This is a genomic window from Paenibacillus sp. PL2-23 (assembly GCF_040834005.1).
Taxonomy (GTDB): Bacteria; Bacillota; Bacilli; order Paenibacillales; family Paenibacillaceae; genus Pristimantibacillus.
On sequence record NZ_CP162129.1, the window covers coordinates 4,867,763 to 4,925,433 of the forward strand.

General features: G+C 53.1%; 51 protein-coding genes and 1 riboswitch (2 of these 52 running past the window's edge). Of the genes, 14 read left to right on the plus strand and 37 right to left on the minus strand.

Features of this window, described 5'->3' with window-relative positions; translation table 11 throughout:
• Positions 1-701, minus strand: partial view of a zinc-dependent alcohol dehydrogenase family protein gene (locus AB1S56_RS21570; protein WP_340873460.1) — the 5' portion only. The gene continues 307 nt to the left of window position 1, outside the view; only the first 701 of its 1,008 coding nucleotides appear in the window; its start codon is at positions 699-701; its stop codon lies beyond the left edge, outside the window.
• A gap of 16 nt (positions 702-717) precedes the next feature.
• Positions 718-3,477: a polysaccharide lyase family 8 super-sandwich domain-containing protein gene (locus AB1S56_RS21575; protein ID WP_340873461.1), complete on the minus strand. Its 2,760-nt coding sequence runs from the start codon at positions 3,475-3,477 to the stop codon at positions 718-720.
• 346 nt (positions 3,478-3,823) lie between these two features.
• On the opposite strand from AB1S56_RS21575, the gene AB1S56_RS21580 reads away from it, so the two are divergent.
• Both AB1S56_RS21580 and AB1S56_RS21585 read left to right on the plus strand, forming a co-directional pair.
• Entirely contained in the window at positions 3,824-4,108 is a 285-nt protein-coding gene (locus AB1S56_RS21580; protein WP_340873464.1) for a type II toxin-antitoxin system Phd/YefM family antitoxin, read from the plus strand.
• A complete protein-coding gene (locus AB1S56_RS21585) occupies positions 4,086-4,391 on the plus strand; it encodes a type II toxin-antitoxin system RelE/ParE family toxin (protein WP_340873466.1) in 306 nt (101 codons plus the stop codon). Before AB1S56_RS21580 ends, AB1S56_RS21585 begins: the two co-directional genes overlap by 23 nt.
• Before the next feature lie 479 nt (positions 4,392-4,870).
• Here AB1S56_RS21585 and AB1S56_RS21590 read toward each other — a convergent pair whose 3' ends face one another.
• The gene (locus tag AB1S56_RS21590; protein WP_367903392.1) at positions 4,871-6,208 is read right to left on the minus strand and encodes an IS1380 family transposase; all 1,338 of its coding nucleotides are present in this window, start codon (positions 6,206-6,208) and stop codon (positions 4,871-4,873) included.
• A 745-nt stretch (positions 6,209-6,953) separates the two neighbouring features.
• A complete protein-coding gene (locus tag AB1S56_RS21595; RefSeq protein WP_340872034.1) occupies positions 6,954-7,139 on the minus strand; it encodes a hypothetical protein in 186 nt (61 codons plus the stop codon).
• A gap of 352 nt (positions 7,140-7,491) precedes the next feature.
• Between AB1S56_RS21595 and AB1S56_RS21600 the strand changes: the two genes are divergently transcribed.
• Both AB1S56_RS21600 and AB1S56_RS21605 read left to right on the plus strand, forming a co-directional pair.
• On the plus strand, positions 7,492-7,896 hold the full coding sequence (locus AB1S56_RS21600) for a hypothetical protein (RefSeq protein WP_340872032.1): 405 nt from the start codon (positions 7,492-7,494) through the stop codon (positions 7,894-7,896).
• Positions 7,847-8,908 (plus strand): transposase, encoded by a 1,062-nt coding sequence (locus AB1S56_RS21605; RefSeq protein WP_340872030.1) that lies wholly within the window; start codon positions 7,847-7,849, stop codon positions 8,906-8,908. The genes AB1S56_RS21600 and AB1S56_RS21605 overlap by 50 nt, the downstream gene beginning before the upstream one ends.
• Positions 8,909-9,254: 346 nt before the next feature.
• Here the strand turns inward: AB1S56_RS21605 and AB1S56_RS21610 are convergent, their stop codons facing one another.
• From AB1S56_RS21610 to AB1S56_RS21625, 4 genes are all read right to left on the minus strand, one after another.
• On the minus strand, positions 9,255-9,743 hold the full coding sequence (locus AB1S56_RS21610) for a hypothetical protein (protein ID WP_340872028.1): 489 nt from the start codon (positions 9,741-9,743) through the stop codon (positions 9,255-9,257).
• A gap of 75 nt (positions 9,744-9,818) precedes the next feature.
• On the minus strand, positions 9,819-10,634 hold the full coding sequence (locus AB1S56_RS21615) for an aminoglycoside phosphotransferase family protein (RefSeq protein WP_340872027.1): 816 nt from the start codon (positions 10,632-10,634) through the stop codon (positions 9,819-9,821).
• Positions 10,621-11,127: a GNAT family N-acetyltransferase gene (locus AB1S56_RS21620; RefSeq protein WP_340872026.1), complete on the minus strand. Its 507-nt coding sequence runs from the start codon at positions 11,125-11,127 to the stop codon at positions 10,621-10,623. Before AB1S56_RS21620 ends, AB1S56_RS21615 begins: the two co-directional genes overlap by 14 nt.
• A 231-nt stretch (positions 11,128-11,358) precedes the next feature.
• Complete coding sequence (locus AB1S56_RS21625; RefSeq protein ID WP_340872024.1) at positions 11,359-12,189, minus strand: lipid II flippase Amj family protein; 831 nt, start codon at positions 12,187-12,189, stop codon at positions 11,359-11,361.
• A 151-nt stretch (positions 12,190-12,340) separates the two neighbouring features.
• On the opposite strand from AB1S56_RS21625, the gene AB1S56_RS21630 reads away from it, so the two are divergent.
• On the plus strand, positions 12,341-12,883 hold the full coding sequence (locus tag AB1S56_RS21630) for a GNAT family protein (RefSeq protein WP_340872022.1): 543 nt from the start codon (positions 12,341-12,343) through the stop codon (positions 12,881-12,883).
• 161 nt (positions 12,884-13,044) lie between these two features.
• Here the strand turns inward: AB1S56_RS21630 and AB1S56_RS21635 are convergent, their stop codons facing one another.
• The 6 genes from AB1S56_RS21635 to AB1S56_RS21660 all read right to left on the minus strand — a co-directional run bounded on the left by AB1S56_RS21635 (position 13,045) and on the right by AB1S56_RS21660 (position 22,091).
• Positions 13,045-13,725, minus strand: a complete 681-nt coding sequence (locus AB1S56_RS21635) for an SGNH/GDSL hydrolase family protein (protein ID WP_340872021.1) — start codon at positions 13,723-13,725, stop codon at positions 13,045-13,047.
• A gap of 17 nt (positions 13,726-13,742) precedes the next feature.
• Positions 13,743-16,922, minus strand: a complete 3,180-nt coding sequence (locus AB1S56_RS21640) for an alpha-mannosidase (RefSeq protein WP_340872019.1) — start codon at positions 16,920-16,922, stop codon at positions 13,743-13,745.
• Between the two features lie 43 nt (positions 16,923-16,965).
• Positions 16,966-18,354: a hypothetical protein gene (locus AB1S56_RS21645; protein WP_340872017.1), complete on the minus strand. Its 1,389-nt coding sequence runs from the start codon at positions 18,352-18,354 to the stop codon at positions 16,966-16,968.
• 71 nt (positions 18,355-18,425) lie between these two features.
• Positions 18,426-20,027, minus strand: coding sequence for an ABC transporter substrate-binding protein (locus AB1S56_RS21650; protein WP_340872016.1), 1,602 nt, complete (start codon positions 20,025-20,027; stop codon positions 18,426-18,428).
• A gap of 94 nt (positions 20,028-20,121) precedes the next feature.
• A complete protein-coding gene (locus AB1S56_RS21655) occupies positions 20,122-21,051 on the minus strand; it encodes a carbohydrate ABC transporter permease (RefSeq protein WP_340872015.1) in 930 nt (309 codons plus the stop codon).
• A gap of 53 nt (positions 21,052-21,104) precedes the next feature.
• Complete coding sequence (locus AB1S56_RS21660) at positions 21,105-22,091, minus strand: ABC transporter permease subunit (RefSeq protein ID WP_340872014.1); 987 nt, start codon at positions 22,089-22,091, stop codon at positions 21,105-21,107.
• Between the two features lie 253 nt (positions 22,092-22,344).
• On the opposite strand from AB1S56_RS21660, the gene AB1S56_RS21665 reads away from it, so the two are divergent.
• Positions 22,345-22,938, plus strand: coding sequence for a TetR/AcrR family transcriptional regulator (locus tag AB1S56_RS21665; RefSeq protein ID WP_340872011.1), 594 nt, complete (start codon positions 22,345-22,347; stop codon positions 22,936-22,938).
• A gap of 39 nt (positions 22,939-22,977) precedes the next feature.
• Positions 22,978-23,439: a DUF2269 family protein gene (locus AB1S56_RS21670; protein WP_340872010.1), complete on the plus strand. Its 462-nt coding sequence runs from the start codon at positions 22,978-22,980 to the stop codon at positions 23,437-23,439.
• A gap of 1,994 nt (positions 23,440-25,433) precedes the next feature.
• On the opposite strand, the gene AB1S56_RS21675 is transcribed toward AB1S56_RS21670, so the two are convergent.
• The 12 genes from AB1S56_RS21675 to AB1S56_RS21730 all read right to left on the minus strand — a co-directional run bounded on the left by AB1S56_RS21675 (position 25,434) and on the right by AB1S56_RS21730 (position 38,279).
• Positions 25,434-25,583 (minus strand): hypothetical protein, encoded by a 150-nt coding sequence (locus AB1S56_RS21675; RefSeq protein WP_340872006.1) that lies wholly within the window; start codon positions 25,581-25,583, stop codon positions 25,434-25,436.
• Positions 25,584-25,669: 86 nt separating this feature from the next.
• Positions 25,670-26,161 (minus strand): DMT family transporter, encoded by a 492-nt coding sequence (locus tag AB1S56_RS21680; RefSeq protein WP_340872004.1) that lies wholly within the window; start codon positions 26,159-26,161, stop codon positions 25,670-25,672.
• 2 nt (positions 26,162-26,163) lie between these two features.
• Positions 26,164-26,883: a Crp/Fnr family transcriptional regulator gene (locus AB1S56_RS21685; RefSeq protein ID WP_340872002.1), complete on the minus strand. Its 720-nt coding sequence runs from the start codon at positions 26,881-26,883 to the stop codon at positions 26,164-26,166.
• 21 nt (positions 26,884-26,904) lie between these two features.
• A complete protein-coding gene (locus AB1S56_RS21690) occupies positions 26,905-27,330 on the minus strand; it encodes a DMT family transporter (protein WP_340872000.1) in 426 nt (141 codons plus the stop codon).
• Between the two features lie 371 nt (positions 27,331-27,701).
• A complete protein-coding gene (locus tag AB1S56_RS21695; RefSeq protein ID WP_340871999.1) occupies positions 27,702-29,447 on the minus strand; it encodes a sensor histidine kinase in 1,746 nt (581 codons plus the stop codon).
• Positions 29,448-29,464: 17 nt separating this feature from the next.
• The gene (locus AB1S56_RS21700) at positions 29,465-31,093 is read right to left on the minus strand and encodes a response regulator (RefSeq protein WP_340871996.1); all 1,629 of its coding nucleotides are present in this window, start codon (positions 31,091-31,093) and stop codon (positions 29,465-29,467) included.
• Between the two features lie 181 nt (positions 31,094-31,274).
• Positions 31,275-32,312, minus strand: a complete 1,038-nt coding sequence (locus tag AB1S56_RS21705; RefSeq protein ID WP_340871994.1) for a GDSL-type esterase/lipase family protein — start codon at positions 32,310-32,312, stop codon at positions 31,275-31,277.
• A gap of 135 nt (positions 32,313-32,447) precedes the next feature.
• Positions 32,448-33,305, minus strand: coding sequence for a carbohydrate ABC transporter permease (locus AB1S56_RS21710; RefSeq protein ID WP_340871992.1), 858 nt, complete (start codon positions 33,303-33,305; stop codon positions 32,448-32,450).
• Positions 33,295-34,170 carry a sugar ABC transporter permease gene (locus tag AB1S56_RS21715; protein ID WP_340871990.1) on the minus strand — a complete coding sequence of 292 codons (876 nt, stop codon included), beginning with the start codon at positions 34,168-34,170 and terminating at the stop codon, positions 33,295-33,297. Before AB1S56_RS21715 ends, AB1S56_RS21710 begins: the two co-directional genes overlap by 11 nt.
• Before the next feature lie 80 nt (positions 34,171-34,250).
• Positions 34,251-35,597, minus strand: a complete 1,347-nt coding sequence (locus AB1S56_RS21720; protein ID WP_340871989.1) for a sugar ABC transporter substrate-binding protein — start codon at positions 35,595-35,597, stop codon at positions 34,251-34,253.
• A 149-nt stretch (positions 35,598-35,746) separates the two neighbouring features.
• Positions 35,747-36,502 carry a response regulator gene (locus tag AB1S56_RS21725; RefSeq protein WP_340871987.1) on the minus strand — a complete coding sequence of 252 codons (756 nt, stop codon included), beginning with the start codon at positions 36,500-36,502 and terminating at the stop codon, positions 35,747-35,749.
• A gap of 1 nt (position 36,503) precedes the next feature.
• Positions 36,504-38,279: a sensor histidine kinase gene (locus AB1S56_RS21730; protein WP_340871985.1), complete on the minus strand. Its 1,776-nt coding sequence runs from the start codon at positions 38,277-38,279 to the stop codon at positions 36,504-36,506.
• Between the two features lie 171 nt (positions 38,280-38,450).
• Here AB1S56_RS21730 and AB1S56_RS21735 point away from each other — a divergent pair, with 171 nt between their 5' ends.
• On the plus strand, positions 38,451-39,215 hold the full coding sequence (locus AB1S56_RS21735) for a GTP cyclohydrolase II (RefSeq protein WP_340871984.1): 765 nt from the start codon (positions 38,451-38,453) through the stop codon (positions 39,213-39,215).
• A 478-nt stretch (positions 39,216-39,693) separates the two neighbouring features.
• On the opposite strand, the gene AB1S56_RS21740 is transcribed toward AB1S56_RS21735, so the two are convergent.
• Together AB1S56_RS21740 and AB1S56_RS21745 are read right to left on the minus strand one after the other, a co-directional pair.
• The gene (locus AB1S56_RS21740; RefSeq protein ID WP_340871983.1) at positions 39,694-39,918 is read right to left on the minus strand and encodes a hypothetical protein; all 225 of its coding nucleotides are present in this window, start codon (positions 39,916-39,918) and stop codon (positions 39,694-39,696) included.
• Positions 39,919-40,010: 92 nt separating this feature from the next.
• Positions 40,011-40,094, minus strand: a riboswitch (cyclic di-GMP riboswitch).
• 80 nt (positions 40,095-40,174) lie between these two features.
• Entirely contained in the window at positions 40,175-41,053 is an 879-nt protein-coding gene (locus AB1S56_RS21745) for an AraC family transcriptional regulator (RefSeq protein ID WP_340871982.1), read from the minus strand.
• Positions 41,054-41,180: 127 nt separating this feature from the next.
• Here AB1S56_RS21745 and AB1S56_RS21750 point away from each other — a divergent pair, with 127 nt between their 5' ends.
• Positions 41,181-42,317 carry a glycoside hydrolase family 88 protein gene (locus tag AB1S56_RS21750; protein WP_340871980.1) on the plus strand — a complete coding sequence of 379 codons (1,137 nt, stop codon included), beginning with the start codon at positions 41,181-41,183 and terminating at the stop codon, positions 42,315-42,317.
• 91 nt (positions 42,318-42,408) lie between these two features.
• Here AB1S56_RS21750 and AB1S56_RS21755 read toward each other — a convergent pair whose 3' ends face one another.
• A complete protein-coding gene (locus AB1S56_RS21755; protein WP_340871978.1) occupies positions 42,409-43,890 on the minus strand; it encodes a glycosyl hydrolase family 18 protein in 1,482 nt (493 codons plus the stop codon).
• A gap of 232 nt (positions 43,891-44,122) precedes the next feature.
• Between AB1S56_RS21755 and AB1S56_RS21760 the strand changes: the two genes are divergently transcribed.
• The gene (locus tag AB1S56_RS21760) at positions 44,123-44,767 is read left to right on the plus strand and encodes a GGDEF domain-containing protein (protein WP_340871976.1); all 645 of its coding nucleotides are present in this window, start codon (positions 44,123-44,125) and stop codon (positions 44,765-44,767) included.
• Positions 44,768-44,854: 87 nt separating this feature from the next.
• The gene (locus AB1S56_RS21765) at positions 44,855-45,187 is read left to right on the plus strand and encodes an antibiotic biosynthesis monooxygenase (RefSeq protein ID WP_340871973.1); all 333 of its coding nucleotides are present in this window, start codon (positions 44,855-44,857) and stop codon (positions 45,185-45,187) included.
• A 79-nt stretch (positions 45,188-45,266) separates the two neighbouring features.
• On the opposite strand, the gene AB1S56_RS21770 is transcribed toward AB1S56_RS21765, so the two are convergent.
• The 8 genes from AB1S56_RS21770 to AB1S56_RS21805 all read right to left on the minus strand — a co-directional run bounded on the left by AB1S56_RS21770 (position 45,267) and on the right by AB1S56_RS21805 (position 53,199).
• Entirely contained in the window at positions 45,267-46,070 is an 804-nt protein-coding gene (locus AB1S56_RS21770; RefSeq protein WP_340871971.1) for an undecaprenyl-diphosphate phosphatase, read from the minus strand.
• Between the two features lie 125 nt (positions 46,071-46,195).
• Complete coding sequence (locus AB1S56_RS21775; protein ID WP_340871969.1) at positions 46,196-46,966, minus strand: MerR family transcriptional regulator; 771 nt, start codon at positions 46,964-46,966, stop codon at positions 46,196-46,198.
• Between the two features lie 80 nt (positions 46,967-47,046).
• Positions 47,047-48,702, minus strand: a complete 1,656-nt coding sequence (locus tag AB1S56_RS21780) for a hypothetical protein (RefSeq protein ID WP_340871968.1) — start codon at positions 48,700-48,702, stop codon at positions 47,047-47,049.
• 18 nt (positions 48,703-48,720) lie between these two features.
• Positions 48,721-50,220: a cache domain-containing protein gene (locus AB1S56_RS21785; protein ID WP_340871967.1), complete on the minus strand. Its 1,500-nt coding sequence runs from the start codon at positions 50,218-50,220 to the stop codon at positions 48,721-48,723.
• A gap of 854 nt (positions 50,221-51,074) precedes the next feature.
• Positions 51,075-51,563: a hypothetical protein gene (locus AB1S56_RS21790; RefSeq protein WP_340871965.1), complete on the minus strand. Its 489-nt coding sequence runs from the start codon at positions 51,561-51,563 to the stop codon at positions 51,075-51,077.
• 81 nt (positions 51,564-51,644) lie between these two features.
• Complete coding sequence (locus AB1S56_RS21795; protein WP_340871963.1) at positions 51,645-51,860, minus strand: helix-turn-helix transcriptional regulator; 216 nt, start codon at positions 51,858-51,860, stop codon at positions 51,645-51,647.
• Positions 51,861-51,870: 10 nt separating this feature from the next.
• Positions 51,871-52,344: a DUF2975 domain-containing protein gene (locus AB1S56_RS21800; RefSeq protein ID WP_340871962.1), complete on the minus strand. Its 474-nt coding sequence runs from the start codon at positions 52,342-52,344 to the stop codon at positions 51,871-51,873.
• A gap of 78 nt (positions 52,345-52,422) precedes the next feature.
• A complete protein-coding gene (locus tag AB1S56_RS21805; RefSeq protein WP_340871961.1) occupies positions 52,423-53,199 on the minus strand; it encodes a methyltransferase domain-containing protein in 777 nt (258 codons plus the stop codon).
• A gap of 640 nt (positions 53,200-53,839) precedes the next feature.
• On the opposite strand from AB1S56_RS21805, the gene AB1S56_RS21810 reads away from it, so the two are divergent.
• The 3 genes from AB1S56_RS21810 to AB1S56_RS21820 form a co-directional block, all read left to right on the plus strand.
• A complete protein-coding gene (locus tag AB1S56_RS21810) occupies positions 53,840-54,613 on the plus strand; it encodes a hypothetical protein (RefSeq protein WP_340871960.1) in 774 nt (257 codons plus the stop codon).
• A gap of 408 nt (positions 54,614-55,021) precedes the next feature.
• Complete coding sequence (locus AB1S56_RS21815; protein ID WP_340871958.1) at positions 55,022-55,645, plus strand: TetR/AcrR family transcriptional regulator; 624 nt, start codon at positions 55,022-55,024, stop codon at positions 55,643-55,645.
• 44 nt (positions 55,646-55,689) lie between these two features.
• Positions 55,690-57,671 carry the 5' portion of an MMPL family transporter gene (locus AB1S56_RS21820; protein ID WP_340871956.1) on the plus strand. Its footprint extends 418 nt past the window's final position, so only the first 1,982 of its 2,400 coding nucleotides appear in the window; the start codon lies at positions 55,690-55,692; the stop codon falls past the right edge of the window.

The following is a 57,671-nucleotide window of genomic DNA, read 5'->3' on the forward strand; positions in this document are numbered from 1 at the left end:
GTAGCTTCAACTACAACATCGAAACCGTGAGGCGCGATCTTCTTCATCCGGGACGGATCGAGCTCGCTGCTGAGCACAGAGTGAGTTGCACCGAGCTGCATCGCCATGCTCAGCTTGCGCTCCGATATATCCGTCGCGCAAAGAACCGAGGCGCCCGAGGCGGACAGCGCTTGCACAAGCTGTTGTCCCATAGAGCCTGCGCCAAGCAGCAGCACCCGACTTCCGGCCCGAAGCTGCAGCCGGTTCATGGCATGGACGACGCAAGCCATCGGCTCGATGAACGCTGCCTCTGCGAATGTCATGTCCTCGGGAAGCTTCAATGCGTTCCGCGCGGACACCTTCACGAACTCGGCCATGCTGCCGTTCAGCGTGACGCCAATCGCCTCGAACCGGGAGCACTGATTGCCTCGATTGGTCAGGCAGAATTCGCAGCTCCCGCAAAACAGGTTCGGATCGGCGCTGACCCGGTCACCTGGCGCAAACCCGTCGACACCTTCTCCCACTTCATGCACGGTCCCGGAAAATTCATGTCCAGGAATGAGCGGATAAGGCGAGATGTAAGAGCCTTCGAAAATGTGGATATCTGTGCCGCATATCCCTGTTCGCTCCACTCTAATCGTAATCTCGCCGCTTCCTGGGCTTGGATAAGGAACCTCTTGAACGACCGCTCGATGCGGCGCTTCTATTACCAATGCTTTCATGCTGTTACCCCATTCCTCAATCGGCCACGAATTTGATCGCATCCCCGATAACATAATCGTTATTCCCTGCATTTGTAAGTTCGACATACCCCGAGGTGCCGGCCGCGAACGCGTGCGTGCCGAGCAGCACCCAGCTTCCGCCAGGAGATACTTGCTGGTTCACTGCGTACGTCTGGGAACCTCCGCTGTAATAAACGGTGAACGGCGCGTTGGTCGCACGCTTCGAATCGCCATCCGGAATGCGGTAATAGACTTTATAGTCGCCCGCAGCGGGAAGATTTGGTCTAAAGCGCAGCTTGATCGACCCGTTGCCTGTCGCACGGTAGTAATAATCATCGCCGTAATAATTGTTCATATGTGTAGACGTTGTCCAGGAACCGATCTTCTCAGCAGCTGCATTGTCGACAATCACTTCTTCCGGCAGCGCGAATTTTGCCGTGAACGTCTTGCCTTTCGCATTCTGCACATCCACTGTCAGCTTGATTGTAGGGGCCAATTGAGTAACGACTACGCCCGGATCGGTAGAGATTGCGCTGATCGCGCTGCGCTTGATTTCGAGCTCGATCGTTCCCGTATTTGCTTGCGTAGGATCGGACACCGATACTTCCAGCTCGCCAGCAGAAGTCTTCGTCATCACTGCTGCCTTCTTGTTACTGGATAGATAGTCCGCCCCGTCGTCCTGCACCCATGTTAACGAATCCGTCCAGAAAGCAGCGCCGACAATACCGAGATTTCGTTCCTTCACGGACTGCACAGCCGATGTGTTGGCAAGTACTTCAATATCCGGGTTACTTGCGTAGCTGCTCACTTGACTGCTGCTTTTGTTCGGGAGAATGACGTATTCATAGGCCGCGCCCGTCGGATCTGTGCCATGATCGAAGAACAGCGTCATATAGTTACGCGTGACCGTCGTCGTATCCCTGAAGGCAGCATTGTTGTTGATCTGGCTCCAGTTGCCCGACCTTGCTTCTCGCAGCCCCGTCAGTGCGGCCGGCTCGGGAAAATAGTAGCCGATGTCCGCTCCAGCGACATGACCGGCCAGATGCGCCCAATCGACGTTCGTCATCGTCTCCGTCCAGCCAAGCGTTGTCGGCTTCGCTGTGCCATTCACCGTGAACGCGTTGTTGCCTGCGCTGCCGAGCTTGCGATTCTCTACGATCGTCTCGACCGCCTTCAGATCGGAAGACACGATCCCCGCCCCCAGAGCAACGATCTCGTCGTCGAACATGAACCAGGACTTCTTGGCCTCTAGCGTCTTCCCGAAAGGATGAAGCTCCATGCCCGTGACGCCGTACAAGCCTTGCATCGATACTCCGCCTACCCAATTCTTGTCGCTGTTCTTGCCCGCGCTTACCGTCGTATCCCGCTGCACCGTCGTCCCCGGCAGCCGGTAGGAGTTCACCGTCGGCCAGAAGTCGTCGCTGAACTGCGCCAAATCCTGATTATACAGATAGGTCATCCCGTCGGCCGTATGCCAGCCCTTGGTGTTCTCGCTGTTGATGGATTCGAAATTACGCGTTCGCGTGCTGGAATGCATGCTGATGCCGAAGCCAAAGTCAGGTCGCAGATGCACGGTTCTATCCATCCTGGGGAACTGCTTGTTCATGACGAGTTCACCCCGCGGCGTTATCGAGCTGTTTCCCGTAATCGCCTTGCCAAGCGTGACCATGTCAAGCGTTGCATATTCAAAGAAATTCCTGTAGGTATCCTCCTGAATCCAGTATTTGGCCATACTGCGGAGCCGGTCGGCATCCGACAAAGGCGCGATCTGGGACAAGCGGATAACCGCCTCAATAACGCGATGGCCATAGACGTGATCCTGGTAAATTTTACGCGAGATGTCCCTTCCCCGGGTCATGTCCATGATCAAGCCCTTGTAGACGAACGGCTCGTACGAATCGTAGATGAACTTATAGATGTTGGCCCGATCGCTGTCCGTTACCTCCCATGTGGAATTCTCCAGCAGATAGATCACCGCCGCCATGTCTCGAATCAACGATGCGCCGTATCCGCCGGCATACGAGTAGGAGCCGTGCTGAATGAAGGATCCGTCGAGGTAGAATCCGTCCGAGCTGGTCACGTAGTTGAATACGTTGCTCATGCCGTTGCGCGCTGCTGCAATCTTCGTCCCGTCCTTAACGATAATGCCGCGAACGCCTACGACTGTCGCTTTCCACACACGATTGGCGCCGTCCATCTGGACGGTCGGCGAGAAGTGATTCACCGTGTTCATGTAATTGGCGATTTGCGAAGCGCTTAACTGATCGTACAGGAGTACGACGATGTCATTGAGCCGCAACGGGGCGCCTATCTGCCAATCCCACCAGTTGCCCCCCGTTTTGGTCGCATTATACTGATTGGCATACATCCAGTCCAAGGCGTCGACAAGGTCGGCCAGCAAGGCTGAATCGTTCTCAAGCGCCGAGCCCTTCACCGCATAAGCCAGCGCCATTTCCCTCAGACGGTCATAGTTGCTGGTCACATTGCTGGAACTGCTGCCCGTGATATCGCTCCACAAGTATGTCCGCGTCGGAGACGTATCCATGCTGTCCCAACGCGCTTGAGCAACTGCAGTGATCGAGACGACCCGTGCCGCAATGTGCGGGTCGCTCGCGCTGATGCCCGTTCCCCCGGTCAAGGTGGTCTTCCACTTTTCCCTCAGATCATCAAATTCATCCGCTGCATGCACGTTCTGTAGCGGAGGAACCCCTAACATGACAAACAGCATGGCAAAGACGACCCCGTACGTTAGCGGCAAGCGATACATCCATCTCATAAACCCACATCCCCTCATGAATGGTGTGTCTGTTTGTTCCTAGATGTCTTCACCTGCAAGTATAGAGAAAGGATGACCGCCTGATAAGGAACAGAACCTGTGTATGTATAGCACATATTCATTCATTTATCCTGAATTACGAAAGCTCATTGGCAGCAAAGGATTGCGCCGGAATATGATGTCTGGAATTGCGAATTATTTTGAATGAGCTGTAGTTCGGGGAGAACAGATACTGGAGCGCATAGCGAATAATCCGGACTTTCAAATCGTTTATTATTCATGTCTCATGGTTATCATAATTATGATAAAATAAACTCATCACACAATACATTTGGGAGTGATTTCGTTGCCAATCATCAAACCCATTTCTGACCTCAGAAATAACTTCAATTACATTTCTGAAATCTGCCACTCTGAGGGTGAACCAGTATTCATAACTAAAAATGGTCATGAAGATCTAGTTGTGATGAGCCATGCTTTTTATGAAAAACAACAAGCAGTCATTGAACTGTATCAAAAACTGGCTGTTGCTGAGAAAGAAAGTGCAGATCCGTCAGTAGAGAGAATTGATCATGATGATCTTATGAAAAGCCTAAGGAGTCGTATCAATGGAGAAAAAACTGACGATTAAATACCTGCCTTCCGCTGCGCAAGATATTACCGATATTATCGAGTATGTCTCCATTGATAACCCTCCAGCAGCACACAATCTTCTTAATATATTTGATGAAAAGATATCAATTCTAGCATACTCCCCTTACAGCGGACCAATTCCAAATGACAGAAGACTACAACTGCTGAATTACAGAATGTTAGTAGTCGATAGTTATTTGGTGTTTTACGTTGTACATCTTGAGTTTATTGAAATTCGTAGAGTTCTACATGCGAAAAGAAAGTATGACTTTTTGCTGTAATGTTACGTGCTCCGGCTTTCGCCTAACGTTTCGTGTATTCAGCACTCTCAAAGAAGTTGAGTGTGTCCGACTGATACATCTTCCATGCCAACATCACCTGCCGGACCGAGGGGCGAATGCCCCGACGCGTTGAGTATGGTGATAGTTGATGTCACGGACTTCGAAGCCTACCCTACTCGATCTTTCTTTTCGTTATAATATTTTTCTTTCAATTCAATCGATTTACTTATATGATGCAAGTTATGGTAATTGGCTGGCATATATAATAATCCCCTGAATCCGTGACAGCTTAGGTCCCCTACCTCCTAGGCAGTCCGTATTTTGGAAAACAGGCGTAGAAGATTGTGTATCTTACAACATTCCCATCTTCGGATTCAAACAAGAAGCGCTTTTCACAGGAAGCAAGGCATGCGAAATAAACCTCCTTTTTTACAGGGGGGAGGCGACTGGTGGCTGTGCTTGCGTTTCATTCACAATAATCAGGCAAATGCCTGGTAGATTCGACGAACGGTTTGGAACCATGGACTGTAACGGCCGAAATTGAAGGACGTTTGTCGGGCATGGCGGCTGACTCTAGCTGCGATGTAGATGATGTTCTGAATGACAGTTCGGATACGACGGCGCCCGACGCCTCCACGAATCGGTGCATCATCTTGACGTAAGCTTTCTTGTCCCATGATGCGAAGCAGGTTATAGGCGAATACGCCAGCGTGCAGGACTAGCTCATTCGTATCGAACTTGCCTGCCGGCAATCGCTCCAAATCTAGATCGGTCTTAAGCTCACTATGAAATTGCTCGCTTGTGCCATGATCGCGATAAAGCTCAATGACACGCCATGGCGAGCAAGTCAGAGATGTCCAGTAAACGTTCACTTCCACATCTGGAAACATGAGCACCTGCCCATCCCGATCGATCGTACGCACGATGACGTGGAACACTTGACGCAGGTTACAATCGAAGTCTTTCTGTGGAAATGTAATCGCGCCGATGTAGGTGGTCTTCCCAGGGCGTTGCTCACAAGATATCCCTTTGTCTTCGGCTACTCGCAGCCAGCTTTCTTTGGAAGCGCCGCGAAGATTGACTTTAATGATGTAGTCAACATCTTTCTCCGCGTGGCAAACTTGCAAGTTTTCAAGACTATCGTGAGCAGAATCCATACGGACGAGTAGACGATCACTTGTAATGCGACGAGCGTAATGAATCGTTTCCCGAAGGAAATCAGCACCATCTTTCTGGCTGTGTGTACTACCTTCACGCAATTGAAGATTTACGCCATACCCTTCTCGGCCCAAATAGGCAAAGATGGGGGCATATCCAAATGTTCCTTTGTACGTGAGGGAGACACCTTCTTTTTTCGTGCCGGAGTTATCGAACGGCGAAACGTCAATGTCCAGCGGTATGACCGTATGCTCGCCTGCGTCAAGTCCAGTTACCGGGGCATTGAGGTTTCGGATGAGGTCGGCAGATTCCTGCAACAGAATGTCATTCCAATTGGCATCTATTGTTTGTGCAGCGGCATCCAGTCGCTGACGGAGCGTAGGGCTTGAAGGCACTTTGCGAATACCCAGGCATGTTTGAAACACCGTATCTTTGCGAAAAGGCTCGATGTGGTCGAAATCGCTTTTACCTTGGCAGAGCAGACCAAGATAGCTTTTCATGACTTCGCCGTTCCCGTGGATCGGATTCTCCATTCCTTTAACGGCTGAGCGATTAAGACGCTGAGACAACTGTGTATGGGAAAGCAGCGCACCGACCGCAGCCAAGCCTGCATGCGTTGTTAAGAGGATTTCCTTAGATTGGGTGAATTGGATCTTCATATTCAGCACCTCGTTGGTGAAAGTAGATAATAAGCGATTATCTTTAATTTTCGACTTCAGAGATGCATTTTCCTTTAAATATCTCGGTTTTTATAAACTTTGTATCACGGATTCAGGACTAAATGATACAGAACAAATATTCTAGTTTTTTTGATTCTTTTAGGTTCTTAAACGAGTTTCATTAATTTCGTCTAACGTTTTTGTATTCACGAACCTTCACTGCCTTAAGTGACCGGAAGGAACGGCCGCGATGCGGTGTTTTCATTATATATTTTAATAACATATAGGCCGACTTATAAAGATAACGACTTCCCTCTCTTTAACGACATATTTAATACAGTATTTTTTATTCCTAATCTTTTTATTCTACTGGCCTGTGTGCCATCTCACGTAATTATGATTAAAATAAGCAACTCTTCGAATCGAGTTAAATGGATCATAATAAATTTCTTGATTGCTTGTTTATTTCTATTCCTTCTATTGCCGTATGGTTTTATAGTGAATCTGGTTTATTCAATTATTGGTCTCATTGTATTATCGATTTACCTATTAATTTCTCATCTGCTTTATAAATTTGCAGCAACTAAATCGTAGGGATCTCTTTTGTACGTCGACTAAGTAGGGCAGCAAAGAATTATGTAAGATCAAACTGACACGGAACTCCAATTTTCTTCGCTAGAGTCTTTATATTTCAGACAAACTACTCAAACACATACTCAACCTGGCCGAGTATCGATTTAACATTCTAGAATGACTTGATAAACACACTCTCTGCGGGGCCAGTGTTCTCTCTCAAGGTACGCAGCCAATATCTCAGCTGATCTTTGGATACATGATTTTGGTTGGACCACGCTTTCATAGATTGGCCGCTAGCTCGAAAATCCGCTACGCGAGCGATCCATTCTTTACGACGCTGTTCTTTTCTAGACATGAGGCAACCTCCTGATCTTACTGAAGATGCCTCATTTTCTCATGAACAAGAATTGCGTTGAAGGTGTGCTGAGTTTGATACTTACCAATAATTGGATAACCAACAGGCCTGATAAATCGGCGCATTTGGTTCTCGAACCTTCTAAAATATTTAAAAAATCATATAGGCATTACGAATTATTTTTTATTGTCACGACCGTCATTTATTCGGTTGTGAAGGGGTGTCCGGCAACGGACAAAAAAACATGAAGGCGTAGTATGGCCTTGAAAAATGGACATTGGCATACCTTTGGTATGTTTATTTCATTTTTCGGGCCTTTTTTTATGCCTAATAAACAGGAGGAATTGGAAATATGGCTACAAAGGTGAAAGAACAACAGACACAACAACAAATTGCAACTGGGAACATGTTTTTTCAAGTTGATAAGAATGATCTGCTTGATGCGCTGCTGGCTTGTGCTCGGGTGGTTCAAAAAACTTCGGTTGTGCCATTGTTATCCTGTATCAAATTCGACTTGAATGGCAACACGCTTTTTGTTACAGCAATGGACCTCTCTCAAGCGGTGTTGCGTAAATTAAGCGTGACCAACTTCAATGACAGCAAAGGCAGTTACCTGCTTCCAGCGCGAGAAACGATTGACCTGGTTAAAAAGTTACCGAGTGGCGAAGTAACGTTCGCTCAGAATGATTCAATGGTGACGATTAACTATGGCACTCGCGAAGTTGTCCAGTTCAATGTTTTTTTCGATGCCAATTGAAACATTGAAGAAGGGTACCCTTGCATCCCGCTTCACCTTAATTGATGAGAATACCCCAACGCTCACCGCTATATATCTGCATATCGAGGGTGGGAAAGTGGCATTCATTGGTACTGATCAACATCGTATCTACCGCTACATTTCTGATGTAGTCATTGATGATCCGGAGAAGTTCCAGGACGCTATAATTTCAGATATTTACTTAAAAGGGGCTGTGGATTTAATCAAATCCCAAAAAGTTGACGTAGCGATCGATACTTCTTATCTTGTGATGCGAGATAACACTACCGTTTACTTCGGGCGGTTGCTCGAGGGGATCTATCCGAAAATCTCTCATATCGTCGACAAAAAGGATGATGATGAAGCGATGGGGATTCAAGTATCTCGTGGTGAGATGTTTGATACTTTGAATCGGATGCTATCACTGAATGGAGTAGAAAATAATCGGATCACTCTTGAAATTGATAGCGAAGTGGTGACTGTTCATTCTCAGTCTCTAACAGGTGAAATTTGCGAAGTGTTTCCGGGAGCTTTTTCTGCGTTGCTTGGAAAGCTGTACGCGATCGACTGGGTGGTCTACTGCAAAAAGCCGTTTAAGAGCCCCTTCCATGTGGTCAAATACTTGAGCCGGTACACCCACAAGACCGCGATTTCCAATAGCCGGTTGACCGTGATGAGTAAAGAGGCTGTCACATTCCAGTACCGGGATTACAAAGATAACGGCAAGGTGAAGCCGATGACGCTGGATGCCATGGAGTTTATCCGCCGATTCATGCAGCATGTACTTCCTTCGGGCTTTCAGCGAATTCGTTATTACGGTTTTCTCAGCAACTGTAATCGCAAGACCAAACTGACAACCTGTTTGCGCTTAACTCAGAGGGTCGTCAAGCCAAAAGTGAAGCTGACTGCGAAAGAACTTATTTGGAAGCTTACCGGCAAAGATCTTTCAAAGTGTCCTTCCTGCGGGGGCAACTGGCATCAGATACTTTCCATCGTTCCGCAAATAGAATGATGGTGTACAAACAGCATACGGACAGCATACAGAGCCGGCGTGGGGAGGGGGAAAATATGCCCGGACGAGCTTCTACCTCCACGTTTCAGTGAATATTGTTCGAAAATACTCTGATGATGTGAAGCTAAGGTGGGATGGGGGCAAATAACAAAACCCATAGAGTGAGAGACGAAGCCCGCGGCATCGTCCAACATGGATTTGCGCAATTGCCCTGTTACGTTCAGCGGTAATGATTCTACGAAATGACCTTCGTTTTCAGCTTCGAAGGTCATTTTTTCCGGGCAACTGCGCAACGAATCCAGAGTGTTAGATGATGGTTGGGCCTTCTCGAGTTACTTCCAGAATGTTATTTCATAATTTTTGAGTTTAGGTTTACTAAGTCTTCAACAACTTTTTTGTTAAAAGGATCTTGAAACAATTTAATAAATATACCTCTTAACTCATCTGTGTTTTCAATAATCAAATCTCTCTTTTCTATATTCAACATATTTTTATATAACCCATACAAAGCAACATCTGTTAAATCATTTTTCTCTTCGTAGGTAGTCAACATTGATATTGTTGAAGCACCTGCTATTTCAGATGTACATTGTTGATAGTTATTAAAGTTTTCATATTCTAAGTCCCTCCCAAAACAAGATGCTATTTGACTTAATTGAGACACATATAATTGATCAATCAAATCTTGTGTATATTCCAGTTTTCTTTGTTTATCTGATGATGAGATTATTAAAAATATAATCGCAACTACAAGAATTATAATTATTGAAAATAAGATTGAGAATTTTGTATTTAAATTTTTCATTTTTTCTCCTTTTCTTTGCCCAGCTTTCATCTAACACCATTTTGCAGCACATCACAAACTCCTAGATCCTTAACATCTTTAGACATCATTGCTCTTGAGCGCCTCTCACTTCAATCGTTCTTCAATGAACTGTAACAGCCGGTTTTGTTCCTCAGCAGGAATCCATTCCGTTAATCTAGCCGCTGCAACAGGCAGCATCCACTCATCAATGTCGCTAAACGGCAAACCCGATAAATCAAGATATTGGTCCAAATATAACTTGTGCATCTTGTCTCTCATCAGCTCAAGTGCCTCGATAACGTGTGATGGAGCGCCATCAGGCAATGTGCCGAAACGGAATAACAGTATCGTGCGAGCGACATCGCCAGCAGGATTGCCGATCACTCCCGTCATCCAATCTATAATCCAGCTGCGTTCACCAATCATAACATTATCCGGGTGAAAATCACCGTGACATAGATGATTCCCGTCCGGCAGATTTTCCAAATATTCAACAATCCGTTTCTTAACATCAGTTGTTAATGAAGAAGCGTTCAGAATGTTTTGGGCCAGCACCTTTTTTTGCTTATAGATGGAAGCTCCTGCCTCTCCAATACGCTCCACGTCGAGTTCATTATTATGTATACGGTAATGTAGCGCAGCAAATTTTTGGGACAAACGATTGAGTTCGCCAGGCTGTTCAATACTCATGCGAAGCAGTGTTGTGCCCTCAATTCGGTCAAAAACAATCCCATTCCGTTCATCACTGTCGACTAGCGCAAACGCTCTCGGAGCTGGAACGCCAAGGCGCGCAACAAGTTGATTCACTTCATATTCATATTTGACCACTTCGATCGGAAATCCATCCCTGTACAGCTTTATGATTTGTTGCTGATCATGGGCAAATATTTCGGCTGTCCGCCCCTCGCTAATCTTCTTCATGGCATCCTCTCCTCATTTCTTGGATCATTTGATAAAAAACAAGTGTGGCCCTATCATTTAGTGGCTTCCGTACACCCGTCTGGACAAACCCCATTTTTTCATACAGATAGCAATTCCTCTCTTCCTCTGCAATTGTTGCAAGCTCCCAAGAGATAGCTTGTGGAAACATTTGTATTATTAGATGAATCGCTTGTTGAGCAATTCCCTTGCCTTGATGCTCAGGCCGAATAAACATAGGACCAATCCAATAACGAGCTTCTTCCTTTACTTTCCATGAGCCACAAATTGCCCCGACTGGCGCGTTCCCCGCCAGTATTTTATAAAACCCTCCTTGAGGATTGTTTATTCTCTTCAATAATCTTTCAATGGTTTCATTTGCTGGGTTGGTATCATAATCTTTATACTTTTTCAATAACGGTAGAAAGGATTCGACTTGCATATCTAATAGTAATCTCGCATCTGATTCGACTGCCTTCTCAAGAGTTATCTCCATTCGGGCATCTCTCCACTACCGACAGCCTTAAACCATCTGTAGCATTTAACCGCATTCGGATCACTTAAAAGCTGGTTCTGATAACCCTTCAGCTTCCTCTGGTTATCACGGTCCTTAAATTTCTGTATGAGCTTAACGACTGCATGCATGGTTATGGGCTCCCTCCTCGGCAGGGTTCTGAAGTCCAGTATACCATCGGTTTCTAAATTTTAGTATAATAGGTAATTCCGCTTAAGCCGCCAACCATTCTACAGCCCACTTTATCCCATACGCGGCGGGCACCAGCAGGAGCTGGGCGAGCATGGTTCCCAGCAGTCTGGACAGCATCAGTAAGCCGAATACTTTGTTCAGTGCGTGGACGTCCTTTTCTCTCCGCAGCACCTTATCCGTCAACAAGCCGATCTGAGGATCGATTAATATCGTTAACAAGATCGTAGCTGCTCCGTTAATCATACCGGATGCCTGCGAGGCTGCCGTCGAATGTTCCAGAGACATCGCTGAGGCCAGAAGAGCGGCCAGCACGCCGATCGTGTAGATTGCTGTGACTGCGCAATTCATAATAACAAGTCGTTTCGGAATGCCTCCGATTCTGAGCTTGGAGAGCATCGCAAGCTTCGGGAACCGAAGGTGTGTCCGGGCGTTCTTCAGCTTGCGAATGGATACTGAATCGCGTACCATTTGCGGAAGTGAGCCCGAAATCTCCAGATGAGCGATCATTCGGCTGAACAGGATGACAGCGGACGGAAATAACACGATAGCAGTCAACGTCCCCAGCGTCGATGCTCCAACCATGACGCGCAGCTGATCCACTAGCGGAAAGTCTTGATTTTTTTTGGCGAAGTCGATTATATTACCCATCAGCGGTCCTTGAATCATATTCGATGTTCGAGACACCAGCAGTATGATGCCTGACAACGACAGCGCAACCGCCAGCTTTCCCAGTCGCACCCCCGCTAAGCGGATGGAGTAGGTGAGCGTCTCCGAGAGATGGATGACAAACGTCAACCATGCAATTAACAGCACTTGCTGAGCCAGGCGAAGCCCTCCCTTCCTTTTGCTCACAGCTCCAGGGTACTAGTGTCCCAGAAACTGTACCTTTAATTCCTATGGAGCTATTATATAGGTGTAAAATCATTCCAAAAACTGAAAGTTGACCCCTACGTTTTTCATATTATTGCTGGACGCTCATTTCCTATTGAAAGGACTTCACCTGATGAAAGATTACCCCATCTATATTCGCCCCTTAGAAAAAAACGACGCCGAGGCCCTGTTCGGCTTAAAGCGCCGCAATCGCGCTTTCTTCCAGCCTTTCGAGCCGATCCGCGATGAATCCCATTACACGCTCGCAGGGCAGGAGATGGAGATTGAGAGCTGTCTGTCTGGCATGAGTCAGGATCAGTCTTATACGTACGCCATATGCTTGGCCGGCAGACAGGAGCTTATCGGAAGAATCGCGTTAACGGGGATCGCGCGCGGTCCATTCCAGAATGCGTACATGGGCTACTATATCGATCATGTTTATCAAGGAAGGGGCTTCGCGACACAAGCGGTCACGCTCTGCGCCAGACAAGCGTTCTCGGAGCTTGGCTTGCACCGCATACAGGCAGCAGTCATGCCGCAGAACCTTGCATCTATTCGTGTGCTGGAGAAGGCCAGATTCCGGCGCGAGGGACTTGCGGTGAAATATTTGAAGATTAACGGCGTCTGGGAGGATCATGTGCTGTTTGCTCGCACAGCCGAGGATGACGTACGATAGCGGGACGGGCTGCCAGTGCAGGCCTATATAGAGAAAAAAGCAATCAGGCGGCTGCTAGGCCGCTGATTGCTTTTTTGGGTACGGCCTGCCCAGCCGCACCTCGCGTCTGGACGTGCCCAAGGCACGAACCCGACTGCCACATGAAGTAACTACAAAAAATGCTAAGTAAGCGCGAGCCGGCTTTCCTGCACGGCTTTCAGCCACTGAGCCGCAATGAGCTCGTGCCCGGCTGCTGACGGATGGATGCCGTCGTGAATCCAGAAGCTTGCCTCCGCCCGCTCCAAGGCGCGGTCGAACGGCTCCTGCAGCGCCACGAAGACGGCATCGTATTCGGCGGCAAGCGCGCGGACAATCTGGCCGTACGAGTCCGTCAGACCGCGCAGCTCCTCCCAGCTCTCTTCGGTATGTGTGCCCTTGAGAATAAACGGCTCGCACAGCACGAGGCCGGTGCCCGGCAGCACCTCCTTCGTCTCCTCCAGCAGATGGCGGTACGCCCGTTCGAACCGGTTCGTCGCCCCCTGAGGCAGTCTATTCACGATGCGCCAAGCGTCGTTGACGCCGATCAGGATACTGATCAGATCCGGTTTCAGGCTGAACGCGTCTTCGTTCCACCTCGCGTACAGATCCGAGACGCGGTTGCCGCCGAGTCCGCGGTTTGCGAAACGATGCCCCGATTCGGCCAGCTGGAAGCCAAGGCGGGCCGCAATCAGATTGGCGTAGCCGTGACCTAAGTACGGCGGGAACGGATTCGCAGGGGTCGGGTCATGCTCCGCTTGTCTCGGTCTACCGGCGTCCGTGATGGAATCCCCCTGAAACAAAACGGTTTTCCCTCTTGTGCTCATGGTCCTATGCTCCTCTCTTATGCTTGCTGTCCCTCGTGGAATGTAAGGAGAAACGTCTTGATCTCGTATGGCGCAAGCCCGAACGAGAGCGCCTCCCCGGCTGTCGGCTGACCCGCCGGCTTCTCCATGAGATTGCACTCTTGCCAGCTCGCGATTGCGGCGTCGCTGCGAATCTCAACGCGCCCCCGCGCCCCCGCATATTCGTGCAGCCTCAGCACCATCTGCCCGCCGTCCTCCGCTTGCTTGACGGCGTCAATCATCACATGGGCGCCCTGCACATGAAGCAGGGAGAAGCCTCTGCCACCGCCTATGCCATGCGCATAGCGGAGTCTGTTGTTCAGTGCCCAAGCCTCGCGGCAGGTGCCGCCCTCCAGCCAATCCCCCGCATGTGGAAGCAGTGAATAGGTGAATGCATGCTTACCCTCGTCTGCCCCCGGATCCGGCCAATTCGCCGATTTAATGAGTGACAAACGCATGATATGGCCTTTGATGTCATAGCCGTATTTGCAATCATTCAGCAGGCTGACACCATAACCGCGTTCGGACAGATCCGCCCATTGATGGCCGACCGTCTCGAATCTCGCGCTGTCCCAGCTCGTATTCCAGTGGGTCGGCCGCTTGACGTTGCCGAACTGGATATCGTATGTGGCTTCCGTCGCTCGAATTGCCACTGGAAATGCTGCCTTGAGCAGCTGCTGGCGCTCCCTCCAATCCGCCTCCGTCACAAAGTCGATACGGCGGCTGTGCGCGTACACAACCATCATCTGGGTAATACGGGAGTCCAGATACGTCCATTCGAACCGGATAGCCGCAAAGAGCTGCCCAGCCTCCGTCACCTCCACACTGATGAGCTCGTCGATCGTGCGCATCTTCTCCTGGTAATAGATATCGATATCCCAGGCGTCAAAGTTTTTGGGCTTATCCTCGAACACCTGCAGCACATTGCCGAGCTCGCCCGGCTTCAGCACTTCCCTGCCATTCTCAAGATCGCAAATACGTGTCAGTTGGCCGCTGCCATTCCACTCCAGCTCGTAATAAGGCGTTAGGACCTTCCCCGGGGCAAAGGTAAACGGAATGGCCGAAGCGTCCGCTTCCGCCTCGCTCCTCCTCCGTTCATCGCCAATGTAGACTGGCGCATATCCCATCGAAGGGATGTTCTCCGCGTACACATACAGACTGCCGTCCGAAGCTTTCTGCGAGAGCAGCGGTTCTCCGTTCTCCCCTAGCAACACCCCTCCTCCGGCAGAGAGAGCTGCAGCGGCATCACCCTCGAGACGCACCAGATCAGAGCGTATCCAGGCCGAGCCGTTGAATACAGTGAAACCTTCCTCGTCTGTGTTCGCCCCGCCGGCCGCCAGCCCGTTCGCGGATTGCAGCCAGGCCGCCTCTGCCAAGCGCCCTGCATCGGTGTACTCCTCCCTGCAATCCTCATACACCTCGGCTATGGAGGAGCCTGGAATAATATCGTGGAACTGGTTGCGCAGCACAATCTTCCATGCCTCGTGCAGCTCGGCTTGCGGATAGCTCTCCCAGCGCCCTGCCGATACGCTTCGAATGGCCCCAAGCCATTCTGCCTCCCTGCACAGCAGCTCCAGCTTGCGGTTGCTCCGCTTCACCTCGGCCTGGCTCGTATACGTACCGCGATGATATTCGAGATACAGCTCGCCATCCCACTCATGCACATAGGCGTCAGACTGCGCGACGGTCTGCTGCAGCCGGTCGAAGTAGGCATCCGCCCGCTCTGGCTCAACATGCGGCATGCCCGGCATCTGTGACAATCTGCGCCGCATCTCCAGCATATCCCGGTTCACGCCGCCCCCGCCGTCGCCGTAGCCATAAGCAAGCAGCAGCTCCTGGTTCAGCGCCTTGTCCCGGTAAGCATCCCATATCCCCTTCACCGTAAATGCGTTCATCTCGCCGTTGTACGTATACCACCACATGTCCGACTTCTCGGGCGTTGTAATAAAATGGGTCAAAATCTCCGTTCCGTCGATCCCTCGCCAGAAAAACGTGTCGTGAGGCAGACGATTGTATTGATTCCAGCTGATCTTGGTCGTCATAAACGTATCGATACCGGACTTCTTCAAGATCTGCGGCAGTGCCCAGCTGTAGCCGAACACATCGGGCAGCCATAAGTATCGGCATGTCTCGCCGAACTCCTGCTCCAGGAACCGAGTTCCGAACAGCAGCTGACGGACAAGCGACTCGCCGCTTGGAATATTGCAGTCTGCCTCCAGCCACATCGCGCCGCCGGCCTCCCACCGTCCCTCCGCGATGCGCTCCTTCATCTGCGCATAGATGTCCGGATAGTCGCTCTTCATGTAGTCATATAGCTGGGGCTGCGTTTGGAGGAAAAGATACTCCGGATACTGCTCCATCAGCCGAAGCACCGTCGAAAACGAACGAGCCGACTTCTCCCTCGTATGCTTGAGCCTCCAGAGCCACGCAACGTCGATGTGCGTATGCCCGATTGCGCTAACGCGAACAGCATGCGTCTTGCCTATGCTTTCGATACCGTCCCTCAGCAGACTGCGCGCCTCCCGAACGGATTCATAGAATCCTTCCGAGCCTGGCTTCGACCAGTCGAGCAGCAGGAATGCGCGGTTAAGCGCCGCAAGCAGTGCGGGCTGAACCGGATCATTCGGCGTCAGCTCCTTCACCGTCGCCAATGCCGCCTGCGCTGTGTAATACAGATCATCCGCCGCTTCCTCCAGCCAAGCCAGATCAGCGCGGGCAATCCGATGCTCCTGGGATTCCGGCGTTCCCCCGCCCTCAAGCCCCGACCATAGCCGGAAGCACAAGCTCAGGGAACCGCCTGCCGCTTCCGCAGGGAAGAACACCTCTTGATGATTGCTGTCCACACCTTGATAAGGCTCGCCGCCCACATACAGAAGCGCTTCGAAGCCTCCCGTATTGCCCGGACCAGTCTTGCCGAAGTCGAACAAGCCGACAACCTTACTCCCCGTCCACGCCGATGGAATTGCCACGTCCGCCTGCAGCCATAAGTACGCGTCTCTGCCGCCCCATCTATCGCCGCGCTTCCATACCTGCTCGAAGCCGCTCGACGGCGGCCTCGCTCCATTCCTTCCTTCGGGGTCCTCACAGCCCCGGAATGCCTCAATTGGCATGACTTCCCTGTATCTGTACTTCTCCAGCTCGGCTATACGCGCCTGCAGCTTTTCCTCCGTCCAGAACATCCCTTATCCTCCCATCGTGGCTTGTTATCCGCCACGTGCTTTATTATGCCGTTCGATTCCCGATCGCCGCCATGTGCTGCGCCTGCTTCTTAACGAGGGAAAGCTCGATCTTCATCCGTTCACCCGTCAACCGAAAACGCAGGAACGCCAGCTCGTCTCCGATTATCTTCACTTCCACGCCCTCCGAGCAGCCCTCCACCTCGTAGGCCGACAGGTCATCCCAATAGGTCAAGCCATAGGGCATCGGCTGCCAGTGTCCGATATCGAACGACATGCGGATGCGCTCCTCCGTCTTGTCATAGCCGGAGACGAACACCTGCGGCGTTCTCTCGTCGAACTCATCGGCCATGCTGCCCTTGCCGACATAGCTGCGCAGACGGTGCGGTCCGCATTGCCCCTTCACGAACCCCATCTGGCATTCGTGGTCGTAATAGAGGAACGTCTTCGGCCAAGGCCCCTCTCCCGTGCCCCCCAACGTCACGGTATATTCGTTCGGCTCCGGACGAATGAGCGTATCCTCGGTCAGCATGTACACCGGCGGCGTCGCGTCGTTCTCCTCATGGTAGCCCGCGATCGCCTTCGGCAGCGTCGTCAGAGTAATGGGGAATTGCGTAATATGGGCAAAAAATAAATCCAGCATCTCCGCGCATGCCTCGACATGCGACGCCGGGAACACCGCGAACCGATCGGTATACTCCATCTCGTGAGCCTCCTGCTGCTGCAGGAAATACACGCGCTCATTGTGCGCCGTATTGTTCAGATAGTCGCGGAACAGGTTCTTCCAATAGTCGATGTTGTCGCCCGTGCACAGTCCCGCGCGCAGCACGTCGTTAGGGTCAGTGGAGTATATTACGGGGCAGCCCGAATGATAGGTCGCGTTCAAATCGCGGGCCGTCCATTCGCAGGCGACAACCTTGCCCTTGCCGGGATGCGGCACCTTGTACCTGTCGCCGTCGACATACCAAGAGCCCCACGGAATGCCCTTGTGCGTAATGCCATCCCACCATACCTGCTCCCAGCAATAGCCCCACATGCCCTGGAAGTCCAGCTCTTCGAGCGCCTCGATCAGCTCATTATAGATTTTGCCGCGCGCCGCGATCTTCGTCTTCGCCCACGGGAACGCCTCTTCAACTAGACGCCAATCCGCCGCGAGCGCCCGCTTGAACGTCTCCTTGGAAGCTCCGGCATCCTCGATAAAAAAAGGACTTTGCAGAATGACGTCGTCTCCATATTGCCGATGCCACTCCGTTATGCGCTCCTTCAGCACGGGCACCGATCGGCCGTTGACAATCCATGTTACAGGTATGCCATGCTTATGCGCGATCGCTGCCGTGCGATCAATGCCCTCCAGCGCCACCCCCTGTCCCCAGGGGGTATCGTAATGCGAGGCGTAGCTTACAAACGTATAAATCAAATGCTCCGGCTTGATCACGGCCGTGTCTCCTCCTGTCTATGGCAAAGAGTCCCCCGTAAGGGGACTCGCTGCGCCTTGCGTCTATTCTCTTACTTCTTGTTCGCCGCCCACCAGGCGTCAATCTGCTTCTGCAGCTCAGCTTGCACCTTCTCTATGCCAGCCGCCTTCAGCTTGCCGTTGCGCTCTGCCAGCAGCTTAGCGGGATCCTTCACGGCGCCTGTGAAGATCGTCTTGTATTCGGTAACGACCGCCGTCATCTGTGTCAGCTCGTTCTTCACGTTCGTATCGTCGAAGGCAAAGCCCATCAGCGGGAAGCGTTTCGCTTCGTTGTTGAACTTCTCCCAGTTCGTATACAGATCATCAGGCTGGCCAGGCTTCAGGTGGTTCAGCAGCTGATTGCCGATGACCCAGAACGTAACGGAGTTGAAGCCGGAATCCGCGATTGGCTCGATACGGTTTTCTGCGACTTTCTTGTAATGCTTGCCCTCAATGCCGTTGACAATAAGGTTGATGACGTAAGGATCGGTATGCAGGTAGTTCAGCACCATCATCGCGCGCTCCGGATCCTTGGAGGTTCTCGAGATGGAGAACATGGAGCCCGTCGCCAGATCCGTTGTTACGATCGGCTCTTCAATGACGTGGGAGACATATTCATATTTGTTATCGGAGCCGATCTTCATCTCGATGTCCGAGCCCGGCTTCCAAGTGGCGGATTGCACCCAAATCTTGCCTTGCTTCTGCAGATCGCCGATGGTCGTCGTGTTGGTGGCCGCATCGGAATTCACGTAGCCCTTCTCGTAATAATTGCGGAACATATTCACTTCCTGCTCATTGATTGCCACGATCTCAGGGTCCAGCACGGACTTCACGGTCATATCCGAGGTGGAGGTGTAATCCAGCAGGAACATCGGCTGCCTGCCCAGCGTTGGGCCAATCGGACGGTAGTTGCCGCGCGTCTCGTACATCATGAAGCCGCCGCCGAAGTTGCCGGAGCCGCCGCCCACGAAGTAAGGGATCATGTCAGGCTCGTTCTTCTTGATCGTGTCGAGCCAAGGCGCCAAATCCTCTACCGAATTGATGGATTCAATGGGAATGTTGTATTTCTCCACAATGTCCTTGCGGTACGTAAACGCCTTGCCTTGCGTAATTTCCTTGTTGGTTGGCACCGCATACAATTTGCCGTTCATGCGAGGAGCTTCCAGGTACAGCGGATTGATGCGCTCCTTGATGCCTTGGCCGTGCTTCTCCACCAGGTCATCCAGCTCCAGGAAGGCGCCCTTCGACACATTGCCGAAGAAGTTCATCCAAGACGCGGTGAATACGAGGTCCATCTTCTCGCCCGTATTCATCATGAGCTCAGTGCGGTTCTTATAATCGCTGGAAGCGATCGGCTGCAGCTTAACGGTGGCGTTGATTTTTTCCTTAAAAAATTCGTTCAGCTTCTCTTCGACAAGCGCGTCATCCTGCTGCGGAGTGCCGAAATAGACGATGGATACCTCATACGGCTCCAGCTCCGGCGCCGGCGGCTCCTCCTTGCTCTCGCTGGTAGCCGCGGGGCTTGCGGACGGCTTCGCCGTTGCTTCATTGCTGCCGTTCCCGCCATTGCTGGAGCAAGCTTGCAGCATGAGAGCCAGCACCATCATGAGTGCCATCGAAACGATATAGAGCTTCTTCTGTTTCTGTTGCTTCATCCTCGTATAACCCTCCTGTTATGAATTAATATATAGATCAGTCTCCGGCCGGGCGATGCCGACCGTTAACCGGAACTACCACTCTTTGACCGCCTTAACCTTTAACGGCGCCAACTGTTAACCCTTTTACAAAATACTTCTGGAAAAACGGGTATACCAGCAGAATCGGGCCCATCCCCACAACAGCCATCGCCATCTGAAGCGATTCGTTGGGCAGATTGCGCATGAGCTCCGGGTTTTGCGCGGCTAGCTGCACATTGTCCCTGAGGTACTGGATGTCATTCAGCACGCGAATCATTAGGAATTGGACGGGATACATCTTCTCCTCCCGAATGAACAGCAGCGCGTTGAACCAGTCGTTCCAATAATGGATCGTGCTGAACAAGCCCATCGTGGCCATGACCGGCAGCGACAGCGGCAATACGATCTGAGCGAAAATTCGCAGCTCTCCTGCTCCGTCAATTCGGGCCGATTCCAGCAGAGCCGGATGAATGGTCGTCTGGAAGAAGGTGCGCATGATGATGACGTTGAACGGAATAATCAGAAGCGGCAATATAAGCGCGAAATACGAATCCAGCAGATGGAAGCCCTGCGTGTAGACGATATATTTACTGACGAGTCCTCCGCTGAAGAGCATGGTGAAGAACAGGAAAAACGTAAAGAAATACCGGTAAGGATAGTCCTGTCTGGAGATGGGATACGCGTACAGCGCCATAAACAACACACTGAGGATCGTACCCGCAATCGTGACGCCGATGCTGACGCTGTAAGCGCGAAGCAGCGTGGCTGAATCCTTCAGCAAGCTTTCATAAGCAATTAACGACCAGCTCTCGGGGAAGAAGCTGTATCCCCTCTCAATCAGGGAATCGTTATGCGTGAACGACACCAGAATAACCAGCAGAACGGGCATGATGCAGATCAGCGACAGCGCAATAAAGCCGCTGTTCAGAATAACGTTGGCTAGAGGAGAGATGCTGTTGTCTCTCCTGCTGCGGGGCTTGCTCTTGTTTAAGCTCAAACTCATGGGATCACCTCTTTTGGCAAGCTTTCTAGAGCGTGTCTGAGATCAGACATGTCCTAGAACAAGGCTTGGTCTTTATCGATTTTGCGAACGCCCGCATTCGTGAACAGCACGAGCAGGAAGCCCAGCACGGATTGGACTAGTGCGGCTGCCGACGACATGCCAATGTCGTTCAGCTCCTTCAGCACGCGGTAGACATACGTGTCGACCGTGTCGGTCACGGGATACAGCGAACCGGAGTTCAGGGGGACTTGATAAAACAATCCGAAGTCGGAATTGAACACATGTCCCATGTTCAGAATCGTAATGATGATAATAATCGGCCTGATGGTCGGCAGCGTGATGTGGAAGATCTGGCGCCACTTCGACGCCCCGTCGATGACAGCCGCCTCGTAATATTCCGGGTCGATACCCGCTATCGCCGCGATATAGATGACGGCGCCGATGCCAACACCCTTCCAGGCGTTCACAAAGGTTAGAATGTACGGCCAATATTCCTTGTCCGAATACCAGAATACCCGCTCCATGCCCAGCCATTCGATGATGGTGTTGTTCATGAAGCCCTTCTCCGGATTCAAGAAAGCGTATACGAGATAGCTGACAATAACCATGGAGAGGAAATACGGCATAATGAAGAAGGTCTGATAGCTCTTCGCCAGCCATTTGTTCCGAATCTCTGTAATCGCCACCGCGATGATGACGGACAGGACGAGATTGATGGCCATAAATCCGAGACTGTAGCCCACTGTGTTCCGGGCGATCCGCCAGAGCGAGCCTGAGGTGAAGAGAAACTCGAAGTTTTTGAACCCTACCCAGGGGCTGCCCCAAATCCCGTCAATATAATTAATGTTCTTAAATGCAATGAACACGCCGAACATCGGCAAGTAGTTGTTCATCAACAGCACAAGGGTCGTTGGCACGAGCATCAGCGTAAGATACCTGTACTTCCACATCGTGCGGAGGAAGCGGTACGCCTTGCCCGGCTTGCTGCTCATCATCCCCGCCTTCTCCTTCAATGTGACCGTTGTTGTTGGTTGATTCACGATGTTCACCCCCTCTCATGCATTTAGTATAGAGCCGGGGCGTCTCCGTTACGATGATCTATTCATACAGGAGTGTGATGTAATCTTGGACTATTGATGGAGTGTTGATGGACTATTGATGGAGTGTTGATGGACTATTGATAGACTATTGATGGACTATTAATGGACTAATAAAATCTATTTACAAACCGTTGGTCGGTTTATATAATGGCAATATAGCTGTATGCAACTACCTTCCGCGGAGGACACAAACATGAGGCAAGAAGAACGCAGAGAACAGACCATTCGCCTTCTGCTGGAGGCAACAGAAGCCTTGGTGCGAGAGAAGGGCTGTCACGCAGTTACGATGAAGGACATCATGACGGAATCCGGCATGTCCAAGGGGGCTATTTTCCACTACGTGAAGAGTAAGGATGAGCTGTTCGTCTGGCTGCTGCAGAAGCGGCTGGATGACACCAATCAACAATTTCAGCTAGAGACAGAGCAGGTTCCGGCCACGTTTGAGGGACCCATGAGCAGGATCGCGGAGAGCATTCAAGCTTTTGGCCACTCACAAGATGTGACTAATAAGGTGTTCATGTATCTGCTTGGCAAGGAGGAGGATCCCATCGTCGGTGAGGCGTTGCGACAATATGACGAACGTTCGGTGGCGATGGCTCGTCAATGGATCGAGGTCGGACAGCAGCACGGGGTTATTCCCCAAGCGGTGGATGCCGCTCACACGGCTGAGCTGTTCGTTATGCTGACGCTTGGTCTGCGCGTTAGAAGCAGCATGCCACTGAAGACGCCGGCGTTCGGGGCGCGTGACCTTGCGAAACTGATGGCTCGAATGCTGCAAGAGGGCTGATTGGTGAGTGAGGAAAACTAACTTTGAGGAGAATGAAGCATGAATGGATGGTTATTGATGCATTTGTTGGGCGTTCTGCTTGCGGTAGGCAACATCGTCACGGCTGCGTTCTGGAAGGTGCGCTTGGATCAGTCCGGTCACCCCGCTGTCGTTCACGCCGCAGCTCGCAATGTCATGCTGGCCGACTACGTCTTCACAATTCCGGGGCTGGTCATGATCGTCGTATCAGGCAGCATCATGGCCGAGCAGGCAGGCATGTCATGGACGGGCTTCAATTGGCTCACCCTGTCACTCGTCTTATTCGCGGTCACCGGCATCATCTGGGGCGTACTGCTCATTCCACTACAGCGGCGTATGATCCGGCTTAGCGAAGAAAGTATAGCCGCAGGATCTCTATCTGCCGCTTATCGAGCCGCATCGCGGTCTTGGATGATCTACGGCACTGTCGCCACACTCCTGCCCATCGCCATCTTGTATCTGATGGTCATGAAGGGCTTCTAAGCAGCTAGTTTGTTCTACAGCGACACGTGGTGTCGCTGTTGGCGCAGATGCGGCGTCCAGACGCGCGATAGCCACACGTGATGTCGTTATTGCTGCGTTAGAGCAGCTAGTTTGTGCAACAGCGACACGTCGTGTCGCTGTTGGCGCTGATGCGGCGTCCAGACGCGCAATAGCCACACGTGATGTCGATATTGCTGCGTTGGAGCAGCTAATTTGTGCAACAGCGACACGTGGTGTCGCTGTTGGCGCAGATGCGACGTCCAGACGCGCAATAGCCACACGGGGTGTCGTTATCGCTGCGTTGGAGCAGCCAGTTTGTGCAACAACGACACGTGGTGTCGCTGTTGGTGCAGATGCGGCATACAGACGCGCGATAGCCACACGAGGTGGCGTTATCGCTCCGTTCGAGCGACAAGCTCCCTCTACAGCGACACGACGTGTCGCTGTTGGCGCAGATGCGGCGTCCAGACGCGCAATAGCCACACGTGGTGTCGTTATCGCTGCGTTAGAGCAGCTAATTTGTGCAACAGCGACACGTGGTGTCGTTGTTGGCGCAGATGCGGCGTCCAGTCGCGCGATAGCCACACGTGGTGTCGTTATCGCTGCGTTGGAGCGACACGTGGTGTCGTTATTGCTGCGTTAGAGCAGCTAATTTGTGCAACAACGACACGTGGTGTCGTTGTTGGCGCAGATGCGGCGTCCAGTCGCGCGATAGCCACACGTGGTGTCGTTATCGCTGCGTTAGAGCAGCTAGTTTGTTCTACAGCGACACGTGGTGTCGCTGTTGGCGCAGATGCGGCGTCCAGTCGCGCAATAGCCACACGTGGGAGAGTGTCGATTTAATGTGGACATTGAATCTTCTTGCCTCATTTGCGCCCCTCAGATGGATTTTTAATGACAGTTGAATCTAATGACTAAAAGAAAATCGATCTGAGGGCAGTTGAGAAACAAGATGAAAAGCTGTCCACAATTAATAGACACTCTCCGTGGTGTCGTTATTGCTGCGCTAGAGCAGCTAGTTTGTGCAACAGCGACACGTGGTGTCGCTGTTGGCGTGGCCATTACAGTCTGCCAGTTCCATCCGGCGGGTCATTCACCCCACCGTTCGGCCTGGCGGCAGCACTTTCATAACTGGCACTGCTGCTTACGTACAGCGTAGTCCCGCCCACAAACATGACGGCAACCAAAATAGCCGCAACAAGCTTTTTCATCTCTATCACCTCAGCTTTGCTAGAGCTCCCCTTGGTCCTCATAATATATGAGGGCACAGGAGGAGTCGGCGTTACCTGCTTGTGCAACAGCGACACGTCGTGTCGCTGTTGGCGCAGATGCGGCGTCCAGACGCGCGATAGCCACACGTGATGTCGTTATCGCTGCGTTAGAGCAGCTAATTTGTGCAACAACGACACGTCGTGTCGTTGTTGGCGATGATGCGGCGTCCAGTCGCGCGATTGCCACACGTGGTGTCGTTATCGCTGCGTTGGAGCAGCTAGTTTGTACAACAGCGACACGTGGTGTCGCTGTTGGCGATGATGCGGCGTCCAGACGCGCGATAGCCACACGTGGTGTCGTTATCGCTGCGTTAGAGCAGCTAGTTTGTGCAACAGCGACACGTGGTGTCGCTGTTGGCGATGATGCGGCGTCCAGACGCGCGATAGCCACACGTGGTGTCGTTATCGCTGCGTTAGAGCAGCTAGTTTGTGCAACAGCGACACGATGTGTCGTTGTTGGCGCTGATGCGGCGTCCAGACGCGCGATAGCCACACCGGGTGTCGTTATCGCTGCGTTAGAGCAGCTAGTTTGTGCAACAGCGACACGATGTGTCGTTGTTGGCGCTGATGCGGCGTCCAGACGCGCGATAGCCACACCGGGTGTCGTTATCGCTGCGTTGGAGCAGCTAGTTTGTGCAACAGCAACACGTGGTGTCGTTATCGCTCCGTTCGAGCGACAAGCTCCCTCCACACCGACACGACGTGTCGCTGTTGGCGCGGTCTTTACAGTCTGCCTGTGCCATCCGGCGGATCGTTCATCCCGCCGTTCGGTCTGGCGGCAGCACTTTCATAGCTGACACTGCTGCTTACGTACAGCGTAGTGCCGCCCACCAAGATGACGGCAACCAGAATAGCCGCAACAAGCTTTTTCATCCCTATCACCTCAGCTTTGCGTTACCTTACTTCAACCATTGTAAGATGGCCGCGCACATACGATAAGGATGAACTTTTTTCACCCTTTAGCCCGCATCCGCATCATTCACCCTCAATGGCTTGCCGGTACCCCTGAGCCTTATGCGGCCGCCTAGCTTGAACGTCAATATGCCGCCTATGATGATCAGCACGCCGACCGCCTGATTCACCGTGAACGGAACCTTCTCCAGTCCCATCCACCCCTGCGTGTCCCACCATAATGCGAAGCCGATCTGCGAGATCAGCGCGATGGAGGTTGCGTACGTAGGTCCCAGTATCCGTGTCCCTTGGGTGATGCAGACTACGACGCCGACGCCGATTATGCCGCTGAACCAGAACCACAGCTTCATGTTCTGGAGGTTGAACAACCCTACCCCCTCCAGAATCAGGCCCATCAGAAGAGAAGCGGCGAAGCCCATGCCCAGCACCAGCGTGGTTGTCGTCCAGGAGCCCGCCCTCTCATTCACCCTTTTGTTAAAAACATTCTGCAAGCCCACCAGCGCTCCGCCGAACGCCGCCAGCAATAATCCTTGCCACATCGTTAATCCATCCTCTCCGGCTTCTGCTCGTAAATATTATGATTCGCCCGCTCCCTCAAGCCATCGCGGTTCAGCACAACAATGGCGTCCCTGGACCGCTGAATCAGACCCTCCTCCGCGAACTTGCGCAGTACACGATTCAGATGGCGGTAGCTGGTGCCGATCAGGTTGGCGGCGTCCGTCAAGCCTTTGGTGCTGAGCTGGCCGTGAAAGCCCCTGTCATTCTCATCGAAGGACACGGACAGCAAGTAGCTGGCCAGCCTCACCTCTACGGGATAAATCAGATTGAAGCTCATGAACTGGGATTTCAGACTGAATTTCCTCGTTATAATATCAAGCAGCAATCTAAGCAGAGGCGGATGATCGACTCCATGCTCCTTCAACGCCCGATAAGGGATACGAATCATAACGACGGGCGATACGGCTTCGACTGTATTAATAATTTCTATATCCTGAAAAAACTCAACATCCCCGATCAATTCCAGAGGGGTCTTGAAGGATACGACAAGCGTGCGCCCTTCCGCTGAAGTATTGAATATTTTGATCTTCCCTTTGACCAAAATATAGAGGTGGCTGCCCAGCTCTCCCTGTGCGCATATCGTCGCTCCCTGCTCGAAATCGCATAGGGTTAAATGCGCGTTCAGCGCCGCTGGAAGGATCGCATCGAGCTGATGCTCCCGCATATAGCAGTGGAGCTGCTCGCTCCGTGATATTGGGTTCATGTCCCGTTTCGCTTCCTTCCTTTAAGACTTGAGCACAAGGACGCCGATGATCATCATCGCGATTCCCAGAAATTGCGGCAATCCCATGGACTGCTTCGGAATGCCGAACCAGCCTCGGGTCTCGATCAGGAATGACATGGCCAGCTGGGCAATCAACACAGCCGCGACGGTCAAGGTCAGTCCTATGCTTTGAATGGCGGTCACATTGCTATAGATAACGGCCGCCGCAAAAGCGCCGCCGAACCAATACAGCGGCTTGACCCGCTTCAAATCCCGGAAGCTTCCGTCCCTGAGCGCAAGAGCAATCAGCAGCGCTGTCACAAAGCCCGTGAACTGGGTAATCGTTGCCGCCTGCCACGTTCCGATATCCTCACTGATCCGGGCATTTGCGGCCCCTTGGAGCGCGATGAACCCTCCGCCCAGCACGGCGTATATCCAACCCTTCATTGGCTGCTTCTCTCCTTCGTTCGTATGTCTCCTCTCATTTAATGCTATCCTTGCCCAATAGAAAAGGACATATGTCCTGAAACCCAGATTCGCCGCAAAAAAACAAGAAAGACGCCTGACGGCGTCCTTGATAAAAACTTTCGCCATAGTCATCATCTCGACCGGGCTTCTAACGGTCAAAAAAATCCTTTAAACTAATCAAATCGGCCATCCAAAGTTGTAACGGTCATTTTCGAATGTTAGAACGATAATTGAGGTAAAGTCGGTGCGTTTAGGAGGGCTAAACGTCAAGTTTGCCCGTTACAGGCTGGAAAGCGCTACATTCGAGCTCTAAGCGCATTTTTTGTCCGTTAGCGTTATCGCCAAATTAACTATTCCCCGCTCCCCAGCGGAATACGAATGGTGGCGACGGTGCCGCCGCCTCTGCCTCCGGCGCCCTCGCGCGGCGCATAGCTCAGACCGTACGCTTCGCCGAAGTGCAGCTGAATCCGTTGATGCACATTGCGGATGCCATAACCGGCATCCGTAATCTCGCCTTGCACAATGGCGTTCAATCGGTCATAGCTGACCGGCAGGAAGCCATTGTCCAGGACGCTCATCCGGATCTCGCCGTCCTCCTGGCGCACGCGAACCACGACCTCACCCTCCCCTTCCATCCCGCTGACGGCATGGAAGATCGCGTTCTCGATAAGCGGCTGCAGAATGACCTTCGGCGTCAGACTGCTCTTCAAGGCTTCGTCTATATCCCAGCTCATCTCGAAGGTGTCCGGGTAACGCTGCATCTGCAGCCGGCCATACGCCTGCGCGTGCTCCAGCTCCTCCTCGATTGTGATCATCGTGCGGCCTTTGCTGAGCCCTATGCGCAGCAGCTTGGACAGATCCTTCACCATATCCCCAACCCCCGTATTGCCGCTGTCGAGCGCGTACCAATAGATGGAGTCGAGCGTGTTGTACAGCAGGTGAGGCGTAATCTGCGAATGCAGCGCGGCCAGCTCGTTCTCCTTCTGCTTCAGCTGCATCACGTAATTTTCCTCCACCGACTGATTCAGCCTGCGTGTCATCTTCAGAATCGCGCCGTGCAGGATGCCCAGCTCATCCGAGCGAAGCGGCTCCTCCCGCAGCGCGAGAGGCTTGCCAGGCTCATAAACCTTGGTCAGAGCAACCAGCTGCGTCAGCGGCTTCACCAGAATGCGAAGCAAATACAGCAGAAAGCCCAAGACAAATATGAAATAAGCGATGGACACGATCGTCATCAGCAGCCGGAACGACGTCTGGTTGCCCGTAATGGAGTCCAGCGGGATCTGGTAGACGAGGTGCGTATCGAATGCGGATCTCCAGGAATACGCAAACAGCCATTTCTGGCCGTTCTGCTGGGCAAAATAGTAGCCCTCCATTCGCTTCTCGGCCTGCTGCGGCACCCTGTCCATCGTCAGCTCCGCCGGTCCCGTCTTCATCAACAATTCGTTCAGCTCGTTAAACATGAATAGTCCCGCATTGTCAGGCAGCTGAACAGAGACCAAATCACGGTTCAGCAGCACCTTCAAGTTCGAGACCACTAGGAAGCCTTTGATCGAATCATATTTCTGAGGGTCCAGAATACTTCGCATAAACCGGACATCGCTGGTGCCGTCCTCCGACTGGACCAAGCGGAACGTGCCGCCTCCGGCTGCCCTGATCGCGTGCAGCGTCCAGTATGGAAGGCCATACCCGTCCGAATTCAAATAATTGAAGCCTCTCCGCTTGCCCGACAAATCAATGGGCGGCTGCATCTGCTCTACGTTGAACATATACAGCGAAAATTCCGTGCCGTCCGACGACCAGCGCTCCAGAATATCATCGGCAGTCTTGATGTCGCCAAGCGTCTCGATCCGCTGCCAGAACACTCCATTGGAATAATCAAAGAAATAACTATCCAGAAACGTTGTTGTTCGGTCATTCACCTCTGACATCGTCTTCTCGATCGTCAGATGGTTCTGCTTGACGAGCTGAACCGTCGTACGGCCCAGCTCATCCATCATAGCGTCGGTCGCCTTGCTCGACGAAATCCAGCCCACGATCAGGAAAGGCGCAATGATTAAGATGGCGAAGGCAGCCGTCACCTTGAATTTAAGCTTCACTCTCGTCCCTCCCGCCGTCAGCCATCCTTCCGGTATTCCGCCGGGCTGACCCCAACGCTTCGCTTGAACATCCGGCTGAAATGCTCAGGCGATTCGTACCCAACCTCATACGCGATTTCGTACCGCTTCTTATCCGTTGTGGCCAGCAGCTGCTTCGCCTCGTCGATACGCAGCTCCGTGACGAAATCCCATATATTTTTTTTCATTTCCTTCTTGAACAAGTAACTGGAATAGGCTGTGCTGAAATGCACTTCCTCTGCAATATCCTGAATCTTCAACGCGGGATTGCGGTAGTTATCGCGAATGTAGGCCGTAATTTTGGAAACGATCGACAAATCCCTTTCTTCGGCGCAGGCCCGCAGCAGCTCAGCTGTTTCCCTCATATACGCGCTCAGTCCCTTCAACCTTTCAGCCTGTGAACCTCCCCGGAAATAAACGCCGGGATCGAAACGCTGCAGGCTTGCCCCCGCAAGATGGCCGTATTCCAGCAGCAAGCCATACAATCGGTAGACCAGCATGCCAAAATAACGATGAAACAGCTCCTCCGAATCGCCCAGCTCCTCCAGCGGCTCCGTCATGGATGTCCAATCCATGGAAGCAGCCTTGGCCATTTGGCTCTTCAGCTCCTGCACGAACTGGTCGATTCGCGCCGCCCATTCGACGATGCTGAGATTCTCGTGGATGAGCCGATCCTCGTAATAGAACACATGGTTGCTGGGATGAATCGTCTTCCATTCCGCCGCCTTGTTCGCCTCATCCATCAGCTTCGGCAGCGAGAAGACGTCCGGATGCGGCTTGCTAATGCCGATTGTCGCCTCCAGATTCAAGAATTGCTTCAGATTCGTATGCAGCTTCTGGCCGATCAGCTGCAGCTGCGTCTTCAGTCCCATTGCCGAAGCGCTCGGTACAGACATCTCCGGCTCGTTCAGCTGCAGAATGGCGACCAGCCCGTTGCCGTAGCCGGTCAACACAGTGCCCCTCCACTCGGCCAAGCTTTCTTCCAGCAGATTCATGGCCGCATATTTCAACAGCTTGCGGTCCTGCAGCGTAATTTCCTTCCGACTGAAGCCGCCCTCCGCCAGATTGAGACGAACCGACACCACCACGAACACCGGCGCTTCTCCCCGCTCGCCCAGAGAGGCGGTCAGATCCTCCCGGTCCTGCTTCGACAGCGTTCCCTCCGTCACCAGCTCCAGCAGCAGCTCATGCCGGGTCAGCGACTCCGGCCGGCCCAGATGGCGCTTCGAGAGCTCCAGAGACTGGCGCCCAATCTCTTCCTTCTCGCGAAGCACCTTGCCGACCACCTGCAGCAACACTTCGCGCTCCACCGGCTTGACCAGATAATCCCTGGCCCCCAAGCTAAGCGACTTCTTGGCAAAATCGAATTTCTCATGTGCAGAGATCACGATAACGGGCAGATGCGGCTGCTCCATATAGATGGTTTCCATAAGCTCAATGCCGGTCATTCGGCTCATCTGAATATCCGTAAGCACCAAATCATAGGTGTCCATGCGCAAATAATCGATCGCTTCAAATCCGTTCAATGCGGTCTCAACATGGGATATATGCAGCTCAGAAGCAAGCAGCAGGTTGCGAATGCCCGCGCTGACCCTCGGCTCATCGTCTACGACCAATATCTTGTTCATGCGTATCACCTCGAAGGGGTAGATTACCGCTCAGTGTATCCCATGGCATTGCGCCTGTGAATGATGTATCCCCGCCTTAATGTGATGGATTCTTCTTATATTTGCAGACCAAAAAGCCCCGTCACGTCTCCGATCATGGAGACATGACGGAGCTCGGTCCTTCTGTGTCATGGCCTAGTCGTTATTTCACAGCATTCAGCATAGCGCTCAGCCTCGGAGCCAGCTTCTCTCCAATCTCGATCATTCCCTGATCGTCTGGATGCAGCAGGTCTTGGGTCAGGCCGCGCATGTCCGACAGCAGCTCTCTTCCGTCGATATAATGAACATTCGGCAGCACCTTGTCCTCCGCGATGCCGCGAAGAACCTCGCGATACTCCGCAGCCGTGGACACGGGATGGCGATTGGGCCTGCTGAGGCCGAGATCATGGTACGACGGGAACAAGCTGATGCAAGCGATCGGCTTGCCCTGATGCGCCTCCGCAATCGTCCGGACGAAGTACCCTGCCTTCTCTTCGAACTCGGCAGCGCTGACGCCTAGACCAAGCATATTGACTGACAGACAGAGCGTTAAGATATCCCAATCTGTTCGGTCTGCAATATAGTGAGCAAGCGCCGGCTCGCAGAAGGCGGTGCCTGATGCTCCCAGATTAATAACGTCCGCCTTCAGCCGCCACGCGGTCTGGCTAACGTATGACAGAGCCGGATGCGTCGCGGAATAGCCTTGGGTAATGGAGGTACCGTAGGCGAGATAGCGCAGTGACGGCAGCTCTTCGGCGCGCGGCGCGCGAATGCCCTCGCCCTCGACATTCAGCAGCTGTATGCGCCCGCCCTGAAACAGCAAACGCCATACCTGGGGAGCGAACGCTCCTCTTAGGCGAGGCGAATCGGCGATCGGCGTCGTCAGGAAGCACAGCTCGGGCGGCGCCAGCTCAATGGTTGTCGGCTCGGTGCCTATTGTGTATGCGCTGACCGCAAAGTCGCCCATATAGAAGTAAGCCTGCGAAGGGGCTTCCTGGCTGACAAGCGTAATCCGGACAGGCGAGGCGTCCGCCCCAGCAACCAATCGAATCTCACAGCCCGCTGCTGCTTGGTATACCGACTGCGACGCCTCTCTCAGCTCCCTGCGCACCGCCTCCGGCACGCGCTGGAACAGCGCGCCCTCGCCCTCCGTTTTCACTGTCTCCGCCACATTATGAAGCTCGTATCTAGCCATCATCATCCTGTCACTCCTTCGATTTTGTGCGGAAGCTGGCCCGTCTCTGCGACAGGCCGGTCCGCTTCCCATAACCTTTATTGTAGACTTAATCGGCTTCAGGGTCGATGATCAATAACGTGACGCGATACAATGGGATCCTTATTTCATGCCCGACATCGCAATGCCCTCGATAAATTTCTTCTGGGCGAAGAAGAACACGACCAGCAGAGGCAGCGTCGCAATAACGGAGGCCGCCATCAGCAGATGCCACTCCGTGCCGCTCTGGTCTGTGAACAGGGACAGCGCCAGGGGCAGCGTATACAGCTCGCTGGAGTTCAAGTAGATCAGCGGCTCAAAAAACTCGTTCCAGCTATGCAGAAATACGAAGATGCAGAGCGTCGCCAGCGCCGGCACGCAGAGCGGCAGCATGATGCGAATGAACGTCGTCCACGGTGTGCAGCCGTCAATCTTCGCGGCTTCATCCAGATCGGACGGCACCGTGATGAAGAACTGGCGGAGCAGGAACACGCCGAACATGCCGTACGCGCCCAGCATGGGAGGCACGATAAGCGGGAAGTGCGTGTTCACGAGCTGAAGCGCCGTCATCCACTCGAACAGCGGAATAGCCGTTACCTCGGTCGGAATCATCATACTGCTGAGCAGCACGAGGAAGATGGTGTTCTTGAACGGGAACTGCAGCTTTGCAAACGCATAGCCGGCTAGCGCGGCGAACAGGCAGGTGCCGACCGTGACCAGCACCGCGATATAGGTACTGTTGAAGAAATACAGATGGAACGGCTGACGCGTAAATACCTCTACGTAGTTCTCCCATACGAACGGACGGGGAATCCATTGCGGAGGGAACAGAAATATTTTGGACTGATGCTTGAGCGACGTCGTCACCATCCAGAAGAATGGCACCAGAACAATCGCAGTAACGATGCTGAGCAGCACATAGGTTGTCGTGTTGGCGGCCAGGCTGCCCGCTCTTCGACGAGAGAAGCTCTTATTGCTCATGATGGACCCACCTCTTTCTTACGCTCCACTGCACCAGCGTCAGCGCAAGCACAATGAAGAACAGAATGAATGCGATCGCCGACGCGTAGCCGAATTCATACAGCTTGAACGCCTGCTGATAGATGTAGTAGACCAGCACGTAGGTGCTTGTGCCCGGACCTCCGCCCGTCATAACGTAGATTTGGCCGAACACCTTGAGCGAGCCAATCAGCGTCAGCATCAAGGCCAGGAACACCGATGGTGAAATAAGCGGAAGTGTAACCTTCGTCAGCACATTCCAGCGCGTCGCGCCGTCAAGCTCGGCCGCCTCGTAATACATCTTCGGCACATCATGCAGCGCCGCAAGGAAGATGACCATATTAAGCCCCACGTTCTTCAGCACGCTCACGACGATAACGACAGGCATCGCCAAATCCATGTTGTACAGCCATGCCGGACCTTGAACGCCAATCATCTCCAGCAGCTGGTTCACCATACCCGCGTCTGTCGCAAAAATATATTTGAACACGATCGCCCAGACGACCAGCGATGTCACGACCGGCGTGAAGATCGCGGTCCGGAAGAAGCCGATGCCCGGCAGCTTGTTCTTGAGCAGCAGGGCCAGCCCCAGCGCCAGCAGCAGATTCAGCGGCACGAGCCCCGCCGAGAAATACAGCGTATTGCCGACGGTTTCCCAGAAGACGGGATCATTCGTGAAGGCGGTCTTGTAGTTGTCAAAGCCGATGTAAGACGTTTCCTTGAACAGTGACCAATTCGTGAAGCTCATAAAAAACGCCGTCAGGATCGGGCCAAGCAGGAATGCCGCAAAGCCGAGGACCATCGGGCTGATGAATAGATAGCCGTACCACTTTTCACTTCTCAGCATGATTGCTTCTCTCCTTTTGCGCGGACGGCCAGGCGTCTTCATGAGGCGCCTGGCCGCTCGTGCAGGGCTATTCTGGTTGATTATTTGTTAAGCAGAGGATTAACCTCGGCTTCCATACGCTTCAGCACTTCCTCCACCGATTCGCTCTGCGTGTAGAGGTAATCCAGCAGCGTCTGCACCTTCACGTCGATCTGCTGCCAGTTGGGATGTCCCGGCGCGATTTTGGCGTCGCTCATCTGATCCAGCACCGCCACTTGAATGCTCTCCGGCGACGGCTGCGGAGCCGCCTTCATGAAGACATCCGATTCCAGCACGGATTTGCGGGACGGCACGAAGAACGCCGAAGTCTTGCCCATAGAGGTTTCGTTCGAAATAAATTTCAGGAAAGCCATCGCCTCTTCCGGATGCTCCGTGTCGAATACGGAGTAGCCCGCGTAGCCCAGCGTTGTGCCGCGGCCATTCATTCCTTCCGGCATCGGCGCGATATCCCACTCAAAATCCTTGATTTCTCTCGTCTTCGACACATAGCTGTAACGATCCGTGTACATGCCGAGCTTGCCAGTGTCGAACGTAATCTCGTCGCCAGGCTTCGGATGAGCTCCGTCCTTGAAGATGAGATCGTTATAGATTTGCAGCGCTGCCTGTCCCTCTGCGGTGTTCAGCGTGAAGGATTTGCCGTCAGCGGAGAACAGCTCCGCGCCATGGGACCAAATAATAGGCAGAAGCGCGTCGGACCAGTTCTTCCAGTCGCGGATGAGACGAACGCCATAGATGCCCTTGGAGTGATCGGTAATCGCCTTCGCCGCCTGCAGATATTGCTCATAGTTCCAGTTGCCCTCGGCATATAGCTCGGAAGGCGTCTTCAAGCCTTTCTCCTGGAACAGCGTCTTGTTGTAATAGACAAGCATCGGAGGCGTCGAGAACGGAATACCGTACACCTTCTCGCCGCTCGTGAACAGCTCCAGCGTCGACGGGAACACATCGTCGAACTTGTAGTCCGCATCGCCCTGGACGGAGGAAGCGATATCGACCAATTGTCCGGAATCCATAAACTGCGGAATCATCCGTTCAGCGAGCCAGCCGACATCCGGTCCCGTCTTCGACGCCAGCATGATGCTCAGCTTCTGCTGATAGTCCGCGAACGGAATGTTGATGATTTCTACGTCAATATGCGGATACTCCGTCTTGAACTCCGCGATCAGCCCGTCGTACATCGCTTTATGCGCGTCGTTGCCCCACATGCTGAATTTCAGCTTGACCGGCTTCTGAGCTTCGCTGTCCTTGCCTGGATTCTCCGTCGCCGTACCGGCGCCGTTATTCCCTCCGTTGTTCCCGGCTCCGCCGTTCGAGCCCGCGTTCGACGCGCAGCCCGCCAGCATGCTTACGATGAGCAGGACTGCCGTTAGCAGCATTGATGCTTTCTTCATGTTTGTTTCCCCTTCCGTATCTCTTAGGTTTATAGTGTGAAGCGCTTTCATGTGTTAAGTATAAAAAAATACCTCTCCCGAAAAAATCATCTGAAATCGAGAAAAGGTATGAGAAATCGAGACGTTGAACCCAGGGGCCTAGGGAGCCGTCATGGCGCTCCCGTCTGGTCCCGGTATTGCGAAGGGGTAACCCCGACGCTGTCCTTGAACACCGCCATAAAATGCTTCGAGCTGGCGTACCCCGACAGCTGGGCGACCTCGTATATTTTCAAATTCGTCTCCTTAAGCAGCTGCTTCGCCTTGTTCATCCTGCACTGCGTGACATAGTCCGAGAAGTTCTGGCCGGTCTCGTTCTTGAACAGCACGGACAGGTATTGATGGTTCAGATGCACCTGCTCCGCCATATATTGCAGCGAAATTTCCTGATCGAGGCGCGCCGCCACCAACTCCTTCACCCTGCGGATCAGCTGTCGGCCCTGCGTGGCCTCCTCATCCTCTCGGGTCTGCTCCACTCCCGGCTCCAGCTGCCGCCGCTTGCGCTTGAACTGCTCCAGCGCCTGAGTCAGCTCCACCCTGTCCACCGGCTTCAGCAGATAGTCGCTAATGCCGTAGCGGATCGCCTGCTTGGCATATTCGAAGTCCGCATACCCGCTTAGAATGAGAATATCGAGCTCCGGGCAGCGCTCGCGCAATCTTCTGATCATCTCCAGGCCATTCATCTCATTCATGCGAATATCTGTAATAAGAATGTCCGGCTTCCGGCTCTCCAGCGCTTCGAGCGCCTCTCTTCCATTAGCAGCCTCGCCAATGACCTGAAAGCCGCCGATGACCTCCTCTATCAGCTGCTTGAGACCGCTCCGTATAATAGCCTCGTCCTCGACAAGAAATAATTTGTATACGTTCATGTTACTCCCTCCATTGAATCGGCAGCCGGATGGAAAAGCGCATGCCAACAGTAACCGTGTGGTCGATATACAGTCCATAAGGCTCGCCATACAGCAGACGCACTCGCTGATGCACGTTGCGGAGCGCGAAGCCCTTCTTCACCTTGCCGAAGCCAACGCCTTGGCTATTCTCATCCTGCTCCTTCGGCGAGTGCTGACGGTGGCATTCCGCCTCCAGCCGCTTCATTCGCTCGGGAGACATCCCCCGCCCGTTATCCTCTATAATCAGAATCAGGTCATCGTCCTCGACGCGGGCCATGAGGCTCATGCGCACTGGAGCGGCGCCCATGGCGTGCTCGATAATATTTTCGACAATGGGCTGCAACAGCAGCTTCGGAACCATGCAGTAGTCATAGGAGGAGTCGATGTAAATATCCGACTGCAGCTGGTCGCCGAGACGCATCGCCTGGATCTGCAGGTACGATTCCACGAATCGAAGCTCGTCCTGCAGGCGAACCTGCTGCTCCTGCTTGTCCACCGTATAACGCAGCAGCTTGCCCAGGCTCGTCGTAATGGTGGAGAGCTGCTGGCCATTCCCCTGGAGCGCCAGCATGTTCATCATTTCAAGCGTGTTGTACAGGAAATGGGGATGAATCTGGCTCTGCAGCGCAGACAGCTCCGCCTCACGCTCCCGCAGCCGAGTCTCGTAGACCTCCTTCACAAGCCGATCGATCTCCCCGATCATCGTATTGAAGCCCTCGGTCAGCTGCCCGATCTCATCATTCGTCGTAACGACGGCCCGCTCCTGGAATAAGCCTCGCTGCACCTGCCTCATCTTCGAGAGAAGATGCGCAATGGGATTAACGAGACGCTTCGAGGAGATGACGGCCGCCGCATAAGCGGCGAACAGCGCGATAAGAGATACAATCAACGTGAACTGGATGAGCTCCCTCGCATCCTTGCGCAGATCGTCGCGCGGAATAACGGCCGTTACCTTCAAGCCCGAATAAGCGGACTCTGTCGACGCCACCATCATGGTATCATCCGGCGGCGAAACGCCGGCATCTGACGAATAGATGGCATTGGTTCCATCGGAGATATAGAGCACGCTGCCGTCGCTGATGCGGACTGACGACAGCATCGACTCGAAGCTGCGCGGCGTCAGATCAACCTTGACAATGCCCAGCGTCTCGTTTGTATAAGGCTCTCGAATGACACGCGATATGGAGACGACCTCCTTCGGCGTGACATAATAGCTGGCCTTATGGGGCGGAATAATCGTCAGTCCGCCGTCCTCCTGCTTCACCCGCTCCATCCAGTCGGAGGTGGCGGGATTCCATATTTTGCGCGCGCTGAGATCCAGACTGCTGAAGATACTGCCGTCATTGGCGAAGATCAAGAGGCTCTCAATCTCGGAACGATCGAACGACAGCGAGGAGATAAACAAGGTCATCTTGGACGACTCGTCGACCGTCTGGTAATTCGACTCCTGATAAGGCCCGCGGTGCGCGTTCAGAATCTGCATGACGTCCTCGTTGTAGTGAGGCATTAAGGTGAGTCGCTCCATCTCCCTGATATAGCGATCCAGATTGAGAATAATCTGGTCAACAAGCTGAGAGGTCAGCTCCGTCGTGTTCCGTTCCACGTCGTCTGAATATTTGCGGTAGGTGATGGTGCCGATAATGAGGAAAGGGATTGTGATCAGCAAGCAGAACAGGATGACGAACTTCATTCGCAGCGGAAAATATATGGAGCTTGAGCCTAGCCAGGAGCCCCATCTTCCCTTCGCCGTTTGCACGTGCCGCGCCCCCTCGCATTTGTTAATCGAGTAAATAATTAATCCGATTATAATCGGAAACGGCGTATCAGCATACCCCCTGCCATCATTTACATGAAACCCGCAACTTGGTGTAAAATATGTAATGTACAGCCGCACGACATTTTCTATACATACAAAGGAGATTCCGCCATGTCTGTTGTTCAACATTTCGATCCCAAGGTCATCTCGCTGCTGCATGACAAAATAAAGCTGATCCATTCCGACAATGGAGCGATCTATCTGGTTGGCCCCATCAGCCTGCCGGTCAATCTGCATGGGGAAACCGTGACGTTCCAGTGGTACTGCTGGCTGAACTGCAAGGAAGTGACGGAGGACTACGAGCGGATTATTGCCAAGCTGTCCGCCTCCAACCTGGCGGAGCTCCAGCAATCCAGCGTGCTGGTCTACGGGGATTTTGCCGAGGCTGATCAAGCGCTGATCCGCTTCCACTCCATCTGTCATACAGGCGACATCTTCGGCAGCAAGAGATGCGATTGCGGCTACCAGCTGAAGGAGTCCTTGCGGCAAATTAAGGAGTATGGCCACGGGGCGCTGTTCTATCTGGCGAATCACGAAGGAAGAGGCATTGGGCTGTTCAGCAAGGCGATGGCCTATATTCTGCAAGAGAACGGCTACGATACGGTCGACGCCAATCTTCAGCTGGGGTTCGTGGACGACTCCCGCGACTACAGCGACGCGATCAAGGTGCTGACAGCGCTGCGCGAGAAGCCCGTCATGCTCATGACCAACAACCCCAAGAAGCTTGACGCGCTTCAGAAGGCCGGGCTGATGCTGGATGACCGCGTCGCCATCTGGGGAGATGTGTCGGAATACAACCAGAAGTATTTGCAGACCAAGATTGCGCGCTCGGGACACTTGGACGACAGCAGCGAGGGCTGCTGCAACAACGACTAGGGCGTGTTTGGTCGGAGCAATTAACACCATTTTAGACGATATTTCGTTCAAAGCGCCTCACTCCGAGTTACGGATTGGCTATTTGAACGATATTTCGTTCAAAAACACACACATCTAGTTACTTGAACTGCCTTTTGAACGATATTTCGTTCAATCTGCCCCGATCTAGGTCCGGCGCCACTTATTTGAACGATTTATCGTTCAAATCCCCTTCATATCGAGTGCATCCGCACCAGGGACAGGTGGTTTGAAGCAAATAGACGTGCCACAAACGTCTAAATGTGCTGAGATGGCCGGTTTGCAGCATATAGACGTGCCAGGAACGTCTATATGAGCGGGAGAGGGCGGTTTGGAGTAAATAGACGTGCTACAAACGTCTATTTGTACGGAGACCAACGGTTTGTACCAAATAGACGTGCCAGACACGTCTAGCCATGCCTGGACGAGGGGCCGATCCTGATTAGGATCGGCCCCTTCTTCATTGCTCTCTCTCAATAATTCCTGCTCTGATTAACTGCTGGATGGTGCGGATCGGAATGCCGGTCATCTCATGCACGTCAAGGATATTCGGGCGGTGATGGGTACGTAAATAATGTCTGACGCGCTGAATGTCCTCCTTCATCTCTTCCATGCAGGCCGGGCAGAAATACGACCGCCTCTTCACAATCATTCCGCCGCACTTCGCGCAATTGGAAATATCCACATTCATGTTCCTCCCCAGGCTCGGCCCCAAGGAAACGCAAAAAAGAGCTTGTCGTCACACCGACTGACAAGCTCCAGCTATAGCTAGCTTCTATCGGCAACTGGCTGGCATAGTCATACACTTTAGCCCCTATAGCTTTGCGTCATTACCTTTCGGTAACTTTGCCTTTTCTATTATTTGATACTAACGAACTAGTAGTTAATTCACATTATACATCATTCCGCGCCGGGATACAGTGTTATTTTGAGCAAAGGTGCTATCTTTCGTAGGTCTTTCTGACCATTCCTCTGTAGGTTTGCGGTGTCACGCCTTTATGCTTCTTGAATAGCTGGCAAAAATAAGGCGTGCCCAGCTGGCCGACCTCCCGCGCAATATCCCCCACCAGCTTGTCCGTGCCGGCCAGCAGAGCGCAGGCTTCACGAATGCGCAGCAGCGTCAAATATTCGGTAATCGTCGTGCCAGCGACCCGCTTGAACAAGTGTGAGACGTGATAAGGAGACAAGTGGCAAGCCTCCGCCATCCGGTTCAGGGAAAACGGTTCTTTGAAGTGGCTCTCGACCCAGTCCACCATCTGAACGGCATGTCCCGACGTCTTCTCCGTTACACCCGGCTCCGAGTCCTCCTCCTGAAGCACATGCTTCTGCAGGTAATGCAGAATTGCAATAAGGAACAATGCCCGCTCCTCGCTCTTCGAAGGCATGTCCCACTGGCTGCGGGTAGACTCCATCTCCAGGAACAGCTCCGGCAGCCGCTTGTCCGTCGACAGATCGAATACCTGACGGGTCAGGAAGCCCTTCCACAGCTTGCGCAGGAATGCCTGAAGCTTCGGGAACGGCTCCAGAAAGCCCTCTACCTGAAGAGGATCGAAGGTTACGTTGGAGCGAATGTAGGTCCCATCGATTCGCGCCGGAACCTCCACCTGATGCAGCTGATAGGGCTGGAACAGAAACAGCATCCCCGGCTTCAGAGGGTAGGTGTGGCTCTCCACGGTAACCGTGCCCGCCCCCTCGTATACATAGAGCAGCTCACAGCCCTGATGGGCGTGGTACATACGCCAGTCTTCGTCTCTGTTCTCGGCGCGGTATGAGAAGAAAAGCAGTTGTCCCCCCATAAACATCGGCTCGATTCGATTCATGAACACCCTCCCTGCTTCCGGCTACAATCGCAATATAACTACATAATATCACAATAAAACGGAATACCGTCACCGTTATAATGTACCTAAGCAAACAAAACGCCGATAAGGCAAGGAGGCAAACACAATGACGATATGGAAGCAGGCAATTGAAGACGCTCTTCGTGTGGTGAAGGCGGATATAGCAAGATTCGGGGACGCATTCCCCCACGTCAGCAACGGCGACGGTGTATATCAATTGAACAACAACACCGACTGGACAGAAGGGTTCTGGTCCGGAATGCTCTGGCTCGGGTATGAATATTCGGGAGATAACTCGTTCCGCGAAGCCGCCGTCAGGACGGTGGACAGCTTCCGCCGCAGACTGCAGAATCGGGTGAATCTCGACCACCACGATATCGGCTTCCTCTACTCCCTGTCGAGCAAAGCGCAATGGATCATTGAAGGCGATGAGGAGGCGAAGAAGCTGACGCTGGAAGCGGCTGACATTCTGCTGGAGAGATGGCGGGAGCGCACGCAAATTCTTCAGGCATGGGGGCCGAAGGACGACCCGGACAATGGTGGACGCATCATTATCGACTGCATGATGAATCTGCCGCTGCTTCACTGGGCTTACAAGCATACAGGCGAGGAGAAATACCGCACCATCGCAGCCATTCATACGGAGCAAAGCCGACGCTTCCTTGTGCGCGGCGACGATTCCTCCTATCATACATTCTACTTCGATCAGGAAACAGGCGATTCGCTTCGCGGCGGCACAGCGCAGGGCTACCGGGACGGCTCGACCTGGACGCGGGGCCAAGCGTGGGGCATCTACGGCTTTGCGCTGGCTTACCGCTTCCTCGGCCAGCCGGAGCTGCTCGAAACCGCCAAGCGGCTGGCCCGCTACTTCATCGACCGGTTCCCTGAGGATGATGTGGTCTATTGGGACTTCGACGCTCCTGTCACGCCGGAGACGAAACGGGACAGCTCGGCATCCGCTATTGCTGCAGCAGGCATGCTGGAAATACTGGGCTTCTTAAGCGATGAGGACCCGGAACGCAGTCTGCTGGAGGATGCTCTCCAGCGCTCCATGACCTCTCTCATCCGAAATTATTCCACGATGGGCGAAGAGGATGCGCAAGGCTTGCTGAAGCGCGGCTCCTATTCCGTAAGAGGCGGTGCAGCACCGGACGATTTTGTTATATGGGGCGACTATTTCTATCTGGAAGCGCTGCTCCGTCTGGAGAAGGGGCTGACAGGGTACTGGTACGAGAGGGAATAACAGAGCGCACCGCACTTCAGGTGGGCGCACAACAAGAAGCCGGACTGCCTTCAGCAATATTGCTGAATGGCCAGTCCGGCTTTTTTTTCAATTAAGGCTGGAGTCCCTTATAAAGCGCCTTCAACAGCGCTCCATCGTCCGAATCATGTGTAAGCGACCAAATCATCGCCCCGGCTAAACCGTTCGCCTTGATATAGGCCGCCTTATATCCGATCGACTCCGGATCGTCATAGCTGATGAAGCTGGTGCCGTTGAACAGGTAGGGTACCTTGGAGACGGGATGGAGGTAGCGCGTATAGCCCTTGCCCAGATAGCTGCTCATAATTTGACCGTAGGTGACAGACTTGCCGCCCTTGAAGCTCTGATACAGTCCCTTGTTAGTATGAGTCACAGCATCGTATTTATACCCATAGAATGGCACGCCCATGACTAGCTTGGAGGGAGGAACGCCCGCTTTCATGTAGCCCTGCATGGCATCCTCTACACTTGATTCATGAGCGAATACGCTTCCGGGATCTCGGTGCAGCGGCGCGTTAAGCCCCGTCTTGCTGTCCCATATACCATGGAAATCGTAGCTCATCACCTGAACAAAGTCGACGTATTGTTGGAGCTTGGACAGCTCCACGTTGCTGCGGTAGAAGCTCCCGCTTGCCCCGGCGATGCTAAGCAGATAGCTCTTGCCATCCTTCTTCCCCTGTGCATCCAGCTTCTCGCGGAGCTTCTTCAGCAGCAGGGTGAAGTTTTGTTTGTCCTCCGCTCGTTTCGCGTTGGAAGCCTCTCCCCCTGCAACGGGGTATTCCCAGTCTATATCAACACCGTCAAAGCCATAGCGGGTAATGAAGGCCACGGCGCTCTCGGCAAAAGCCGTTCTGGACGCGTCCGATAACGCCGCATCAGAAAATTTGCCCGACCAGGACCAGCCGCCAACGGAAATAAACGTTTTCAGATGCGGGTAGCGCTGCTTCAGCTTCCGCAGCTGATTGAAGTTGCCATAATAAGGCTCCTGGGCCGTATCGCCGGCGAATCGCTTCTCCACATCCGCGTGCTTGTCGCCAAGCTCAATCTGGAGATTCTGCCCGATATTGGCGAACGCATAATTAATATGCGTCAATCTGGAGCCGTCTATGTCCGCGATCTGATGTCCGCTGTACGTCGACCACCCCGTATAGTAGCCAATGACCGCTTTGTCCGCTGTTTTCTTCAAAGTGGTCACTGTCACGGAAGCTCCGAACGGCGAGACGTTGCCCCCATGATCGACGGCTCTCACCTGGAAGCTGTATGCGGTTTGCGGCTGCAAGCCCGTTACGAGATAGGCGGGCTCAGGGGACATCCCCACTCGCGTTGAGCCATTATAAATTTCGTAGTATTCCACCCCTCGGTCATCCTTGGATGCCTTCCAGGCCAAGGTGACGGACGTATCCGTCTTGCCAGCAACAACCGTCTTGGCAGGCGCAATCGGCGCTCTCCAGTCCCGCGGCGCCGCATAAGCCGTGGCTCCGACAGAGGCCCAGACGACCGTCCATACGAACAACAAACAGACTGCATAAAGCGATAGCTTTCCAGTGAGTGGCATGTCTGATCCCCCGATAAGTTGATAGCATCCCTATGATTCTACCGACTATCAAGCGTTGTTGTCTATGAATCTATCAGCAAAGATAATGGGATAGATGTAAAAAAAATCCATGAAAAGGAGCCGCTTGCCGCAGCAAGCAGCTGGTGGAATTATTCATTTCTTACAGCAGGCAATCATGGTACAATGGACCCATCTACTTAGACGTAATACCTAATACAAGGATGTGTCGCGCATGAAATACAGGGGTCGGCTTATCGCCATGAGCATCACGCTATTTGTGCATACCGCATACATCATTATTTATTATTTTCGCGTTGGTCGGGTCGACATCATGGATCTGCTGGTTTACCCCTTATTTGCTGCCGTCGCTTACTGGGCCGGATATCAATATGACAAGGCCGTCTATTATTCCGAGAAGGACGCTCTCACCAATCTATATAATCGCCGATTTGTATTGGCCTCCTTTGACAGGATTGGTGCGGTCGCAAGCCGGACAAACAGTCAATTGTTCATTCTGCTCATGGATTGCGACAACTTCAAAGATATTAACGACGCATACAATCATCAGACGGGTGACCGCGTGCTGCAACGTATCAGCCATATTCTTCAGCTCAGCACACGTAAGGTCGACATCGTCTCCCGGTGGGGCGGCGACGAATTTCTGATCCTTGGCCAATATAAGGACGCTTCGGGCGTGGAGGTTCTCGTGAACCGGATACAGAAGGAAATTCGCGCCCTCTCCGACGAGCTGGGCTTCCGCGTCTCCCTCTCCATCGGCTGCGCTGTCTATAATGAGCGGGAGCACAAGGACTTGTCCAGCCTGATCAAGGCAGCCGATGAGCATATGTACAGCTCCAAGCTCAGCAAGAAGAATTGATCAACAGCATGAACACAAGAACCCCCCGTTGCTCTTCTTAGAGGACACGGGGGGCTTAAACCTAAAGAAGCAAAGGAGTTGATTGCGGTGGAGTCCGGCAGACATGAGCGCATAGCTCCCTATTATGCTGTTATTTTTACAAGCAAGCGAACGGATGGAGATAACGGATATGGCAGCATGGCGGACAGAATGGAGAAGCTGGCTAGAGAGCAGCCTGGCTTCCTCGGCGTCGAAAGCGTAAGAGACGCATACGGAGAAGGCATTACCATATCGTATTGGGAGAGCTTGGAGGCCATCAGCGCCTGGAAGCGCAACGAAGCCCATCAGGCCGCGCAGTACAAAGGCAGGCAAGAGTGGTACCAGCAGTACAAGGTTCGCATCTGCCGAGTAGAGCGCGAATATGGCTTCGACAGCATGTAAACTCACAAACAGCAACAAGCGCCTTGCGAGCCGGAATCAAATCCGTGCTTCACAAGACGCTTGTATGGTGGTGCCTTACCTAACGAATGACAAAGAAATAAAAGACGGCCGCCAGCGCAAACCGATAATAAGCGAACCATTCCAGCTTCAGGCGCTTAATCAAATTCAAGAACGTCACAACGGCGATCATCGCCACGATAAACGCGGTCACGAAGCCGATTAGGAACAGCAGCAGGTTATCCGCGGTTAACAGCTCGCGGCTGTCGTACATGTCGAGGACCGTTGCTCCCAGCATCACAGGCACGGATATAATAAACGTAAAGTCCGCCGCCGCCTTCTGGCTCGTGCCTAGCAGCATGCCGCCGGAAATCGTTGCGCCCGAGCGGGAGAAGCCCGGCCACAGCGCCAAGCATTGGAACAAGCCAATGCCGAGCGCCTGCTTGTAGGAAATATTGTCGGTCTCCTCCGCCGTCACGCTCCGCTTCACCCTGGACGCTACGATCATCAGAATACCGCCAAGAATTAAGCTGATCAGCACGGGCGCCGAGCCGAACAGGACGCTCTTGATAAAATCGTTGAAGAGCAAATACACGACGAGCGCCGGAATCATGGCCAGCACCATATGAATGGCGTTCAGCTTGTTCGGGAGCTTAAAGTTTAAGGTCGCTAAGTTTTTCAGAATGTCCATGTACCGGTTCCAGTACAGAATCAGCACGGCCATAACGGCTCCCAGCTGTATGACGATCTTGAAGGTCGTAGCGGCATCGCCCTCGAAATTCAGCAGATCCCCAGCCAGAATCAAGTGACCCGTCGACGACACGGGGAGAAACTCCGTCAAGCCTTCCAGAATGCCTAATATAATAGCGCTGATAAAATCTTGCATGCTTTCTGATCCGCCTTTCTGCAGCCGCGTTAACGGCCTACTCGGGAAAACTTTCCCTCTGCTAGTGTAGTACAAGTATGCGGATCGAAGCAATCGCGAAGAATGTCATCAGCGCTGCTTGGAGGCTATTCTTCCCCCTGCACTCCCGTATAGATCACAATAGCGTCTCTCAGAAACTCTGCCGTTCCGGGTTGGTTCACGTCATAATACGCCTTAAATCGCTCATCCTCGACGTACATTTGGGCAAGGCCCGCATGCGCTTCCTTGTTATAATCATTCCAATAGTACATCAGCCACTGACGATGGAGCTCGGCCGCTTGCTGTCCCAGCTCGGAGGCGGGATCGCCGCCCTTCATTGCTTCCGCCAGCGTTGCAGTCAGCTCCTCGCTCAGCTTCGTTACGGCTTCATACTGCTCCTTCGTCATGCCCTGCAGCTTGGCGTTGGACTGATTAACGGCGTCGTCGCCGTATTTCTCCCGAATTTCATTCCCGTATTTCTGTTCGTTATCCTGAATCAGCTGCGTCTTGAACCCTTCGAACTTCTGCTCATCCGACATGGCGATTCTCCCTTCGTGTAAAGCGATCGTATTCTCCACATTGTGTATGAGGAGCTCGAGCTGCTTTTTTCTGTCGAGGAGCTGCTCGCGATGAGTACGCAGTGCCAGCAAGCCATCGAACGCGGGATTGTCAAGTATCGCTTTGATCTGCTCCAGCCCAACACCAAGCTCCCGGTAAAAAAGAATGTGCTGCAGCTTGTCGACCTCCGCCTGACCATAAATGCGATACCCCGACGAGTTGATTCTAGCCGGCTTCAGAATCCCGATCTCATCGTAATAACGCAGCGTCCTTGTACTGATTCCCGCAATCCTGCCCAGCTTCTGCACTGTGTATTCCATATGCGTCCCTCCTGACAAATCAAAGGTACACCTTGCCGTAGCGTGAAGGTCAAGCGTTTTTTTCTCCGCTCATGCGCCCCTTACTCATAGGTGGGATACACGATGCCTATATCCCGCGCTTCCACAAGCCTTCCGTAATCATAGTCCAGCTGCTGATTCCCCTTCACTGCCACAGGAATAGCCTTCCCTTCCACTGTCAGCTCCCCGCTCACAGGCGCGACGCTCATACCAACGATGCCAAGCAGCTTGCCGGACCGATCAAGCCGGACCCGAATGCCTCCCGGGAAGCGCATATGCTCCTTCCCGTCCCGGTATATAGCGGAGCCGGCTCTGCTATTCACAAGCTCGTAGCGAACGCCGTCCACACTCCGGCCGTATGCCGTCTCGTCCGCCACCTCAGACCCATGATCAAGCGGATAAGGCCGCACCGCCGTGAACCACAGCTCGCCCTCCGGAGTGGGCAGGATGCCGCATAGCCGCTCGACATAGTCCAGCACACACAGAATGGCCGGCGAATACGATTCCGTAAAGCCCTCCTGGCCGTTCCATGGACTGAGCGTCTGGCCGAAGCGCCTCATATGGGACGCCGCTGACAGAATGGGCTGCATGACCCAGGTCAGCTCCACATGTCTGCCATGCTTCTCGAAGGCGTGCGGCGTGCGGATCAGGCTCAGGAAGTTAGTAGTTCCTCCCCAGCTGTTATAGCTGGAGGAGGGATCGAATCTTGGATCGTCCATTGCGATAGACGTGAAGGGGTATCGGGCAAAAAATTTCCTTGTATTCAGCAAATACCGCCGCAGCATCTCGTCGAAAAACGCCTGGTCGCCAACCTCGCAGGCAAGCACCCGCAGCAGCACATCGGACTGGATGCGCACAAACCGATCATGCTTGTCGCGGTCATAGAAGAACTGATCTCCTTCGTCGAAGCAATGCTCGAACAGGCTGCCAAGCGTCTGCTCCGCTTTGTCCAGCCAGACCGAAGCCTCCAAGCCAAGCTCCTCCGCAATGGCCGCCAGATACATCCGCTGGCAATACACGTTGGCCGTCAGATCCGGCGCAAGAAACGGAAGGATCGGCGAGTTGGGGTCACACTGAGCGGCGTCGCCATCATGAGGCGCATCCGGCGCATGCCAGAACCTCGGGGAAAGATCATGACCGGTATCGAACGTGCTGAACGCCTCTACACAGCCTGTCGAGCGCGTATTGCGATGCTTCGCCAGCCACTCGTCATATCGGACCATCGCCTCGTACATCGAGCTCAGGAAGGCCCGGTCTCTGCCATTCAGCCGGTAATGATTCCACACGGACCGCGCCAGCGGCGTCACAAGCTGAATCTGCCTGTACGCCGGTCCCTGATCAGTGATCTTGTACGGCAGCAGCCCGTCCTCCCTCTGATGAACTGCAAAGGAGAGGAACGTCGACTCCGCCACGGACGGAGCAAAGCGCGCAAGCAGCTCGGCATTGATCGTACCCGTGCTCTCCAGCCAGCACCCGCGGTAGATCCCTCCCTCGTGAAGGATTGGCGCTGGTTCGGCGCCTGTAGGAACAATACAGTCCAGCAGCTTGCGCATAGCGCTGCCATATACCTCCTCAAGCGGTCCGCCAGACGCCGCAAACGCGACGTCCGAGCGCTCCCACTCCGCCATAACCTGCCGATCGGATGGCTTCGAGCCTTCTCCGAAGGGGCTGGCGCCTGACTTCCCTCTCAAGCGGTCCAGCAACATCATTTCATCCATACTGCCTATCACCTGCCGTTACTGGTTACTATTGAATATGCTCACAGCGCCCTTATAGAAATCTTGCACCGCTTCTTCTACATTCTTGCGGCCGAACCCAATTTCCTGCACCGTCGTCTTGCCCAGCTTCTCAAATTCTGCGAAGCCAGGAGGATTGTAGCTTACCGCGAATGGCTCGGTCTCGGCCGCTTCGGACACGCGGCTAGTATAATCGTAGACAATCTTGTCGACATCGTTGGCCTCAGCTTCCAGCACGCTGCGGTTCTTCGATGTGACAGGCACGCCGCGATTGTTGCCCAGAATCAAGGCGGCTTCAGGGTCGTTAATGAAGAAGCTCATCAGCATGGCCACTTCCTTCGGATGCTCCGTCTTGGCGTAGCCGGACAGCCCTTGGCTGGACTCGAACACGACCCCCGTACCCTTCGGTCCTCTCGGCAGCTGCACCATCGTCAGCGGGTCCTCCGTCAAGCTCTGATAAGCGCCGAGCTGATTGGATGGAATCAGATTCATCGCGGCCTTGCCGGATGTAATCAACGATTTGCTGGGATCGTCGATAGGATGAGAGACGGCCAGCTCAGGCGTTACGACGCCTCCGTCAGCTGCAGCCTTAGCCCAGTAATTAAACCAAGCCCGTGCATTTTCCTCCGCATATAAGTCGCTTTCCGGCACGATGCCAACCAGCATCCAGTTCGTACGCTTCAGCTTTTTGAACACTACGATTTCCTTATCCCCGCTCGCGTCGTTCGTATAGATGACACCCTGCTTGCGCTTGTCCTTCTTAATATCCTGAATAAGGAGCTCACGGCTATCCCCGTCCGATGCGGCAAATCCATGCTGAGCAAGCAGCGGCGCCCCCTCCTGGTCAAGCAGATAGATGGAGCCCGTCTGCCCCAGATGAATCCGGTCCAGCGGCTGCAGGAAGTAGTCGGTGCTTACGTTGATCTTCATGAAGGAGACAGCATGTGTCGGCTCGAACGTGCCGATCGGCATAACCATGCTGACCACCGGGTTGGTGCTGTTGAATCGGGCTTCAACGGGATCGGCATGGCCGGACACCCAGCGGTGGCCCTCCTGAACGAAGGCCTTGTACCACTCCTCCGCCAGGAAGTCGATGTCCTGCTCCACCTGGTTGTCCGCACTGATCCACATGCCGCTCTCTCGATACACGGTCACACGCTGCACGCTTGAGTAGCTGTTCGTCGCTTGGGTCAGGAAGGCGCTCATCGCCAGATTCGCCAGCATCTTCTCTCCGGCAGGCAAGCCCTCATCGCTCATCGCCGCGTCCCACTCCCTGGTCGTCTTGTTATTGAACACAAGCGAGGCCACATCGTAGATTTGCATCTGCACCATGTCTACGTATGAGCCGTATTCCTCCATCTTCTCCAAGGCCGAGGATTCTATGTAGGACAAGATGATGGCTCTGGAAGCATTGAACAAGACAGCCGACAGCGCGCCGAAGGACAGCACAAACAATATGATAAAGATTGCAATCAGCCTGCTTTTGAGCGAATAAAACATCCTTCTTCCCCCTTGAGCCCCGCTCCGTCGAATAAGTTAGCTATTATCTTATCACATTAATTCTATAAGAGAGGAGGTGGCCGTCCATCATGAGCACAAAAGTGAGACCCGACAAGAACAACCCGAAGCATTCCACAACACGATCCAATAACCCGAGCGATCAGGGTAAAGGCAATTTGCAAAAAAACATGAAATAACCGCTGCTCCCATAAGGAAAACAAGCCCGATCCTGCTAGAGGATTCGGGCTTGTGGTCGTTGCGGCTATACCACCCACTAATTTAACTTTTTAACACTACTCTACATGCAGAAAGTACAGTTATTTTCTCGAAAAGCCCCTCAAGACGGCAGCTAACTGTAGAAGGTTTTACATGTCATCCTCGTTCGCCACTAGACTTTGACACCTCAAACCTCATCGTTTCGCGCTAATTGGGCATACTACTCCCCTTGACACCTGGCTCAAGCAGGCCTTCGGGCTGGACAAGATGGCCGCCCAATACATTGGCATGCAAGGGGACATTTTCGACGCTCACAAGGATATGTCCATGGCTTACTGCATCATCAGTTTTTCAATTTGTAGCTTGTGATGAGCATCATGATGGACAAATATATTCATGTATCGTTCCACTGTGTACTCTCGTTTATCATCGCCGATCCGAAATCTCGCTGCTGGATTACCTATATTTCGAAATTGATTGACCAAATGTGTACGCGTTTCTGTAAATGTTTGAATCATTGATTGCCGAGAAAAGGTTGTTGCCTTCTCCAGTCTATACTTCTACATTTTACCACAACAACCACAAAAAACAGCCGATCCATGAGACCGACTGTCAGGCTTAATTCCTATGAGCTAATTTCATTTCAGAAACTCGTCAACTTGCGCTTTCATTGACAGGATCGTCGTTTTTTTGTAGTTGAGCCCCATCCGAAGCACCTTCATTTGCTGGGAACGGGATAAGGATTTAAAGCGCGGATCTTGCCTCAGATAACGGGTGATAATGGCTCCGCTGCTGCCAATTAGCCGCTCTGGCTTGATAGACGGAACATACTTAGGTAGCCGGGGCTTGCGAAAATGATAAACAAACGAGGATAGCTTAGCGGAAAGCTTGCTTTCATCCACGAGACAAGCTACAGCGCTTTTTTTGGTGTGCTTCTTCAGATAGTCCAAGTGACTATGACCGCTTACCACAACATAGCCGCCTTCCCTGCGGCTTTTGCGAACGATGAGCATGTGCATGCAGTCCTGGGCTGTTCGGCGAAGCTCCTTCATCCGTTGAGTCAGCTTATTGGTTATGCTGCCGGGTTTGATTCTGCTCAGAGGTATATACCTTATTGTGTATCTCATAGGGTAATTCGCCCTCCTTTGTGCCATTTCTGTAGTCTATGCCGGACCTAGGCTCGCGAACACACCCCCTGCAGCCTGCACTTAAGCCTCCTCCTCCATACGGTATTCCAAAATATCTCCAGGCTGACAATCCAGCGCCTTGCAGATGGCCTCCAGCGTGGTAATTCGGATCGCTTTGGCCTTCCCGTTCTTCAGAATCGAGAGGTTGGCCATCGTAATGCCTACTCTCTCCGACAGCTCCGTTACGCTCATCTTCCGCTTTGCCAGCATTACGTCTATGTTAATTATGATCGCCATGATATTCACCTCAAACCGTCAAATCATTTTCCGATTTAATCGCAATCGCATTGTTCAACAGCTTCTGGAGGACTGCCGCAAAGACGGCAATGACAAAGGATGCGAATATCACCACCATGCCCATAACGATAAGACCGGGAGCATCGTCCTTCTCCGCCACCAGATACAGGAAGGGCATGCTTGCCGTAATCACGATGCTGATAGCCACGCCGCAGCTTTTTATCTTTTTCAAAGCGGTGACGGAGCGTTCGGAGAACGCCTTGTTCCTGTCCATGTAGGTCAGAAGTCGATAAGCCTGTAACAATGCGTAGAAATACGGGACCACAGAGACATAAATCGCGATGACAATAGGGTAAAACAAAGCCGGCGTGAACGTGTCCGCGCCCTCTCTCGCCATAACGGGCAGGCCCCATACGCATAGAGCGGCAACCGGGAGGGCGATCAGGACAAGCACAAGCTTCAAAATGAATGTTTCTCTCTTCACATCGAGCACCTCACTTACATTTCGATGCATTGAATCTAACATAATATTTATCGTTTTGCAATAAATTTTAATCGAATATCACTTATTGATTGGTTTTTCGGCAATTACTCGCAAGCGCCTGTAGTCGGCATACACCTCGTCGCCCTTGCTTAAGGTCTCCATCGCTTTGTCGCTGATCCTGCTGCAAGCAGCATGAATCTCATCCTGGCTTAAGCCCTGGAAGAAATCGTCTCCAAACTGGGCTAGCCAGCCTAACATGCCTGCGCGTCCTTCCGGCAGCCGAGTCGGCCGTTCAAAGTAGTGGGCAGCGCGAACCGTGAAGCCTTGGCTCTCCAGCAGCTGGCAGTATTGAGCTAATGAGGGGAAAAACCAGGGATTACGAGAAGCAGCGTCGATCCCATATTGTGCTGTCAAAACATCCGTCATCGCGTTCACGATGGCCTTCACGTTGTCTTTTCCCCCAAATTCCGCAACCAGTCGACCACCAGGCTTCAGCGCCTGCCACACACTATGCAGCACACCCTCGGCATCCTTCATCCAATGAAATGCGGCGTTGGAGAAAACGGCGTCCATTGGGATATCGACATTAAATTGCTGCCCGTCGCCAACATGGAATAGGATATCCGGAATCTTCTCCTTGGCGCGTCTGATCATATCTACGGAAGCGTCCATGCCCATGACCGATGCACCCGACTGCGCAATTTCAAACGTCAAATCTCCGGTTCCGCAGCCCAAATCCAGAATGGATTCGCCGCGTTTTGGCTGCAACCAATCCAGCAGCTCCATGCCGTATTCGGAAATAAAGCCAAGCTGGTGATCGTATTCGTCAGGTTGCCATTGATTCATTGAATTCATGTGGAGCACCTCCATAAGTGGGTATGGAGGTATTATTTCACAATTCCATTTATAACTTAAATATATAGAATTAATATATATTATAGTTTTAACCTATATAGTGGCTGTGATTAGGTCGTTTCGCAGTTGTCCCGAGCGTTGGAGCGACACGTGGTGTCGTTGTTGCTGGCTTTGCGGCTGTTCCGTGCGCTGTAACGACACGTGGTGTCGTTGTTGCTCCATCTGCGACGGTCCGCAGCCCTATAACGACACGTGGTGTCGTTGTTGCTCCATCTGCGGCGGATCGGAGCGCTATAACGACACGTGGGGTCGTTGTTGCTCAATTTGCGGCGGTCCGCAGCCCTATAACGACACGTGGTGCCGTTGTTGCTGGCTTTGCGGCGGTCCGCAGCCCTATAACGACACGTGGGGTCGTTGTTGCTCCATCTGCGGCGGTCCGCAGCCCTATAACGACACGTGGTGTCGTTGTTGCTCACTCTGCGACGGTCCGCAGCGCTATAACGACACGTGGTGTCGTTGTTGCTCACTTTGCGGCGGTCCGCAGCCCTATAACGACACGTGGGGTCGCAGCCATTTGCATCCCAGCGAAAAATGGTAAAATAACCTTATCACGATTTGATTGACGAAAGGCGGACAAGCTATGGAACCTACGTTTACTATTCAGCCCCAAGAGTATACCGCATTCGAAACCGAAAGCCAGCAGCTGGACAAATACAAGGAATGGGGATTCGTCAGCGAGAAGGCAGTCAAGACGAAAACTCTGCTCTACAAAAAAGATGGAAAGAGCCACGCCTGCGACATCGTTGGTTTCGTCGACAAAGCGACTGCTGTCATCCGCTTCGAGGATGGACGTCAGCATTGTATCCATCCCTCCTATCTGAAGGAGATGCAGGCATCCAGCTTCGGCGCAAGAGCAAGCGTCACTAGTACAGTAAATGAGCCAGCGGAGATCGACCAGTCGGCAGACGAACCAGCCCCAGAGGAAATTTCTACGTCAGCACCAGATGAGCCGATCGAGACCGCTGCTCCGTCACAAGCTGAAAAAGCTCCTGCCGATGCTGAACCCTCTACTCCGGCAGCCGAGGAAGCGCCGAAGAAAACAAAGGGCAAAAAAGAAAAGCTGGAGCTCCCGGAGGGCAAGGTGAGCATGACGGCAACGGTTCAGGAATTCACAACCGTGCCCAACAACTTCTCCGACAACGACGATGAAGTCGTCATCTACGAGGGAGTATCCATCGCAGATCCGGCGCTAGAGCTTGGCGCGGCCTGGTCCAGCCACAGCGCAACACTCAAAAAGCTGGAGCTAGCCATCGGTGACACGATTACATTCGAAGCCAAAGTCATTGCCAAAAAGCTAACCAAGCATCCCGTTCCATACAAAATTAATAACCCCTCGAAAATACAAAAAACCTGATTGGTTGGAGAAGCGTTTATCGTGCAGGGACGAACCATTTGAAGCAAATAGACGTGCCACAAACGTCTAATTGTGCGTAGATCGGCGGTTTGAGCAAATAGACGTACCAGGAACGTCTAAATGTGTGGAGACCGGCGGTTTGGAGCAAATAGATGTACCAGAAACGTCTAATTGTGCGGAGACCGGCAGGTTCGAGTAAATAGACGTGCCACAAACGTCTAATTGTGCGGAGCCTACAGGCTCCGCCTTTTTTTTGTTGTGCAGCTTTGTTCACAGTTCGTTCATATCGCTGCTCATTGCGCATTGTTTCCCATTGAGCAATATTGCACATTGGGCAAATGGCGTGATAAAGTAGGTGGTGATTACAATAAGAAGGTGTACCGGGGAATCGGAGGTGATCCTATAGCCATGATGAACAAGCCCAACCTTCGCGAGCTAAAAAAAGAAGCCACCGCCCACGCATTGGCCGAAGCTGCCTTCCAGCTGACGTTGGAACGCGGTCTAGACGGCTTCGTCGTCGAGGATGTTGTGCAGCGAGCGGGGTATTCCCGCCGGACGTTCGCCAATTATTTTTCCTGCAAGGAAGCGGCAGTCGCAATGGCGGCTCATCCGTATCAAGGCGTTGAAGAGGTTTTTGATCTGATTCACCAGATGCCCGACTCTACTCCCCCCATCGAGGCTCTGTATCAATTCGTGAAGATGCAGCTCGCGACCCAATCGCTGCGAAGAATGAGACAGCTGTTCGAGCTGTGCAAGAAGCATCCTACGCTGGAGCCTTATACGCTGAGCGTCATACACAGTCTGCAGAAGGAAACGCAGAAGCTGCTGACGAGCATGTATCAGAATACGTATTCGACACAATATACGTATTTGTTGGCGGGCACTATTTTTGCCACCATCATACCTATGCTGGACGGCACGCTCCGCGTGCTGCTTCCCGGCGATTCCGCAGGGGATGATCCTGAAGCCGCTCCTCTCGAGCATTTCCTGGAAACGACGTTCCAATACCTGCGGCAAGGCTTTCAGCATTAGTATTTGTAATTATATAGATATATAAAGGGAGAGGGATCATCTTTATGTCCAAATTATTGTACAGATTAGGCAAGTCCGCCTACAACAGGCCGTGGGCGTTTATCGTGAGCTGGCTGCTGGTAATCGGCGTGGTTGTCGCGATGCTCGGCGTTAACGGCATGAACGTCAGCTCCGAGATGAAGATTGACGGCACAGAGTCTCAGAAGGTGCTGGATATGCTGGAGCAGGAGCTGCCGGAAGCGTCCGGGGGGCAGGCCAGCGTCCTGTTCACCGCGCCTGAAGGCGAGCGGCTGGATTCTCCTGAACGGATCTCCGCCATTACCGAAGCGGTGAACAAGGTATACGAGCTGGAATATATCATTAACCCAGCGGAATTGGCTGCGGCCGCCGGAGTTTCCTTGTCCGGGGACGCTGCCCAAGGGGCAGGCGCTGCGGGCGGCGCCGCTCAAGCGGGCCAAGGCGCGGATGCTGCAGCTGCGGCCGGCGCGCAAGGCGCAGACGGGACGGCTGGCACTCCGATGGAGCTGCCGCCATACATGCCTCTGATGGTGGACGGCATGCCGGTGCCAGGCGTCCTTATCGCCACAGACGGCAGCATCGCGTTGTTCCAATTCCAGTTCACGGTGCAGCAGAACTCGCTCCCGGCGGGCGTCACAGACTCCGTTGTGGAAGCTGTTACGGAATCCATGGAAGGCTCCGGCGTCACACCGCTGCCAAGCGACTCGCTCAAAGCGGTAGAGGTGCCTATCGGCATTAATGAAGTGTTCGGCCTCATTCTTGCAGCCATTGTATTGGTCATGACGCTGGGCTCTCTGGTGGCGGCAGGCTTGCCGATCATCACTGCCCTGTTCGGAGTCGGAATTGGCGTTGGCGGCGCGTTCGCCTTCTCCAGCTTCGTTACGATGACCTCCTTTACACCTGTGCTTGCTCTGATGATCGGCCTTGCGGTCGGCATCGACTACGCCCTATTTATCGTGAATCGCCAGCGCCGCCTCATCTTCGATCAAGGCCTGACGGCGCGTGAAGCAGCCGCTCGCGCGGTTGGGACGGCAGGCAGCGCAGTATTCTTCGCAGGCTTGACGGTTATTATTGCTCTGTGCGGCTTGCTTGTCATCGGCATTTCCTTCTTAAGCATGATGGCAATTGTGGCTTCGGTCACCGTATTCCTCAGCGTGCTTATCGCACTGACGCTGCTTCCGGCGCTGCTCGGCCTTGTGGGCGAACGTATCTGCTCGAAGAAGGCGCGCGAGAAGAACAGCTCCAGCAACCATTCGCACAAGGTTTCGAACGGCTGGGTGAAGGGCGTCGTCAAGTTCCGCTGGCTGGTCATTGTCGCGGTCATTGTCATTCTGGGCGCTGCGGCGATTCCCGCCGCCAAGATGGAGCTCGGCATCCCTTCCGGCGCAAGCGCCAATCTAGATACGCCCGCTCGCCAGAGCTACGACGCCATCTCCGCCGGATTCGGCGAAGGCTTCAACGGACCGCTGCTCATTGTGGCGGAGGCGAAGTCCGGCACCATTGCGCCGGAAGCGCTGGGCGGCATCGCACAGGAAATAGGCCAATACGACAACGTATCCGTCGTAACGCCGGTTGGCATGAACAAGGACGGCAGCATCGCCATTCTGAGCCTTATTCCGCATACAGGTCCCACAGATTCTGAGACGAAGGACCTTGTGCAGGAGCTTAGAGCCTCCGATTCGCCAATCGCGGAGACATACAACGTAGAGCTCGGGGTGACGGGCTTCACCGCCATCAACATCGACATGTCCTCGCGACTGGCTGAAGTATTCCCGACGTATATCGGAGTCATCGTCGTGCTGTCGCTGATTATTCTGCTGCTGGTATTCCGCTCCATTCTCGTGCCGATCAAGGCTACCGCAGGCTTCCTGCTCAGCATATTGGCCACCTTCGGCATTACGACCGCCATCTTCCAATGGGGCTGGTCCAGCGAGCTGTTTGGCGTGGATACAGGCGGTCCGCTGATGAGCTTTATCCCTATTCTGGTGACGGGCATTCTGTATGGACT

What these genes read in the sequence shown, in the direction of transcription:
- AB1S56_RS21635 (WP_340872021.1), bottom strand. Translation starts at nt 13,725, where the DNA reads ATGAGCACAAGAGGGAAAACCGTTTTGTTTCAGGGGGATTCCATCACG.
- AB1S56_RS21705 (WP_340871994.1), bottom strand. Translation starts at nt 32,312, where the DNA reads ATGATGATGGCTAGATACGAGCTTCATAATGTGGCGGAGACAGTGAAA.
- AB1S56_RS21795 (WP_340871963.1), bottom strand. Translation starts at nt 51,860, where the DNA reads ATGGCGATCATAATTAACATAGACGTAATGCTGGCAAAGCGGAAGATG.
- AB1S56_RS21650 (WP_340872016.1), bottom strand. Translation starts at nt 20,027, where the DNA reads ATGAAGCAACAGAAACAGAAGAAGCTCTATATCGTTTCGATGGCACTC.
- AB1S56_RS21760 (WP_340871976.1), top strand. Translation starts at nt 44,123, where the DNA reads ATGAAATACAGGGGTCGGCTTATCGCCATGAGCATCACGCTATTTGTG.
- AB1S56_RS21815 (WP_340871958.1), top strand. Translation starts at nt 55,022, where the DNA reads ATGATGAACAAGCCCAACCTTCGCGAGCTAAAAAAAGAAGCCACCGCC.
- AB1S56_RS21780 (WP_340871968.1), bottom strand. Translation starts at nt 48,702, where the DNA reads ATGGATGAAATGATGTTGCTGGACCGCTTGAGAGGGAAGTCAGGCGCC.
- AB1S56_RS21630 (WP_340872022.1), top strand. Translation starts at nt 12,341, where the DNA reads ATGAAAGATTACCCCATCTATATTCGCCCCTTAGAAAAAAACGACGCC.
- AB1S56_RS21605 (WP_340872030.1), top strand. Translation starts at nt 7,847, where the DNA reads ATGGCACTCGCGAAGTTGTCCAGTTCAATGTTTTTTTCGATGCCAATT.
- AB1S56_RS21620 (WP_340872026.1), bottom strand. Translation starts at nt 11,127, where the DNA reads ATGGAGATAACTCTTGAGAAGGCAGTCGAATCAGATGCGAGATTACTA.
- AB1S56_RS21670 (WP_340872010.1), top strand. Translation starts at nt 22,978, where the DNA reads ATGAATGGATGGTTATTGATGCATTTGTTGGGCGTTCTGCTTGCGGTA.
- AB1S56_RS21785 (WP_340871967.1), bottom strand. Translation starts at nt 50,220, where the DNA reads ATGTTTTATTCGCTCAAAAGCAGGCTGATTGCAATCTTTATCATATTG.
- AB1S56_RS21690 (WP_340872000.1), bottom strand. Translation starts at nt 27,330, where the DNA reads ATGAAGGGTTGGATATACGCCGTGCTGGGCGGAGGGTTCATCGCGCTC.
- AB1S56_RS21775 (WP_340871969.1), bottom strand. Translation starts at nt 46,966, where the DNA reads ATGGAATACACAGTGCAGAAGCTGGGCAGGATTGCGGGAATCAGTACA.
- AB1S56_RS21585 (WP_340873466.1), top strand. Translation starts at nt 4,086, where the DNA reads ATGGAGAAAAAACTGACGATTAAATACCTGCCTTCCGCTGCGCAAGAT.
- AB1S56_RS21640 (WP_340872019.1), bottom strand. Translation starts at nt 16,922, where the DNA reads ATGTTCTGGACGGAGGAAAAGCTGCAGGCGCGTATAGCCGAGCTGGAG.
- AB1S56_RS21805 (WP_340871961.1), bottom strand. Translation starts at nt 53,199, where the DNA reads ATGAATTCAATGAATCAATGGCAACCTGACGAATACGATCACCAGCTT.
- AB1S56_RS21810 (WP_340871960.1), top strand. Translation starts at nt 53,840, where the DNA reads ATGGAACCTACGTTTACTATTCAGCCCCAAGAGTATACCGCATTCGAA.
- AB1S56_RS21755 (WP_340871978.1), bottom strand. Translation starts at nt 43,890, where the DNA reads ATGCCACTCACTGGAAAGCTATCGCTTTATGCAGTCTGTTTGTTGTTC.
- AB1S56_RS21790 (WP_340871965.1), bottom strand. Translation starts at nt 51,563, where the DNA reads ATGAGATACACAATAAGGTATATACCTCTGAGCAGAATCAAACCCGGC.
- AB1S56_RS21655 (WP_340872015.1), bottom strand. Translation starts at nt 21,051, where the DNA reads ATGAGTTTGAGCTTAAACAAGAGCAAGCCCCGCAGCAGGAGAGACAAC.
- AB1S56_RS21590 (WP_367903392.1), bottom strand. Translation starts at nt 6,208, where the DNA reads ATGAAGATCCAATTCACCCAATCTAAGGAAATCCTCTTAACAACGCAT.
- AB1S56_RS21715 (WP_340871990.1), bottom strand. Translation starts at nt 34,170, where the DNA reads ATGCTGAGAAGTGAAAAGTGGTACGGCTATCTATTCATCAGCCCGATG.
- AB1S56_RS21575 (WP_340873461.1), bottom strand. Translation starts at nt 3,477, where the DNA reads ATGAGATGGATGTATCGCTTGCCGCTAACGTACGGGGTCGTCTTTGCC.
- AB1S56_RS21770 (WP_340871971.1), bottom strand. Translation starts at nt 46,070, where the DNA reads ATGCAAGATTTTATCAGCGCTATTATATTAGGCATTCTGGAAGGCTTG.
- AB1S56_RS21685 (WP_340872002.1), bottom strand. Translation starts at nt 26,883, where the DNA reads ATGAACCCAATATCACGGAGCGAGCAGCTCCACTGCTATATGCGGGAG.
- AB1S56_RS21745 (WP_340871982.1), bottom strand. Translation starts at nt 41,053, where the DNA reads ATGAATCGAATCGAGCCGATGTTTATGGGGGGACAACTGCTTTTCTTC.
- AB1S56_RS21680 (WP_340872004.1), bottom strand. Translation starts at nt 26,161, where the DNA reads ATGTGGCAAGGATTATTGCTGGCGGCGTTCGGCGGAGCGCTGGTGGGC.
- AB1S56_RS21735 (WP_340871984.1), top strand. Translation starts at nt 38,451, where the DNA reads ATGTCTGTTGTTCAACATTTCGATCCCAAGGTCATCTCGCTGCTGCAT.
- AB1S56_RS21710 (WP_340871992.1), bottom strand. Translation starts at nt 33,305, where the DNA reads ATGAGCAATAAGAGCTTCTCTCGTCGAAGAGCGGGCAGCCTGGCCGCC.
- AB1S56_RS21675 (WP_340872006.1), bottom strand. Translation starts at nt 25,583, where the DNA reads ATGAAAAAGCTTGTTGCGGCTATTCTGGTTGCCGTCATCTTGGTGGGC.
- AB1S56_RS21720 (WP_340871989.1), bottom strand. Translation starts at nt 35,597, where the DNA reads ATGAAGAAAGCATCAATGCTGCTAACGGCAGTCCTGCTCATCGTAAGC.
- AB1S56_RS21595 (WP_340872034.1), bottom strand. Translation starts at nt 7,139, where the DNA reads ATGTCTAGAAAAGAACAGCGTCGTAAAGAATGGATCGCTCGCGTAGCG.
- AB1S56_RS21700 (WP_340871996.1), bottom strand. Translation starts at nt 31,093, where the DNA reads ATGAACAAGATATTGGTCGTAGACGATGAGCCGAGGGTCAGCGCGGGC.
- AB1S56_RS21610 (WP_340872028.1), bottom strand. Translation starts at nt 9,743, where the DNA reads ATGAAAGCTGGGCAAAGAAAAGGAGAAAAAATGAAAAATTTAAATACA.
- AB1S56_RS21600 (WP_340872032.1), top strand. Translation starts at nt 7,492, where the DNA reads ATGGCTACAAAGGTGAAAGAACAACAGACACAACAACAAATTGCAACT.
- AB1S56_RS21615 (WP_340872027.1), bottom strand. Translation starts at nt 10,634, where the DNA reads ATGAAGAAGATTAGCGAGGGGCGGACAGCCGAAATATTTGCCCATGAT.
- AB1S56_RS21725 (WP_340871987.1), bottom strand. Translation starts at nt 36,502, where the DNA reads ATGAACGTATACAAATTATTTCTTGTCGAGGACGAGGCTATTATACGG.
- AB1S56_RS21750 (WP_340871980.1), top strand. Translation starts at nt 41,181, where the DNA reads ATGACGATATGGAAGCAGGCAATTGAAGACGCTCTTCGTGTGGTGAAG.
- AB1S56_RS21665 (WP_340872011.1), top strand. Translation starts at nt 22,345, where the DNA reads ATGAGGCAAGAAGAACGCAGAGAACAGACCATTCGCCTTCTGCTGGAG.